Annotated in this window: 33 protein-coding genes, 1 tRNA gene and 1 rRNA gene; 8 read left to right on the top strand and 27 right to left on the bottom strand. The window is 67.8% G+C overall.

The window, feature by feature from the left end; all coding sequences use genetic code 11:
* Positions 1-36 precede the first annotated feature (36 nt).
* Both rrf and BLS81_RS19660 read left to right on the top strand, forming a co-directional pair.
* Positions 37-151, top strand: a 5S ribosomal RNA gene (gene rrf / locus BLS81_RS19665).
* An 88-nt stretch (positions 152-239) separates the two neighbouring features.
* Positions 240-316: transfer RNA gene (locus BLS81_RS19660), tRNA-Met, on the top strand.
* Positions 317-650: 334 nt separating this feature from the next.
* Here the strand turns inward: BLS81_RS19660 and BLS81_RS19655 are convergent.
* Positions 651-1439, bottom strand: a complete 789-nt coding sequence (locus BLS81_RS19655; RefSeq protein ID WP_093226447.1) for an SDR family oxidoreductase — start codon at positions 1437-1439, stop codon at positions 651-653.
* Positions 1436-1771 carry a nuclear transport factor 2 family protein gene (locus tag BLS81_RS19650; protein WP_093226445.1) on the bottom strand — a complete coding sequence of 112 codons (336 nt, stop codon included), beginning with the start codon at positions 1769-1771 and terminating at the stop codon, positions 1436-1438. Before BLS81_RS19650 ends, BLS81_RS19655 begins: the two co-directional genes overlap by 4 nt.
* Before the next feature lie 95 nt (positions 1772-1866).
* Between BLS81_RS19650 and BLS81_RS19645 the strand changes: the two genes are divergently transcribed.
* Positions 1867-2760, top strand: coding sequence for a LysR family transcriptional regulator (locus BLS81_RS19645; RefSeq protein WP_093226444.1), 894 nt, complete (start codon positions 1867-1869; stop codon positions 2758-2760).
* A 202-nt stretch (positions 2761-2962) separates the two neighbouring features.
* Here the strand turns inward: BLS81_RS19645 and BLS81_RS19640 are convergent, their stop codons facing one another.
* From BLS81_RS19640 to BLS81_RS19625, 4 genes are all read right to left on the bottom strand, one after another.
* On the bottom strand, positions 2963-3187 hold the full coding sequence (locus BLS81_RS19640; RefSeq protein ID WP_176787274.1) for a hypothetical protein: 225 nt from the start codon (positions 3185-3187) through the stop codon (positions 2963-2965).
* 23 nt (positions 3188-3210) lie between these two features.
* A complete protein-coding gene (locus BLS81_RS19635) occupies positions 3211-4203 on the bottom strand; it encodes an ABC transporter substrate-binding protein (RefSeq protein WP_093226442.1) in 993 nt (330 codons plus the stop codon).
* Between the two features lie 11 nt (positions 4204-4214).
* Positions 4215-6629 carry a TonB-dependent receptor gene (locus BLS81_RS19630; RefSeq protein ID WP_093226441.1) on the bottom strand — a complete coding sequence of 805 codons (2415 nt, stop codon included), beginning with the start codon at positions 6627-6629 and terminating at the stop codon, positions 4215-4217.
* Positions 6630-6824: 195 nt separating this feature from the next.
* Positions 6825-7685 carry a TauD/TfdA dioxygenase family protein gene (locus BLS81_RS19625; protein WP_093226439.1) on the bottom strand — a complete coding sequence of 287 codons (861 nt, stop codon included), beginning with the start codon at positions 7683-7685 and terminating at the stop codon, positions 6825-6827.
* Between the two features lie 208 nt (positions 7686-7893).
* On the opposite strand from BLS81_RS19625, the gene BLS81_RS19620 reads away from it, so the two are divergent.
* A complete protein-coding gene (locus tag BLS81_RS19620) occupies positions 7894-8124 on the top strand; it encodes a hypothetical protein (protein ID WP_093226438.1) in 231 nt (76 codons plus the stop codon).
* Here the strand turns inward: BLS81_RS19620 and BLS81_RS19615 are convergent.
* The 10 genes from BLS81_RS19615 to BLS81_RS19575 form a co-directional block, all read right to left on the bottom strand.
* The gene (locus tag BLS81_RS19615) at positions 8096-9751 is read right to left on the bottom strand and encodes a DUF5597 domain-containing protein (protein ID WP_093226436.1); all 1656 of its coding nucleotides are present in this window, start codon (positions 9749-9751) and stop codon (positions 8096-8098) included. The two genes, BLS81_RS19620 and BLS81_RS19615, sit on opposite strands and share 29 nt — an antisense overlap.
* A gap of 29 nt (positions 9752-9780) precedes the next feature.
* Positions 9781-9924 (bottom strand): hypothetical protein, encoded by a 144-nt coding sequence (locus tag BLS81_RS20935; RefSeq protein ID WP_176787273.1) that lies wholly within the window; start codon positions 9922-9924, stop codon positions 9781-9783.
* Positions 9925-9938: 14 nt separating this feature from the next.
* Positions 9939-10721: a uroporphyrinogen-III C-methyltransferase gene (gene cobA, locus BLS81_RS19610; RefSeq protein WP_093226435.1), complete on the bottom strand. Its 783-nt coding sequence runs from the start codon at positions 10719-10721 to the stop codon at positions 9939-9941.
* Entirely contained in the window at positions 10714-13323 is a 2610-nt protein-coding gene (locus BLS81_RS19605; protein WP_093226433.1) for a molybdopterin-dependent oxidoreductase, read from the bottom strand. The genes cobA and BLS81_RS19605 overlap by 8 nt, the downstream gene beginning before the upstream one ends.
* The gene (gene nirD / locus BLS81_RS19600; RefSeq protein ID WP_093226453.1) at positions 13320-13661 is read right to left on the bottom strand and encodes a nitrite reductase small subunit NirD; all 342 of its coding nucleotides are present in this window, start codon (positions 13659-13661) and stop codon (positions 13320-13322) included. Before nirD ends, BLS81_RS19605 begins: the two co-directional genes overlap by 4 nt.
* The gene (gene nirB, locus BLS81_RS19595) at positions 13661-16126 is read right to left on the bottom strand and encodes a nitrite reductase large subunit NirB (RefSeq protein ID WP_176787272.1); all 2466 of its coding nucleotides are present in this window, start codon (positions 16124-16126) and stop codon (positions 13661-13663) included. The genes nirD and nirB overlap by 1 nt, the downstream gene beginning before the upstream one ends.
* A 26-nt stretch (positions 16127-16152) precedes the next feature.
* The gene (locus tag BLS81_RS19590) at positions 16153-17442 is read right to left on the bottom strand and encodes a nitrate/nitrite transporter (RefSeq protein WP_093226430.1); all 1290 of its coding nucleotides are present in this window, start codon (positions 17440-17442) and stop codon (positions 16153-16155) included.
* 218 nt (positions 17443-17660) lie between these two features.
* Positions 17661-18869: an ABC transporter substrate-binding protein gene (locus BLS81_RS19585; protein WP_093226429.1), complete on the bottom strand. Its 1209-nt coding sequence runs from the start codon at positions 18867-18869 to the stop codon at positions 17661-17663.
* Positions 18866-19444 carry an ANTAR domain-containing response regulator gene (locus BLS81_RS19580; protein WP_093226427.1) on the bottom strand — a complete coding sequence of 193 codons (579 nt, stop codon included), beginning with the start codon at positions 19442-19444 and terminating at the stop codon, positions 18866-18868. The genes BLS81_RS19585 and BLS81_RS19580 overlap by 4 nt, the downstream gene beginning before the upstream one ends.
* A gap of 126 nt (positions 19445-19570) precedes the next feature.
* Positions 19571-19984 carry a MarR family winged helix-turn-helix transcriptional regulator gene (locus BLS81_RS19575; RefSeq protein ID WP_093226425.1) on the bottom strand — a complete coding sequence of 138 codons (414 nt, stop codon included), beginning with the start codon at positions 19982-19984 and terminating at the stop codon, positions 19571-19573.
* Positions 19985-20054: 70 nt separating this feature from the next.
* Between BLS81_RS19575 and BLS81_RS19570 the strand changes: the two genes are divergently transcribed.
* Positions 20055-21830 carry a chloride channel protein gene (locus BLS81_RS19570; protein ID WP_093226423.1) on the top strand — a complete coding sequence of 592 codons (1776 nt, stop codon included), beginning with the start codon at positions 20055-20057 and terminating at the stop codon, positions 21828-21830.
* A 15-nt stretch (positions 21831-21845) separates the two neighbouring features.
* On the opposite strand, the gene BLS81_RS19565 is transcribed toward BLS81_RS19570, so the two are convergent.
* The 4 genes from BLS81_RS19565 to BLS81_RS19550 form a co-directional block, all read right to left on the bottom strand.
* Positions 21846-22673, bottom strand: coding sequence for an NAD(P)H-hydrate dehydratase (locus tag BLS81_RS19565; RefSeq protein ID WP_256326353.1), 828 nt, complete (start codon positions 22671-22673; stop codon positions 21846-21848).
* A gap of 52 nt (positions 22674-22725) precedes the next feature.
* Entirely contained in the window at positions 22726-23505 is a 780-nt protein-coding gene (locus tag BLS81_RS19560; RefSeq protein WP_093226419.1) for a histidine phosphatase family protein, read from the bottom strand.
* A 10-nt stretch (positions 23506-23515) separates the two neighbouring features.
* Positions 23516-24505, bottom strand: coding sequence for a type 1 glutamine amidotransferase (locus tag BLS81_RS19555; protein WP_093226418.1), 990 nt, complete (start codon positions 24503-24505; stop codon positions 23516-23518).
* An 89-nt stretch (positions 24506-24594) separates the two neighbouring features.
* The gene (locus BLS81_RS19550) at positions 24595-25470 is read right to left on the bottom strand and encodes an exonuclease domain-containing protein (protein WP_093226451.1); all 876 of its coding nucleotides are present in this window, start codon (positions 25468-25470) and stop codon (positions 24595-24597) included.
* 143 nt (positions 25471-25613) lie between these two features.
* On the opposite strand from BLS81_RS19550, the gene BLS81_RS19545 reads away from it, so the two are divergent.
* Entirely contained in the window at positions 25614-27683 is a 2070-nt protein-coding gene (locus BLS81_RS19545; RefSeq protein WP_093226416.1) for a catalase, read from the top strand.
* A gap of 261 nt (positions 27684-27944) precedes the next feature.
* On the opposite strand, the gene BLS81_RS20530 is transcribed toward BLS81_RS19545, so the two are convergent.
* The 6 genes from BLS81_RS20530 to BLS81_RS19520 all read right to left on the bottom strand — a co-directional run bounded on the left by BLS81_RS20530 (position 27945) and on the right by BLS81_RS19520 (position 38672).
* Positions 27945-28469, bottom strand: a complete 525-nt coding sequence (locus BLS81_RS20530; protein ID WP_143023414.1) for a hypothetical protein — start codon at positions 28467-28469, stop codon at positions 27945-27947.
* Between the two features lie 144 nt (positions 28470-28613).
* A complete protein-coding gene (locus BLS81_RS19540) occupies positions 28614-28934 on the bottom strand; it encodes a hypothetical protein (protein ID WP_256326352.1) in 321 nt (106 codons plus the stop codon).
* A 41-nt stretch (positions 28935-28975) separates the two neighbouring features.
* Complete coding sequence (locus BLS81_RS19535; protein ID WP_093226413.1) at positions 28976-29353, bottom strand: lysozyme inhibitor LprI family protein; 378 nt, start codon at positions 29351-29353, stop codon at positions 28976-28978.
* 91 nt (positions 29354-29444) lie between these two features.
* A complete protein-coding gene (locus BLS81_RS19530) occupies positions 29445-32510 on the bottom strand; it encodes a glycosyl hydrolase family 28-related protein (protein ID WP_093226412.1) in 3066 nt (1021 codons plus the stop codon).
* A gap of 85 nt (positions 32511-32595) precedes the next feature.
* On the bottom strand, positions 32596-35616 hold the full coding sequence (locus tag BLS81_RS19525; RefSeq protein WP_093226410.1) for a TonB-dependent receptor plug domain-containing protein: 3021 nt from the start codon (positions 35614-35616) through the stop codon (positions 32596-32598).
* A 35-nt stretch (positions 35617-35651) separates the two neighbouring features.
* Entirely contained in the window at positions 35652-38672 is a 3021-nt protein-coding gene (locus BLS81_RS19520) for a glycosyl hydrolase family 28-related protein (protein WP_371128311.1), read from the bottom strand.
* Positions 38673-38892: 220 nt separating this feature from the next.
* Between BLS81_RS19520 and BLS81_RS19515 the strand changes: the two genes are divergently transcribed.
* Together BLS81_RS19515 and BLS81_RS19510 are read left to right on the top strand one after the other, a co-directional pair.
* A complete protein-coding gene (locus BLS81_RS19515; RefSeq protein WP_218123174.1) occupies positions 38893-39435 on the top strand; it encodes a gluconokinase in 543 nt (180 codons plus the stop codon).
* Positions 39432-40328, top strand: coding sequence for an alpha/beta hydrolase (locus BLS81_RS19510; RefSeq protein ID WP_176787271.1), 897 nt, complete (start codon positions 39432-39434; stop codon positions 40326-40328). The genes BLS81_RS19515 and BLS81_RS19510 overlap by 4 nt, the downstream gene beginning before the upstream one ends.
* A gap of 106 nt (positions 40329-40434) precedes the next feature.
* Here the strand turns inward: BLS81_RS19510 and BLS81_RS21000 are convergent.
* A partial coding sequence (locus BLS81_RS21000) for a transposase (RefSeq protein WP_218123173.1) occupies positions 40435-40732 on the bottom strand: 298 nt, incomplete at its 5' end.

Here is a 40732-nt window from a genome sequence, read left to right as displayed (position 1 = left end):
AGACCCGATTACAGTTCTTACGCACCGGCTCCATTGCCTGGTGGCTATAGCGTCTGTGCCCCACCCGATCCCATCCCGAACTCGGCCGTGAAACCAGTCCGCGCCAATGGTACTATCGCTTAAGCGATGGAAGAGTAGGTCGTCGCCAGGCATTGAAGCCGGTGCGCAGGAACATATACTCGGATCTCACAGAACCCATTCACATGTCTTCCCCCGCACACCCACGCGGGGATCCTTGGCGCGGGGTGGAGCAGCCCGGTAGCTCGTCAGGCTCATAACCTGAAGGTCACAGGTTCAAATCCTGTCCCCGCAACCAATCACCACACGCCCGCAACCGCCCGAGATACCTCAGGGCGGCTTTTTTGTGCGTTTTTTCCCTGCCTTCTGCCTCTGAGCAACCTCCCAAGCGTCCGGCGAAATGTGGCTGGATGCCACCATGTCTATCCGCTGTCGCCGACCGGATGCCGTTTGCAGCCAGCGTTTCGGCCTCGATACGGGTTCGCCCGGCCGCGCAGCGCCCGATCCCAAGCCGATCGATCTGAACTGTCCCAGCCCTGCCACGCTCGACGGGTTCAATTCCGCTCTTGCGGTCCCACGGCCTGGATGGATGGCACCGCGATCTCGACGCGCATCCACTCCGGGCTGGGGCTTCAAACGGTTCGGACGGTGCCGCCATCAATGATGAACTCGGCACCATGGATCGCTGCGGCGCGATCCGAGGCCAGATACGCGATGAGATCGGCGACCTCGTGAGGCTCGGCCGCACGTCCGATCGGGATGCCGCCGAGACCATCGAGCACCCGTTGCCGCGCTTCCTCGATCGTGCCGCCATTGGCGGCCCGCAGGCGCTCGAGAAACTCGGCGGTGGACTCGGTCATGATCCAGCCGGGCGAGACGGCGTTCACCCGCACGCCCTTCGGCCCGAGCTCCTTGGAGATGGACTTGCTGTAGGTTCTCAGCGCGGCCTTGGCGGCGGCGTAGGCGGTGGTCGACTCCGGCAGCGGCAGGATCGACTGGATCGAGGTGACGTGCACCACCGCACCGGCGCCCCGATCGATCATGTGCGGCACGAGCAGGCGATCGAGGCGGACCGCGGCCAGCAGGTTCAGGTTCAATTCGGCGAGCCAATGCTCGTCGGTCAGCGCCACGAAGCCGCCACCGGGCGACGCCGAGCCGCCGACCACATGCGCCAGAATGTCGATCCCGCCCATCCTGTCGCGTGCCGCATTGGCGAGTGACTCACTGCCCTCGGCGGTCGTCAAATCGGCCCGGACGAAGATGGCGCCGGCGATCGGATCGGCATCGCCCCGGGCGGCGGTAATGACCTGCGCTCCTCCTTGGAGGAAGCGCATGACTGTTGCCCGGCCCAATCCCTTGGTACCCCCGCTGACGAGCACCCGCTTGCCGGCGAATTCCTTCGTATCGACCGCGGCGCTCACAGCGTGATCTCCAACGCCTTGATCGCATCGTTCTGGAGCGTGAAGCTGTAGGTGAACCGGATGGGGCTACCCTTGAAGTCGCCATGCGCCGGCCCCTCGATCACCACCTTGCCGTCTTCATGGCGAGCCGTTTCCGGCGTGAAGATCGCCTTCACCGGAACAACCTCGTCCTCGAACAGCGTGCGCAGTTCACGTTGCCCCTCGAATCGCTTGCCCAGGCCGGCGTCGATGACAACAGCGTCGGGAGCGAAGGGCTGGATCATTCCGTCCACATCCAGACGGGCGTTCGCCGCGACATAATCGGCGATAGGTTTGGGAAGTTCGATCGTCATTGCTCGGCTCCTTGACGGGACGAGATCAATCTAGCGATATGATTGTCGATGATAATCGACACAGAACGGCATTTGACGTTGCGGAAAGCGGGATAATGGCCGGGGACGGTCTGAGCGAGTTCGACGCGGTTCTCGCGATCGCCCGGCGGGGATCGTTCCGCGCGGCCGCGCTGGAACTCGGAATATCGGCAACGGCCCTGAGCAACCTGATCGGCAAGCTCGAGCGGCGGGTCGGTGTCCGGCTGTTCAATCGCACGACCCGCAGCGTCTCGCTCACGGATGCAGGACAAACCTTCGTCGAACAGATCAGGCCCGCGGTAAGGACGCTGCACGATGCGATGAGCGTCGCCCGTTCGCAGGTGGAGACGCCGTTGGGCACGCTTCGCATCAACGCGTTCGCGGCGGGGGCGCGCGAGGTTCTGCGTCCGCTTCTGCTCAAATTCCTGCGACGCTATCCTCAGGTGCATATCGATCTGGTCACGGAGGGGCGGATCGTGGATATCGTCGACGCGGGATTCGATCTTGGTCTCAGAAGCGCGGACCTCGTGCCGAGCGACATGATCGCCATCCCGGTCGGCCCGCCACGCAGCTTCGCCGTGGTCGGATCGCCGACCTATTTCGAAGCCAATGGCGAGCCCCGCGTGCCCCCCGACCTGATGCGGCATGCTTGCCTGCGCATTCGGCTGCCGAACGGCGCGCTTCACCGATGGCAGTTCCAAAAAGGCGGAGAGCCGCTCCATATCGATGTCGATGGACCGATCACGCTCGACGAAGCGAGCCTCGCTCGGATTGCGGCGCTGGATCACCTTGGCATCGGATATTTCATGGCATCCGATGTGCGCGAAGACATCGAAGCAGGACGACTTGTCCGCGTTCTTCAGGACTGGACGCCGCCACTGGCGCCGCTGAGCCTCTACTATCCGAGCAGGCGCAATCCTTCCGCCGCGTTCAAGGCATTGATCGGCATGGCTCGCGATTTCAACGCGTGACTGCGGCGAAAGTCCTGAGTCTGACCGGCGCCGTTGACCTCCGCCGTTTTTTGACGCCGCTTTGGACCCCGAACGCCTGTCCCGTCTGCGGGCCGCCGGGACGGCGCTAGCGGCCGGCAATGCGTCTTGGTCGCTTCCTAAGGGGCATTGTCGCCTGACCGCTTGTAGCGTTCATCGTTCTTATTTCGCTCCCCACGCGCAGTCATTCGTCCGAACGGACCACCTTGATATCACGATCCACAATCCAGCCATGCACGTCCTCGCGGCGAAGTGCGGTCGCCATCAATTCGGGGAATTGATCGGGCGTGCAGGCGGAAAGGGGTATGCCGAACGTTGCGAGCTGCGCCGAGAGATTGGGATCGTAGGAGGACCGGCCGGTGTCGGTGAGCGCGAGCAGCACGATCACGTTGACGCCCGACAGCGCCAACCGCGCAAGCCGGTCGCTGTGGCTTATTTGTGCGTCGGTACGCCGGCGAACGAGGCGTCGTACCCGCCCGACACCTCGGGTACGGAGGGGATGATGCCGGCGGCGCGGTAGCGTTCGAAGATCGCGCGTTGTTCGGCGACGAGGGCCGGGGTGATCGGCACGCCGTGGCCGAGATTGGCCTCCAGCGCGACCAGCGCGACCGGCACCGAAATGCCGGTGTCCTTGGCGAGCGCTTCGGCATAGTCGCGCTGATGGCTGTGCGTCCACCGTCTCGCGCGTTCCAGCCGTGTCAGGAAATCGGCGATCTGCGCGCGCTTGCCCGTGATCGCCGTGTCGCTCGCGGCGTAGAAGCCGGTGCCGGGCGTGATGCCGCGCCCATCGGCGAGCACGCGGTCGTGATCTTCGAGCGTCGCGATGCCGACATAGCTGCCCCAGGTCGACCAGGCGTCGATGACGCCCGAGGCCAGCGCTGCCTTGGCCTGGCCGTTGTCGAGATAGACCCACTGCACGTCCTTGGCACTCAGACCGGCGCGCTCGATCAGCCGGAGCGCGAGGTCTTGCCCGGCCGAACCGCGCACCGTGGCGATCTTCCGGCCCTTCAAATCCGCGATGCCGCGCAACGGCGAGCCCGCCCGCACGATGATTGCGGAGGCGCTCCCGGCTTTTTCCGCATCGACCTGATAGGCATAGACCGCCTTGATCGGCTGGCCGCTCGCATAGGCGAAGGCGAACGGCGCGCCACCGACGCCGCCGATGTCGATCGCATTCGCGCCCAGCGCCTGCAGCAGCGGCGAGGCGGCCGGAAACAGCGCAAATTCGATCCGGTAGGGAACATGGTTCAGCTCGCCCGCCGCTTGGAGCAGTGCCTGGGCGTTGCCTTTCTGGTCACCCACCTTGAGGACGAGGGCATCGGCCGGCGCGGCGCCGTGTGGGCGTGGCGGCCATAGGATCGCGGCGAGTGCGATCACCAGCAGCGCGACGGCACCCGCCGTCCACAGCTTGCGGGAGGATGCCATCGACTGTCTCCTCAAAGCTTGAAAGCGAGCGAGCCGCCGAAGAAGCGCGGTTCGCCGAGCGACCCGGCATAGCTGTAGGTGGTGGCGCTATCGACCGAGGTGTTGACGTAATACAGCGTGTCGAACAGGTTGCGTGCCCAGACTTTCAGATCCCATTTGCCGCCTTCGTCGCGGATGCCGAGATGCAGTCCGGCGAGGCCGTAGCCCGGGATGCGGCCGTACGGATCGTCGTTGAGCGTCCCATAGGCGCCGCTGCGATGGCTGTAATCGCCGCCGATATAGGCGACCGTGCTGCCGCCGAACAGCGTGCCGACCGGCCGCGCATATTCGGCCGAGACGTTGAACACGAACTTGGAGACTCCAGTCAGCGGTCGGCCCGACAGATCGCACACGCCGCCGCTCGCGGCCGTCACCTCGAGATAGGGGCATTGGCCATTGACGTAGCGGACGAATGTCGCGTCGTCATAGGTTGCGCCGCCGCTCACCGTCAGCCCGTCGATCGGGGTGGCGCGCAGGTCCGCCTCGATGCCCTGCGTCCGCACCTGCCCGGCATTGGTGATGTAGCTGCGCAGGATCGGCCCGGTCGCGGTGGCGACCAGCACCGACTGGTTGGCCTGATAATCGTAATCGTCGGAGCGGAACAGCGCGAGGTTGAGCGTCAGCCGGTTGTGGATCAACTCGCTCTTGAGGCCGATCTCATAGGCGTCGACCGTCTCGGGCCGGAAGGTCTGCGGGGCGGGGCCGTTGGCGAGTTGCACCGGCGTGACGAGGTTGATGCCCGCCGATTTGAAGCCGCGCGAATAGCCGGCATAGACGTTCACCCCGTCGGCCAACTTGTAGAGCGCGTTGACGGTTCCGGAGACGCGGCCGGCCTTGGCGGACACGTCATAGGATGCGGTCGGCGCGAAGCTGGCGCGGCGCGCGGCAATGGTGGAAAGCTGCGTCGCCGTCAGCCGTGCGAACACCGGATCGGTGAGCGGTGTGCCGCCAATCTGGTAGCTCGAATAGGAGCCGGTCCGCTTCTCGTAGGTGTAGCGCGCGCCCGCCGTGATTGCGAGCCGGTCGGTCACGTGCCAGGTCGCGTTGGCGAAGCCGGAATAGCTGGCCGTGTGGGCGAGTTGCAGCCCGGTCTGGCTGACGTTGTTCAGCGCCTCTGAGGGATAGGCGGCGCCGAGCAGATATTTCGCGGCGTCCGCGCCATAGGTGTTGAACGGGATTTCGCGGTTGCTCTGCCAGAAATAATAGAGGCCGGCGGTATATTCGACTGCCCCTCCGCTCGGCGAGGCGATGCGCAGTTCCTCGCTCCACTGGCGCTGGTAGGTTGGCAGATTGCTCGCGGTGTTGACCGCGGCACCGATCCGGTCGCCGTCAAGCGACGGGTTCCAGTTCCAGAACCGCCAGCCGGTGATCGACGTCAGCGTGTGCCCGCCGAGCACTTTCTTGTCGAGTTCGAGCGAGACGCCGCCGGTGTTCATGACCACGGTGAAGGGTGTGTTGAGATCGGTCCGGTGCGCGGATGGATCGATCGGCAGCGGCGTGTAGCCGGCATCGGCGGCGCGCGCGTAGAAATCGCGCGCGGTGGCGACGCTGCCGTCGGCGCGGGTCTTGGGCAGCACGCCGCGTGTGAGCGCGAAGCCGGAATATTCGTGCTGATCGTTATAATCGCCGATCAGCCGGGCGGTGAAGCTTTCGTCGCTGTTGCGATAGTCGAGTTCGCCGCGCACCGCCTGGTTGTGATAATCCTGCCAACCCTGTTTGAAGCGGGTGTTGTAGATCCAGCCGTCGCGGTCACTCTTCATCCCGGCGACCCGTACCGCGAAGCCGCTGTCGCCGAGCGGGGCGGAGGCGGCGATTTTGAACTGCGAGAAATTGTAATTGCCGTAGCTCGCCTCGCCGCTGATCTCGGGCGTGTAGGAGGCGGGGTTGGTGTGGACGTCGATCACGCCCGCCACGCTGTTCTTGCCGAACAACGTGCCCTGCGGCCCGCGCAGCACGTCGATGCTGGCGACATCGAACACGTCGAACACCGCGATCGATGGACGGGCGTTATAGACCCCGTTCACATAGACGCCGACGCCCGGCTCGATGCCGCTGTTGACCGTGCCCGCCGTCGTGCCGAGTCCACGGATCTGGATCGTGATGTTGCGCGGATTGAAGCCGAGGATCTGGAGGCTCGGCACCTGCTGCTGGATCGCGCGGATCGAGAAATTGCCGGTCGCGGCGAGATCGCGGGCGGACAGCGCGGTGATCGCGATCGGTACGTCCTGCGCCTTCTCGACGCGGTGGCGTGCGGTGACGGTGATTTCTTCCGGTTCCGCCGCCGGGGACTCGACGGCGGCCGCGGCAGGCGCATCGGCAGCGTGCGCAGCCGTGGCCAGGCCGCTGACACCCGCAAGGAACAGGAAGGTGAAACGCCGTGACCGCATTGAAAACCCCTTTGTGAACTCGGCGCAACGTTCACGACAAATGCGGTGCGCACAAAGCGGGTTTTCTCAACTCACGCATAGAGTTGTTATAATGAGCGACGGAAAACTACATATGACATTTGCAAATACGTCCGTTCCGCACAAAGAAGAAGCCCGCGGGGCGCCGCGGGCTGAGAGTTTTTGGGTCGGAAGACTTCAGAGATCGGCGTAGAGCGGCTCGTCGGCGATCAGGATGCGTTCGAGCACGCGTGGAAAGTCGCCGTAATTCTTGACCGCATAATGAACGGCGCCGCGATTGTCCCAGAAGGCGACCGAGCCGGGCCGCCACGAAAAGCGTACCTGGAATTCGGGCCGCTTGTACTGGCGCAGCACCTCGTCGAGCAGCGCGCGGCTCTCGGCCAGCTCCAGCCCGAGGATCTGGGGTTTCTGCGTGAAGTTGACCCACAGGATTTTCTGCCCGGTCTCGCGGTGGGTGCGCACCACCGGATGCGAGACGATCGGATAGTCATGCCCCGATCCGTTGAGCGCGCCGAGGAAATCGTGCGTGACATAGCGCCCTTCGAGCCGGGCCTTCACCTCGTCCGAGAGCCCTTCATAGGCGAGGTTGGCATCCACCCAGATCGTGTCCCCGCCGACCGGCGGCAGGTTCACCGCGCGCAACACCGCGCCCCAGGTCGGCACCAGCCGCCAGCTCGTATCGGTATGATATTCATCGCCCGGCGCGACATATTTGCGCACCCGATCCTCGTAGCGCGCCGCGTCTTCGGCGGAAATCTTGTGGAGCGGCGCGATCTTGTCGTCATGCTTGTTGGACGGATGGACGTAGAGCGGGCCGAATTCGCGCGCGAAAGCGGCGTGCTGGGCATTGTCGATCGTCTGGTCGCGGAAGAAGACGACCTTGTATTTGAGCACGGCGGCGCGGATCGCATCGCGATCGGCAGGCGAGAGCGGCTGGCCGAGATCGATATTACCGATTTCCGCGCCGATGGTGGGTTGAAGCGGGCGAATCTCGATCTTGCTGTCTGAGCCGAGCACTTGCGCAAATGCGGTGGACATGAGGCACCTCTTTCTATCGTTCCCGAAATCGGGTGCATTCTGATAGAAGGCACGTAGGCGTGATGGCGAATGAGAAGCCTCGGGATTCCTATTGTTTATCGCAATATGATCCTATCAATATTCGTCATGCATCTTTGATTATTCTTCATGAACTAGACCTGCGATTATCCGTATCTGCGGCGCTGTCGAACACGGGAAGGGCGGTGCGATGGATCTGAGACTCATCAGCAAGCGCGCGCTCGTCGCCGGCGGCGAGGTCCATGCCGAGGCCGCCGATACGCGCGACGTTGCAGCGGTCGATCGCCTCGTCGCGGCGACGGCGCCGCCGCATCTGGTCGCGAACGGCTGGAGCGGATCATCAACGTCGGCGGTCTGGCTGCGCGCGGGGCGAATGGTTGTCAGGCCATCCTTCAACGATAATGTCCCATCGTCACTTTAAGAACGTTTGGTTGGTTCACAAAGTTTAAGCCATAATCCGTCTGGTCGCCGTTCCAGATTCGGCTCATCAGCCATCGACCGTTTTCAAAACGGCCTTCTTCGACCCGCACCACTATGCCGTTAGCCGGTGAGCCTGGCGCGGGTGCAAAGGAGACCCGAACATGGTCGCCCATCACGAGAAACTCGTCGGCTGAAAGCTGCGCGACGGCAACGCCGCCGACAGGTTCGCTAGCCCAGGGGGGCGCGTCGCCCTTCAACCACGCCCAGTCTCGCATGCCGAATTGCCACTCGCCCCAGGCGGCGGTGATCGTCCAATCCCCCATGCGCGTCGACTGGGCGGCGCCGTCGTCGGGCTTGGCCACGCCCCAGGTAGGCTTCTCGTAGGCAATCCGAGCCCAGTCGCGCATCATCGAGCCGACTGCCGCATAGGGGAGCGCGAACGCGTCGAGTGTTGTTGGCGAAAGATCCTTCGCGCCCAGCGGATAATTGGCGTAGCCGGTCGCGTCCATGCCGAACGGCGAGAAGCCAATTGCACCGCGCCCGACCACCGGCCAGAAAAAGCGCGCGAAGTCGCGTGTATTGCCCATTTCCGGCACCATCAGCGCGTTATCGGGCCGCGCATATTTGTCGAGATATTGCACGACGTTCGCGCTGGTCTTGTCATAGATGTCCGGTGCCTGGAGATCGACTGCGGGCGCGGCTGCCTTCCAGATATCGAGGACGTCCTGCTGGGGTCCGCCGCTTGAGACCCCATAAGGATCGGGCACGTTGGAAGGGCCGGCGAGAGCGGCGTTGACGTACATCGGCAGCGGCTTGATCGCCTTGCCCGCTGCGGCGATGGCGTTGACATAGGCGGCGACATACCATGTGTTGAAGGCGCGATCGGCCTGTGCCCCGAACGCCTCGCTCCACGTGCCGCGCTTCTTCACGACCTTGGCGAGCGTGTCGGGGATCGGCCTGGCGAACAGGCCGTTCGCTACGGCCGAGAAATCGCGCGGATTCTTGTAGCTGCCCGTCTCGTTTTCAACCTGCACCATGATGACGGTATTCTGCGGGTCATGGTCGCGCAGGTACGTCATCATCTGCACGAACGCGCGCTTGTCCGCCGCGAGCGTCGCGTCCCCGTGCGCGCTCAGCACGCCATGATCGCGGCCGTCCTTGGTCCGCATGCGCGGGAAGCGGCGATTGTCGAGCTTCACCCAGGCCGGCGTGTACGAATAAGAGGTGTTCTTCCATGTGCCGAACCACAGCAGCACGACCCTTTTATGATGCACACGCGCCTGATCGAGCAAGGTTTGCAGGAACGTGAAATCGAACTGTCCCTCTTGCGGTTCGATCTGCTCCCAGGCGATCGGCACCTCGACGGTGTTCGCGCCGATCCGATCGAGCACCGGCCAGGCGGTCGCGAGCGGGGCCGGGTAGTTGCTCGAATTGTTCACCTGCGCGCCGAGCATGAAGAACGGCGCGCCGTCGACGATCAGCGCATGGTGGCCGTCGTGGCTCTCGATCCGCGGCACCGGCGTGGCGGATTGCGCCGACGCGCTTGAGGCCGCGCTTAATAGGCAAAGCGCCGCCGATCCCGACGCCGCCCGCGCGAAGCCGCACCTCCATCGTGAGTGCTCGTTCATGCGTATCTCCGCTGTCCTGGTGTGCGCGATCACTTCACGATCTCCGCTCCGTAGGCTTCGAGCGCGAGCGTACCGTCATAGCGCTTGTGTGTCAGCACGCCGGTCCGGGCGCCGTTGAAGGAAACGGTGGCGGGCGTCTGCCCGGGATCCTTTCCGTAGAAGGCGCGGAACATCGGTGCGCGGGCGATCACTCGCGCCGTGCGACGGTCTCTAGCGCCTCGGTGACGGCGGTCGCCGGCGGTGCGCGCATCGCCTCGCCGATCAGGATCAGCGCGGGCGCCGCCCCCGGCGTCCGGTCGATCGCCAGCGCGAGCAGGTCGAGGCGGGTATGGACGAGGCATTCCGATGCGAGGCTGACGTCGCTCGCGATCAGCGCCGGCGTGGTAGGGGCGAGGCCATGCGCGATCAACCGCTGGCATATGTCGGGCGCGGCGGCGCGCCCCATGTAGAATGCCAGTGTCGCGCCCGGATCGGCGAGCGCGGCCCAATCGAGGTCGAGCGTTTCGCCGGCGCGCGCGTGCGCGGTGACGAAGCGCAACTGGCGCGCCGTGCCGCGCAACGTCAGCGAGACGCCGGCGTGGGCCGCCGCCGCGCTGGCGGCGGTGATTCCGGGGCAGATCCGCACGCGGATGCCGTGGTCGCTCAGCGCGGCGATCTCCTCGGTCGAGCGGCCGAAGATCGAGGGATCGCCGCCTTTGAGGCGCACCACGCGCTTACCCGCCCGTGCCGCCTGGACGAGCAACGCATCGATCGCCGCCTGCGTCCGGGAATGCCGGCCCGAGCGCTTGCCGACCGAAACCCGCTCGGCATGCGGGGGGATCAGCGCGAGCACGCCCGGCCCGACCAGCGCATCATGGAAGACGATGTCGGCGGCGCGGATCAGGCGCTCGGCCTTGCGGGTGAGCAGGTCGGGGTCGCCGGGGCCGGCACCGACCAGCCAGACCTCGCCCGGTGCGATCGGTTCAGACATAAGCGGCCTCCTGTTTGGGGAGCAATTTGGCGATGGCGGGACGGCACGACCCGCAGTTGGTGCCGGCGTTGATCGCGGCGCCGACCGCTTCGACGCTGACCAGCCGGCGGTCGGTGATCGCCGCGAGCAGGGTGTTGAGCCCGACATCGAAACACGCGCAGACGATCGCGCCGCGATCGGGCGCGGGCGCCACCGGCCGGCCGGCGAGGATTTCGAACGCGGTCGCGTCGGCGGCGCCGAGCCGCGCGAGCAGCCACTCGCGGGCCGGCAGGCCGGTGCCGCGCGCGATGAACAAGGCGGCCTGCAAACACCCCTCCGCGACCACCGTGGCGCGGATCACGCCGCGGCGCGCGTCGATCATCTCGGCGCGTTCGCCCGGCGGCAGCAGGCCGGTGAGCGCGGCGGGATCGCCGTCGCCGGCCAGTTCGGTCAGCCAGCCATGCGCGGCGCGCACCCGCGTCCAATAGGCGCAGTCGGGCGGCGCGGTGCGTTCGCGCGCGATCAGGAAGCCGGTCCAGCCCGGCCGATAGGCGCGCGCCCGCGCGGGCGTGTTCTTGAAGCCGGGCTGGCCGGAATGCGGATCGCGGTTCGCGCCGGGCAGCAGCCCGGCGCGCCCGCCCGCGCTGGTCTGGTCGCTCCAGTGGATCGGCACGAACAGCTCGTGGCGGCGCTGGTCGGTGGTGGCGGCGACACGGAAGATGCTCGCGCCATGCGGCGTCTCGACCCGCGCCAGCCCGCCGTCGCCGAGGCCGAGCCGCCGCGCGGTGTCGGGATGGACCTCGACCAGCGGCTCGCGGCGGTGCTGCGACAGCCTGGTCGAGAGCCCGGTGCGCGTCATCGTGTGCCACTGGTCGCGGTAGCGGCCGGTGTTGAGCCGTAGCGGATAGCCGCGCGTGGCATCGTCGCGTGGCTCATGCGCGACCGGCACGAGCCGCGCCCGCCCGTCCGGCGTCGTGAAGGCGCGCGTGGCGAACGGTGAGGCGCCGCCCCATTGGAAGGGCGCCATTTCGGCATAGGCCGCGTCGGTGATCGCCGCGCGATCGGAAATGTCGAGAAGGCGCGTGCCGCCATTCTCGAACCCGGTCTGCGCGGCGAATTCACGGAAGATGCTCGCCGCGTTCGCATAATCGAAGCCGGCGAAGCCCATCCGGCGCGCGACCGCCGCCACCGCCCACCAGTCGGCGCGCGCCTCGCCGGGCGCGGCGAGGAACGCGCGCTGGCGCGACACGCGGCGTTCGGAATTGGTGACCGTGCCGTCCTTCTCACCCCAGCCGAGGGCGGGCAGCTTGACCTGCGCGTACCGCAGCGTGTCGGTGTCCGCGATGCAATCGGACACGACCACGAACGGACAATTGGCGAGTGCGACCCGCGCCATGCGCGCATCGGGCATCGATACCGCCGGATTGGTGGCCATGATCCACACCGCCTTGATCCGGCCCTTCGCCATTGCGTCGAACATGTCGACCGCCTTGAGCCCGGGGCCGGCGCAGATCGTCGGCGCGCGCCAGAAGCGCCGCGCGCGGTCGCGTTCGGCCGCCGAGAATCCCATGTGCGCGGCGAGTGTCGAGGCGAGGCCGCCGACTTCGCGGCCGCCCATCGCATTGGGCTGTCCGGTGATGCTGAACGGCCCCGCGCCCGACTTGCCGATCCGGCCGGTGGCGAGGTGGAGGTTGATGATCGCGTTCGCCTTGTCGGTGCCGCTGGTCGATTGATTCACCCCCTGGCTGAACAGGGTGATCGTGCGCGGACGCTCGGCGAACAGATCGTAGAACGCGTCGAGATCGGCGGGCGAGATGTCGCAGGTGCGCGCGACGTCGGCGGTGGGGAGACTCTTCCAGAAGCCCTCGGGCACGGCGACCCGCTCCGCCAACGCGCGCCCGTCGAGCCGCCAGGTCGTGCGCATGTGCCCGAGCAGGCCGGTGAACAGCGCGACGTCGCTGTCGGGCGCGATCGCGAGATGGAGATCGGCGCGTTCGGCGGTTTCGGTGCGGCGCGGGTCGATCACCACCAGCTTGGTGCCACGGCGCGCGCGCGCGGCCTCGATTCGCTGCCAGACCACCGGATGGCACCAGGCGGTGTTCGATCCGACCAGCACGATCAGGTCGGCGGCATCGAGATCGTCATAGCCGCACGGCACGACATCCTCGCCGAACGCGCGGACGTGCGCGGCCACCGCGCTCGCCATGCACAGCCGCGAATTGGTGTCGATGTTGGCGGTGCCGACGAAGCCCTTCATCCATTTGTTGGCGACGTAATAATCCTCGGTCAGCATCTGGCCCGAGGCGTAGAAGGCGACGCTGTCGGGGCCGTGCTCGGCGATCGTCGCGGCGAAGCGGCTGGCGACGAGATCGAGCGCCACGTCCCAGTCCACCCGCCGCGACCCGATCATCGGGTGCAGCAACCGGCCTTCGAGCCCGATCGTCTCGCCGAGGTGCGTGCCCTTCGAACAGAGTCTGCCGGCATTGGCGGGGTGATCGGGATCGCCGGCGATCGTCGCCGTGCGCGCCCCCGTCGGCGTCGCCAGCACGCCGCACCCGACGCCGCAATAGGCGCAGGTGGTCCTGACCGTCCCCGCTCCCGCAGGCGGGAGGGGCGATGTCACGCCGCCACCCCGGCCAGCGCGGCGGCGCGCCCGATCAGGATGCGCCCGCCGTCGATCTTGACCGGGATGACCGGCACGCAGCCCTTGTCCTCGCCGAGCGCCTCGCCCGTCACAAGCGAGATGCGCCAATTGTGCAGCGGGCATGTCACCGTCGTATCGTGGACGATGCCCTGGCTGAGCGGGCCCGCCTTGTGCGGGCATTGGTTGGCGAGCGCATAGACTTCGCCCTTGGCGGTGTGGAAGATCGCGATCTCACGCCCGCCGCGCACGGGCAGGGTACGCGCGCCGAGCGCGGGAAGCTGATCGACCGGGCCGATATCGAGCCATTCGGGGAGCATCATGCCATCTCCAGCGTGCGCGGCGCGGGGCGGATTTCGGCGAGGTGCTGGTGGAGCTTATGGTCCTCGCCCGCTGCACGTCTCGCCCAGGGATCGTCTTGCAGGAACGCCTGCGACTGATGGAAGCGCGCGGTGAGCGCCGCGCGGCCTTGCGCATCCTCGACGATGCGCCGCTTGATGTAATCGAGCCCGACCCGTTCGACCCACGGCGCGGTGCGGTCGAGATAGCGCGCTTCCTCGCGGTAGAGCTGGATGAAGGCGGCGCAATAGTCGAGCGCCTCCCGCTCGGTGGCGACCTTGCACAGGAAATCGGTGCCGCGCAGCTTGATCCCGCCGTTGCCGCCGATCGACAGTTCGTAACCGCTCTCGACGCAGATCACGCCGAAATCCTTGATCGTCGCCTCGGCGCAATTGCGCGGGCAGCCCGACACCGCGATCTTGAACTTGTGCGGCATGAAGCTGCCCCAGGTCATCTGTTCGATCCTGATGCCGAGGCCGGTCGAATCCTGCGTGCCGAAGCGGCACCATTCGGAACCGACGCAGGTCTTCACCGTGCGCAGCGCCTTGGCATAGGCGTGGCCGCTGACCATGCCCGCCGCGCCCAGATCGGCCCAGACGGCGGGCAGATCCTCCTTCCTGATCCCGAAGATGTCGAGCCGCTGCCCGCCCGTCACCTTCACCATCCGCGCCGCGTATTTCTCGGCGACATCGGCGATCGCGCGCAATTCGGCCGGCGTGGTCACGCCGCCCCACATCCGCGGTACGACCGAATAGGTGCCGTCCTTCTGGATGTTGGCGTGCAGCCGTTCGTTGACGAAGCGCGACTGGTTATCGTCGACGAACTCGCCCGGCCACGCGCACAGCAGATAATAATTGAGCGCGGGGCGGCACGACGAGCAGCCGTCGGGGGTGCTCCAGTGCAGTTCCTGCATCACCTGCGGGATCGCCTTCAGCCGCTTTTCGACGATCAGCCGGCGGACATCCTCATGGGTGAAGCTCGTGCATTTGCACACCGTCGGCGCGGTGCGCTCGCCGTCGAACGCGTCGCCCAGCGTGACCGCGAGCAGCCCCTCGACGAGGCCAGTACACGATCCGCACGACGCCGATGCCTTTGTGCAGCTCCGCACCGCATCGAGCGTCACCGCGCCACCGGCGATCGCGGCGATCACCTTGCCCTTGCTGACACCGTTGCAGCCGCAGATCTCGACGTCGTCCGCCAGCGCCGCGACCGCCGCGTTAGGGTTTGCCGATGCCGCTCCTCCGTTCGCGAAGGCTTGACCGAAGATCAGCGCATCGCGGATTTCGGCCACGTCGGCCTCGCGCCTGAGCAGGTCGAAATACCAAGCGCCGTCCTGCGTATCGCCGTAGAGCACCGCGCCGACCACGCGATCGTCCTTCACCACCACGCGTTTGTAGACGCCGCGCGACGCGTCGCGCAGCACGATGTCCTCACAGCCCGCGCCGCCCGAGAAGTCCCCGGCCGAGAACACGTCGATGCCCGACACCTTGAGCTTGGTCGAGGTGACCGAGCCGCGATAGCCCGAGGGCGTGCCGACCAGCGCGTCGGCGAGGCTGCGGCACATCTCCCAGAGCGGTGCGACGAGGCCGTAGACGAGGCCGTCATGCTCGACGCATTCGCCGACCGCGAGGATGTTCGCGTCCGAGGTGACGAGATGATCGTCGACATGCACGCCGCGCCCGACCGCCAAGCCGGCGGCGCGCGCGAGCCTGACGTTGGGGCGGATGCCGACCGCCATCACCACCAGCGCGGCGCGAATCTCGCGCCCGTCCTTCAGGCGCACGCCCTCGACCTTGCCCTGGCCGTAGATCTCGGCGGTTTCGGCGCCGGTCAGGATCGTCTGCCCGCGCGCTTCGAGCGCGGCCTTGAGCAGCCAGCCGGCGGCTTCGTCGAGCTGGCGCTCCATCAGCGTGGGCATGATGTGCAGCACCGTCACCTTCATGCCGCGCAGCGATAGCCCGTGCGCGGCCTCCAGCCCGAGCAGCCCGCCGCCGATCACCACCGCGTCGCCGCCGGCGTGGGCCGCGCGCAGCATCGCGCCGACATCGTCCATGTCGCGGAAGCTGACAACGCCTTCCAGATCGTGCCCCGGCACCGGAAGGATGAACGGGTCCGAGCCGGTCGCCAGGATCAGCGTGTCGTAGCGCTCGACGCGGCCGGAACGCGCGGTGACGGTCTGGATATCGCGGTCGATGGCGACGACGGGATCGCTCGTGACGAGGTCGATGGCGTTGTCGGCATACCAGGCGAGATCGTTGATGACGATGTCGTCGAACGCCTTTTCGCCCGCCAGCAGCGGCGAGAGCATGATGCGGTTGTAGTTCACGTGCGGCTCGGCGCCGAAGATCGTGATGCGGTAACGCGCGGGGTCGCGCGCGAGGATTTCCTCGACCGCGCGGCATCCGGCCATGCCGTTGCCGATGACGATGAGATGTGGCTTGGTCATGTCGATGGTCCTTGTGATCGCCTTCATCAGATCCGCACCCCGGCAAGGGCGGCGCCCCAGGTCGCGCGCCAGCGCGCCTTGACCGACAGCAGCCCGACCAGCGCGGCCGCCGCGAGCCCCGCGAAGATCAGGAAACCGGGGGATGTGCTGCCGGTCAGTTGCCGGGCGAAGCCCAGCGAGGAGGCGAGATAGAAGCCGCCCACCCCGCCGCCGAAGCCGACGAGCCCGGTCATCACACCGATCTCGGCGCGGAAGCGCTGTGGCACGAGCTGGAACACCGCGCCGTTGCCGAAGCCGAGCGTCGCCATCACCAGCAGGAACACCGCGAGCGCGAGGCCCAGCGAGGCGGGATTGGTGCTGATCGCCACGAGCAGGGCGGTGGCCACCGCATACACCAGCGTCAGCGTCGCGATGCCGCCGATCCGGTCCGCCACGGCGCCGCCGAGCGGGCGGACCAGCGAGCCGATGAACACGCAGGCGGCGGTGCAATAGCCCGCGCTCACCGGGCTGAGCGCGAAGCGATCGGTGAAATAGATCGGCAGGCTGGCGGCGAGACCGACGAATCCGCCGAACGTCACCCCGTAAAACAGCATGAACCACCATGCGTCGGCCTGTTTGAGCACCGCGAGATACGCCGGCAGGCGCTTGGGCGCGGGCGGGTTCGGGGCATCCTTGGCAAGCGCGGTGTAGAGGACGAACACGATCGCCAGCGGGATCACCGCCAGCCCGAGCACCGCGTTCCAGCCGAACGCCTTGGCGAGCAGCGGCGCGAACAGCGCGGCGAACACCGTGCCCGAATTGCCCATGCCCGCGATCCCCATCGCCTTGCCCTGATGTTCGGGCGGATACCAGCGCGAGGCGAGCGGCAACGCGACCGCGAAGCTCGCGCCCGCGAAGCCGAGCACCACGCCCAAGGCCAGCGTCGCGCCGAAACTGTGGACGCCGAATGCCCAGGCGCTCGCCAGCCCGGACATGACGATGATCTGCCCGATCGCACCCGTGGTCTTTGGGCCGATCCGATCGACCAGCACGCCGTTGACGAGGCGCAGCACCGCGCCCGCCAGCGTCGGCACCGCGACCATCAGGCCTTTTTGCGCGGGGCTGAGCGCGAGATCGCCGGCGATGATCGGCGCGAGCGGGCCGAGCAGCACCCAGACCATGAAGGCGAGATCGAAATACAGGAACGCGGCGATCAGCGTGGGGCGGTGCCCGCTGTGCCAGAAACCATGCCCCGTCGCCGCCACTTGCGTCGCCGCCGCCGGGGCCGGGCTGTTTTCGAGATAGCGGGCGTCGAACCGCACCTGTGCTTGCGTCATCGTCTCGATCCCCTTCGAGCAAACGCAAAAAAGCCGCCGCGGCGCCCGTTATGCTCACGGGACGCGACGGCAGCTTTGCCAGAATGTTGGTGGTGCCGAATCGTCTGCCTCGTTGCGGCCGATCGGCGATGCGGGGAAATTGCCTGCGATCAGCGCGCCGCGCAAGCGCTTTTTGCGGCGCAGCGTGATCGAGGCGAAAGAAAGCTGCTTCGTACCGGTTACGGCACGGGTGTCTCCGCCAGATATTCGTCCAGCGCGGCGGGGTCGAAGCTGCGCGCATCGAAGAAGCGGTCCGCGCCGAGGATCAGCCGCCCCTGCGTGGTGCCGACCCCGAGCGCATCGACGATCCCGCCCTCGAGCTTCGAACTCGCGCCGGGCAGCGGCACGCCGAGCGGGCGCAGCGCCGCGCGGTACACATCGGGGCGGAACACGCGCTGCGCGGTCAGATAGTCGTCCGCGTCCGCGCGCGCATGCCCGGCCACGCGCATCTGCGCATAGAGCCACGCCGCCTGGCTGACCCAGGGGAAGTTCGCCGCCTCGCGGTGCTGGAACATGAAATCGGGCACGTCGACCGGTTCGGCGCCGCGCGCGAACACGATCCGGTCCGAAATGGCGTGGCCGATCAACGTCGCCGATCCGTCGAGATAGTCGGGCCGGGCGAGGATCGCCGCGATCTCCTCGCGGCGCGCGCGATCGACGAAGGCGACCCCGGCGCGGTACAGGGCGCGGAGCAGCCGGTGGGTGAGATCGGGGTCTTCCTCCATCCGCGCGGTGCGCATCGCCAGCACCTTCTCGACGCCGCGCAGCCAGATTTGCGAGGTGACGGCGGCGATCACGCCGACGCCGCGATCGACCGCGACACTGTTCCACGGCTCGCCCACGCAGATGCCGTCGATCTCGCCCGCCGCCAGCGCATCGGCCGCGAACGGCGGTGCGACCGTGACGATCTCGACATCGCGGTCCGGGTCGATGCCGCAGCCGATCAGCCAGTAGCGCAGCATGTAATTATGGCTCGAATAGCGATGGACCACGCCGAAGCGCAGCCGCCGCCCGCCAGCGCGCGCGACCGCCGCCAGCCGCGCGCCGATCGCGGTGACGTCGCCCGGCGCGCCCACCCGCGTCACCTGCGCGGCGAGATCGGGGCGCAGCGTGATCGCGTTGCCGTTGAGCCCGAGCACGAACGGCACCGACAGCGGCGTCGCCGGCCGGCCGAGCCCGAGCGTGGTCGCGATCGCCAGCGGCGCGAGCAGGTGCGCCGCGTCGCTATGGCCATAGAGCAGCCGGTCGTTGACCGTGGCCCAGCTCAGGTCGCGGACCAGCGACAGATCGATGCCCTCGTCCTCGGCGAAGCCGAGTTCGCGCGCGAGGATCGGCAGCGCGGCATCGACCAGCGGCAGGAAACCGATGCGGAACGGCGTGCGCGTCATAAATCCCCCATCAGCCGGTCGGCGGTGACGATCGCGTCGGCGACATCGCCGATCCGCCGCCCGCTATCCATCGCCGCCTTGCGCAGCGCGGCGTACGCGGCGGGTTCGTCGATACCGCGCTTGCGCATCAGCAACGCCTTCGCCTGGTCGATCGCCTTGCGCTCGGCGAGCGCGCTGCGCGCTTCGTCCAGTTCGGTGCGCAGCCGCGAATAGGCGCGGAAGCGGCGGATCGCGAGTTCGAGGATCGGGCGGATGCGCTCCTTCTTGAGACCATCGACGACATAGGCCGAGACGCCCGCATCGACCGCCGCCTCGATCCCCGCCGTATCGCTCTGATCGACGAACATCGCGACCGGGCGTGCCATCGCGCGCGACAGCGCGAACAGCTCCTCCAGCTCGTCGCGGTGCGGATTGGCGAGGTTGATGAGCACGACATCGGGGGACAGCGCTTCCAGCCGGGCGGCGATGCCGCGACGCTCGACGAAGATCGTGACGTCGCTGAGGCCCGCGTCGCGCAGCCCTTCCTCGATCACCGCCGCGCGGCCCGCGCTTTCATCGACTATCGCAATCCGCAACGATCGGCCTCCCGCCCGGGCCGCATAGACCGGGCGGGTGCGATCGCACAACGGATAGTCGCATCACGCGGCCAGGAGGGGCAAACGCGTCATGTCGCGACATGATGCGCCGGCGAGTGCTGGCGGTCACACGAACGTGTCGAGCAGCGTCTTGAGCAGCGGGCGCAGCCGGACGATCTCCTCACGGTGAACCTCCGACAGATGTTCGAGCAGGGCGCGGGCCTTGGGCGTCAACGCGATCACCGTCTGCCTGCGGTCGATCGGGGAGGGCGTCCTCACCACCAGCCCCATCGCCTCCAGCCGCATGACGAGGCCGGAGGCGCTGTGCGGCTTGAGGATCAGCCGATCCGCGATGAAGCCGACGTTCACCACGGCTGCGGGCGCCGCGCCGCGGATCGCCAGCAGCGCCTGATGCTGTTGCGGCGTCAGCCCGTGTTCGGCGACCCGGCTTTCGCTGAACGCCTGAAACACCCGCAGCGCGTGGCGAAAATCCGCCAGCGCGCGATAATCGGCATCGCTCAACGTCTCCGAGCCGGGCATCGCATCGTCCTGTCCTTGTTTTATATCGCAATGCGATATAATCCGCCGCCTTACCCGTCGGCGAGTCCTCATGATGCTTTCCCCTAATCCGGTTCTCCCGGCGCGCCAATTGCGGGACCACAGCGCCGATCGCCGCATGATCGTGCTGGCCGGCGCCGCGTCGCTGATCGGGCTCGCGGCGGCGGGCGGCGCGTGGCTCCTGCTCACGCTGATCGGGCTCGCCACCAACCTGTTCTGGTTCGGCCGGATGTCCGTGGCGAGCGCAGATCCCGCCGCCGCGCATGTCGGCATCGCGGTCGTCGCCATTCCGGTCGCGGGCAGCCTGATCGTCGGGCTGATGGCGCGGTTCGGCTCGGACAAGATCCGCGGGCACGGCATTCCCGAGGCGATCGAGGCGATCCTGTACGGCGAAAGCCGCCTGTCGCTGAAGGTCGCGATCCTCAAGCCGCTGTCCTCGGCGATCTCGATCGGCAGCGGCGGGCCGTTCGGCGCCGAAGGCCCGATCATCATGACCGGCGGCGCGATCGGCTCGCTGTTCGCGCAATGCTTCAGCCTGAGCGCGGCGGAGCGCAAAACCCTGCTGGTCGCGGGCGCCGCCGCCGGCATGACCGGGATTTTCGGCACGCCGCTCGCCGCCATCCTGCTCGCGCTCGAAGTGCTGCTGTTCGAATGGAAGCCGCGCAGCCTGGTGCCGGTGGTGATCGCCGTGCTGGTGTCGTTCGGCGCGCGGCCCTTCCTGCTCGGTGCCGGGCCGTTGTTCCCGTTCGCCGCCGCGCCGATCGGTGTGATGTGGCAGGCCGCCGGCCTGTCGCTCGGGCTGGGGATGGTGCTGGGTGTCGAAGCGGCGGTGCTGTCATCGCTGCTGTACCGGGTCGAAGACCTTTTCCATCGCTTGCCCGTACATTGGATGTGGTGGCCCGCGATCGGCGGACTGGTGGTTGGCCTCGGCGGGTTGATCGACGCGCATGTGCTCGGCGCCGGCTATGCGAATATCCAGGCGCTGCTCGACGGCGCGCTGACGCTGCGGGTCGTGCTCGCCCTGCTGGTGGTGAAGGCGATCGTCTGGCTGGTCGCGCTCGGCTCCGGCACGTCGGGCGGCGTGCTCGCGCCCTTGCTGATCCTGGGCGGGGCGCTTGGCGCGCTCGCCGGCCAGGTGCTGCCCGGCCCGGCCGGCTTCTGGGCGTTGATCGGCATGGCCGGCATCCTGAGCGGGGCGATGCGCGCGCCGCTGACGGGGGCGGTCTTCGTCGTCGAACTGACGGGCCATTTCGACGCGCTGCCCTGTACCATCGCCGCGGCGGCGGGCGCATATGCGGTCAGCGTGCTCGTCATGCGGCGTTCGATCCTGACCGAGAAGATCGCGCGGCGGGGGCGGCACATCCTGCAGGAATATAGCGTCGATCCGCTCGAATTCCTCCAGGCGGAAACGGTGATGACCGCCGATCCGGTCACGCTGGCCGGAGACATGCCGATCGGCGCGGCGATCGATTTCTTCACGCGCGCCGACCACCGCAGCTATCCCGTGGTCGATCGCGACGGCCGGCTGCTCGCGCTGGCGTCCCGCTCCGACGCATTGCGCTGGCAGGTCTCGGGCGCGCTCCCCGAAACGACGCTCGCCGAGGCGCTTTCCGATGCGTCGCAACCACTCGCCCATCCGGCCACCCCGATCGGGAGGGTCGCCGATCTCATGGTCGAATCGGGGACGGGGCGCATTCCGATCGTCGATCCCGCCACGCGGCGGGTGGTTGGCATCCTCTCCCGGCACGACCTGCTCAAAGTCCGTGTCGTCGGCCACCGCGCCGAACGGGACCGGCGGCGCGGGCGCGCGCCCGTGCCGGGCGGCTGAGGCGGACCCCGCCGGTCACTGCGGGAGCAGGCGCGGGAATTCGGCGGCGAGTTCGCGGGCGAGAAAGCCGATCGGTCCGCGTGTCGTGGCCACGCGGCGGCCGGCCTGGCCGTGCAGCCACACGCCCCAGCCGGCGGCGACCGGCGGGGCGGCGCCGCGCGACAGCAATCCGGCGATCGCGCCGGCCAGCACGTCCCCCGAGCCGCCGGTCGCCAGCCCGCTGCCGCCGCCGCCGTGGTGGAGCAGCGCGCCGTCGGGCGCGGCGATATGGGTATCGGTTCCTTTGAGCACGATGACAGCGCCATGCTCCGCCGCGGCGTCACGCGCGATGCCGGCGCCGTGCGCGGCGATGTCGGCTTCGTCGCGCCCGGTCAGCAGCGCCATCTCGCCGTGATGCGGGGTGAAGATCAGCCGGTCACGGAAGCGCGCGAGCGCACCTTTCAGGTCGCGCGCGCAGCCGATCGCCATCGCGTCGATCACCAGGACGGTGTCTTCGCAACGCAGCTCCAGCACCGCGCGCAGGAGCCGGGCGGCGGCGTCCGCGGTGCCGATGCCGGGGCCGACCACGAGCGCGTCGCACGCCTTGAGCGACCGTTCGAGGCATTCCGCCGCGCCTGCGCCGATCTCGCCGTCGCCGTCCTCGGGCAGCGCGACCGATGCCGCTTCCGGTACCATCAGCCCGAGCCCGAGCGCCGCCGCCGCCACGGTAGCCATCCGCACCTTGCCCGCGCCGACCCGCAGCGCGGCTTCCGCCGTCAGGCGCGGCGCACCGGGCACCAGCCGCGAGCCGCCCACGACGACGACGCGGCCACGGCTGTTCTTGGTGGTGCCGGCGCCATGCACCGGCAGCGGATTGGCCGCGATCCAGCCGCTGTCGAGCGCGATCGCCTCTCCTTCATCCGCGCACCCCCGCCGTCCGTTCGGGTTCGGCGGTGACCTCCGCCGCCGGACTTTCCTCGAGATGATCGGCGATGTTGTAGCGTAGCGGCGCCAACCCGCCCGCGCGGCCGATATCGGGATCGAACCGATATTCGGTGACCGAGCAATTGAGGACGTCGCCAGCGCGGTCGATCGCCAGGATTTCGGCCTCGGACAGCGTCTCGATCACGTAGCGCAGGCACAGCACCACGACCTGATGCGCGACGATCATCACGCGCCGCCCGGCGTGATGGAGCGCGATCGTGTCCATCACCGAGCGCAGCCGCGCGACCACGTCGCACCAGCTCTCACCGCCTGGCGGGCGGTGATAGAATTTGCCGAGCAGCCGCCGGAACTCGGCCTGATCGGGATAGACCGACGCCACGCCCCGCGTCGTCAGCCCGTCAAGAATGCCGAACTCCTTCTCGCGCAGCCGTTCGTCGATGCAGATCGGTTCGTCGCCCTCGGCACCCCCGGCGGCGCGGAACAGACGGGCGGTGTCCTGCGCGCGGACATAGGGCGAGGCCAGCAGCACATCGGGCCGGTCGCCCGCATCCGCCTTCGCGAACCGCGCGCCCAGAGCGCGCGCCTGCGCCTCGCCACGGGCTGAGAGCGGAATGTTCACGTCGCGTGCCGACAGGGTGATCCGGTCGGCGCCGCTGGCATGCGCCGCGTCGCGCGCGACGTTGCCGGCGCTTTCGCCGTGGCGGACGATCCACAGCCGGCTCGGCAACCGGGCGCTGGTCACGATGCACATCCCGCGTGGATCAAACGCACTCTCCCGTTTGCCCGGTTTCAGCGTACGGGGGACGATGCCGTTCCGGGCGCGGCGTGTCCGTCTCCGCGCGGCAGGGCGCGCTGGCGGTCTGCGGGGCCGCGTCCGCCTGCACGAAATGCTCCGGGGTGCGGCCACGCTCGGCCATCGTCGGTTCGACCAGGAACGTGATGAAGTTGCGCAGCTCCAGCCGCCGGCATGCGAGGTCGATCACCTGCGCGTCGAGACCGAGCCGCCACGCCAGATCCACGCGGCATGGCGCGTCGCCGAGGGCGTCGACCAGCGCGGCGATCTGCTCGACGTCGTCGGTCGAGCGCGCCAGATCGTGCGCGATGAGGTCGTCGGATTGCCGCCGCAACGCCGCGGCGACCTCGGCCAGCGACAGTTCCGGGTGGTATTGCACGCCCCAGAACACCCCGCGCGCGAAGCGGATTTCCGCCGCCTGAACACGGGTTACCCCATTCGAGGCGAGCAGCAGCGCACCCGGCGGCAAGTCCGCGACCTCGTCGGTGTGGATCGCCGGTGCGTCGAACGCCGCCGGGCGGCCGCGGAGCAGCGGGTGCGTGCGCCCGGCCTCGGTCGGCGTGATGCGCCGCGCGAACCCGGCCTCGCGCCGCGGCCCCATCGCGCGCACCGTCCCGCCAGCGGCCGCCGCCGCGACTTGCAGACCGGCGCAAGACCCGAACGCCGGCGTGCCGGACGCGAACACCTCTCGCATGAAGGCGAGCTGCCGCGCGACCTCGGGCGTGTCCTCATAGACATGGAGCGGCGAGCCGGTGAGGAACACCGCGTCATAGCGTTCGATCGCAGCCGCATCGGGCGGCGACGCATCGGCGTCGGCGGGCGTCACGCGGTCGCATCGCGCGCCGGGCACGAGCTCGGCGAGCATATCGACGAACGTCTCGCCGGAACTCTTGCCGACACTCTTGCGCCGCCGCTCGCGGGCGTTTGGCGGTTCACTCTCCGCGACAAGAAAATGCATATATCTCCGATCTTTAGGCGATCGGCTCAACGGGAAAGGGGGCTTTTTCGTTCCACGCCGCGCACCAGCGTGTCGCGCCGGGTGGCGTGTCAGGGCGCCGCGAGGCGGCGTCCGATCTCCGCCTCGCTCAGGATCGCCAGCGACGACCCCGCGCGGCGCAATTCCTCCGCACGTCGATAGGCGGGGGCGGCGTGATAAAACCGGCCATAGGGCTGCTCGTCGCTCACCACGAGCATGGTCGTGGTAAGCCCGACCGAAGACAATACCCGCGCGCCGGCCTCCGCGAGTTGGCGGCCGAGCGGCCCGTCGCGCGGGGCGCCGAGGATGGCGACGCGTTCGCCGTGGAGCGGGCCGTCTTTCGCCGCTTTCGGCGCCGCCCCGCCGCGCGTGCCGTAAGGCGCCAGCCAGCCGGCGAGATCGATGCCGGTATGTTCGATCGCGCGCACCACCACCAGCCCGGCCGCGCGCGCGTCGCTCAGCGCGTCATGGTGTTTGTGCCGGATGCCGAGATATTTGGTCAGGACGTTGAGGCGATGGCTGGGCAGATCGGGCCACGCCCGCTTGGCGACGCGCACGCTGTCGAGCCACGTCGCCTTGATCGGGCTGCGATCATGGACGCGGCACGCGGCGGCGAGCGCGCCCTTGTCGAAATTGGAATGCGCGACCGTGATCCGCCCCGAGAGATGCGCCGCGACCGTCGAATGAATGTGCCCGAAGCACGGCTTGCCCGCGACGTGATCGGCGCTGATGCCGTGGATGCGGGTGTTGAAAGGGGAGAAGTCGTCGCGCGGATCGACCATGCTTTCGTAGTTCAGCACCTCCTCGCCGCCGCTGAACCCGACGATGCCGATCTGGCAGATGCTGCTGACGCGGGCACAGGCGGTCTCGACATCGACGACGACGAAATCGAGTGGCGGATCGCCGAACGTCGGCCCGGCCGAACGCGCACTTTCAATCTCTCTCATGACCATGGCGGTCCGCCTACCATAAGCGCCGGGCCACCACGATACTGATGATATTTGTCGATCATCACGCGCCAGCGGAGCGGGATCGCGTGCTGCGTGTTACTGATCCACGTGAGCGAAATTCCTCTTGGAGTGACAGCGAAATGAGCGACGTGACGACATCGACCGGTAACGGCGGCGAGACCCACCAGCAGGCATCGGGCGATGCGCCGGTGCTCACCACCAACCACGGCGTTCCGGTCGGCGACAACCAGAACAGCCTGCGCTCGGGCGAGCGCGGGCCGACGCTGCTCGAAGACTTCGTGCTGCGCGAGAAGATCTTCCACTTCGACCACGAACGCATCCCCGAGCGCATCGTCCACGCGCGCGGATCGGGCGCGCACGGCGTGTTCGAGGCGACCGACGACATCTCCGATCTCTCCAAGGCGGCGGTGTTCACCAAGGGCGAAAAGACCGAGGTGTTCGTGCGCTTCTCGACCGTCGCCGGCGGCGCCGGATCGGTCGATACCCCGCGCGACGTGCGCGGCTTCGCGGTGAAATTCTACACGCGCGAGGGCAATTGGGATCTGGTCGGCAACAACATCCCGGTGTTCTTCATCCAGGACGCGATCAAATTCCCCGATCTCGTCCATGCCGTGAAGATGGAGGCCGACCGCGCCTATCCGCAGGCGGGCAGCGCGCACGACACCTTTTGGGACTGGGCCTCGCTGATGCCCGAGACCACGCACATGCTGATGTGGGCGATGTCCGACCGCACGCTGCCGCGCTCGCTGCGGATGATGGAGGGGTTCGGCGTCCACACCTTCAAGCTGGTCAATGCCGAGGGCAAGGCGAGCTTCGTCAAATTCCACTGGAAGCCCCGGCTCGGCATCCAATCGACGATCTGGGACGAGGCGCTCAAGCTCCAGGCCGCCGACAACGACTATCACCGCCGCGATCTGTGGGAAGCGATCGACACCGGCGCATTCCCGCAGTGGGATCTCGGCATCCAGGTGTTCGATCAGGACTTTGCCGAGGCGCAGCCCTATGACGTGCTCGACGCGACCAAGCTGATCCCCGAGGAGGACGTGCCCGTCCGCCTCATCGGCACGCTGACGCTCAACCGCAACCCGGACAATTTCTTCGCCGAGACCGAGCAGGTCGCGTTCCTGCCGACCAACATCGTGCCGGGGATCGATTTTTCGAACGATCCGCTGCTGCAGGGGCGGCTGTTCAGCTATATGGACACGCAGAAGTCACGGCTCGGCACGACCAACTTCCACCAGATCCCGATCAACGCGCCGCGCTGCCCGATGCACAATTTCCAGCGCGACGGGCTGATGCAGACGCACGTGCCCAAGGGCCGCGCCAATTACGAGCCGAACAGCCTCGCCGCGCATGGCGAGGACGGCGGCCCGCGCGAGACGCCCGCCGGCTTCGCCACCGCCAATGCTGCGACCGGGCCGGGTGAGCAAGGTGACAAGCTGCGCATCCGCGCCGAGACGTTCGCCGATCACTATAGCCAGGCGCGGCTGTTCTACCGTTCGCAGGACGAACACGAGCAGGCGCATATCGCCTCGTCGTTTGTGTTCGAACTGTCCAAGGTCGGAGTTTTGGAGCAGGTGCCGCCGCGCATGGTGGCGAACCTGCGCAACGTCGATGAGAATCTCGCCAAGCGGGTCGCCGATGGTCTTGGCATCGAGCTGCCGGAGAAGTCGAAGGCGGCGAAGGCGCCGGTCGATATGGCCCCTTCCGATGCGCTGTCGATCCACAAGAACATGAAGCCGACGCTCGAAGGCCGCGCGGTCGGCATCCTCATCGCCGACGGCACCGATGCCGCGGAGCTCGACGCGGTTATCAAGGCGGTCGAGGCGGAGAAGGCGCGCGCGGTTGTCGTCGCTCCGAAGGTCGGCGGCGCCAAGCTGTCCGACGGGACGGTGCGCAAGGCCGATGGCCAGCTCGCCGGCTCGCCGAGCCAGATCTTCGACGCGGTCGCGATCGTGCTGTCGGACGCAGGCTGCGCGGCGCTGGTGAAAGAAGCGGCGGCGGTCCAGTTCGCGATGGACGCGTTCGGGCACCTCAAGGCGATCGGCGCGAGCGCGGCGGCCAAGCCGTTGCTCGACAAGGCCGGGGTCGAACCGGACGCGGGCGTGACCGATCTCGGCGCGGCCTTCATCACGGCGGCCAAGCACCGCTTCTACGATCGCGAGCCGAACGTGCGGACGCTGGCCTGATGTTTATGAACCCGGCTGGCGGTGGCTGGCCGGGTTCATCGCAAAGGTTGTCCATCGGAGGCGCCGTTGGGGAGTGTCACTTTTGGCGCGTACCCGGCGGGCGGGCACACCCCTCGCACGGTGCGAAGCGGCGACGATTATGGTTGGTGCTGACACTGTCAAAGAGCGGGGCCGGAGTATGCCATCGGCCGTGCGTGTAGGACAGGTTCAAAGGCGGTGGTTGGCGAATGGTGGAAGGTGGTGGTGTGCCAGCAGATCAAATTACTGTGACCTTCTCCCAGCTATAGCCCCCGCCAATTGCCGAATCTCGTTTTCGAGGCTCAGGACGCGCTCGGCCAGACCCCTTATTTCTGATTCTTTGATCTCTTCGCGGCCGGCGCGTGTGTATTTGGACAACGAAGCCACGGGCGGACCCGCTCGCCTAGCGATCCCGGTTGGAACACCGTCCTCATCCACTTCGACAATAAGTCCGCCGCCATAGATGGAGAGGCCAGCATGGGCTACCTTGCCTCGCATCCCGGCTGACGAACGCACTCGAGATGCGAGTTCTTGCCATCTTCCCAGAAACTCTGCTGCTCCCTCCCGGACCGCAGCCTCAGTCAGTTTTAGATGAACTTCGAGCCCTCGTGTCGCATCGAAGATTTCCCGCTGAAAGTCGAGGCTGACGTTCAAGGCGGCGCGAAAAACGCCGGGTATCGCGCGCTCCATCTCATCACAACGTATGATCGCCAAGCCAACCACCTCTAATAGGCTTGGATATGATGTCGCCCTGAGATCGATGCGCATTCAGTTGTCTTCCCGAAAGCGCCATCATAGCAGCTTAATGAACGGCGGCTATTGCGCGATTCCGGTCGATCGTCCCGATACCCGCCGCCGGGGATTGACTGCGCGGGCCTCCGTCGGTCGTCGCGATGCGGATGGCTCCTCGCATCACCGCCGCTGGCGCGACAGCACGACACCGCCGACCAGCAGCGCTACGCCCAGCCCGATCAACCCCATCGCTAGCGCGTTTCCCGCGATCTCGCTCGTATTGGCGGCGCTGATCGCGCGGGCGGCGGACCCCGCGTCGGTTGCGGTCGTTTGGGCGGCGAAGGCGGCTTGATCGCAGCGCGCGATCATATCCGCGCCAGTGTCCTTCATCTTGTCGCGGCAGAGCTGCGCCTGCGCGGCGCTGGCCTCGGGCGGCCCGCCGGAAAGCCGCAACACCGCCCCCGCCGCGAGCAGCGCCAAGCCCAGAGCGATGAGGATCATCGACCTTTTGTGCATCGCGGCCCCTCGCGGCTGGTTCGGCCTCAGAACTTGACCTGGCTTTCCAGTTCATCGGCGCGCGCCGCCGTCTTCATCACCACGCAACTGTTGTCGACGGTGTTGTCGTTGACCTTGCAGCTATAGTCGCGCTCGGCGATCCAGCGACGCTCCTGATCGCGCAGCGCCAGCTTCTTGGCCGGGTCGCTGGCCAGTTGCCGCATCACGCGTTGATAGGCCTTGTTGAGGCGATCGTCCTGCGAACCGACCTCGCGCTGCGCGCAGATGTTGCGTTGGACGGTGTTGCCGCCGGCACGGGCGAGACAGCCGGTGAACGTCGCCGAGAGATTGGGCGAGGTCTGCGCGGCGGCGGGGGTGGCGAAGGCGGCGGTGGCGGCCAGGGCCAGAACGAAGATCGATTTCATGCAAGGCTCCTCGTGGTTTCCGATACGCTGCCGTTACGGAACGCACGAAACGACGACGGGCTGCATGGGCCCGATCAATCCAGCGCCCCGATCACTCCAGTGCGACGCCGTAGAGCGCATGATGCGTCAGCACGAACAGCGTCTTGCCCTGCGCGCCGCCGACGAGGAGTTGCAACGGCCGTTCGGGGATGTCGATCCGGCCGATCTCGGTGCCTGCCCGATCGTACACGAACACCTGCCCGTTGGCGACGTACACGCGGCCCTGCGCGTCGGTCGTCACGCTTTCGCCGCCGCGATCGGCGAATGCGGTGAGATCGCGCAGCGCGCCGCCGGGGGCAAGGCGGCCGCGATAGGTCTTGTTCTCCGATCCGTTGGTTACGAACACGTCCGCGCCCGCGCGCGCGGTGGTGAAGCCGTAGCTGTCGAGCGCGTCCGAGAAGCGCCAGCCGAGGAAGTTCGATGGCCCCTGCTGGAACGTCCGGTAGGCGGGCAGCACCAGGCTGCCGTCGGGCGAGACATATTCGCGCGGCTTCGCCGTGCCGATATCGCGCGCGAACATATCGGCGAGCGTCGGATAGGTGAAGGTCTTGGTGTCGAGTTGGTCCTTGAACTCGCCGTTGACCCAGTAGTTGACCGGCAGCGCGGTCACCGCGCCCGGATGATTGGCGGCCGGGGTCGGCGGGATCACCGTGATCGTGCCGTCACGGTCGGCGGGATCGAGGCTATAGACGGTGCCATTGCGCCCGTCGGATGAAAGCACCAGCAGCTTGTCCGAGCGATCGACCGCGAGGTTGACCGGATCGAGCGGCGTATCCCGCACCACCGCCAGCCCGTCCGCCCGCGACCAGGCGTAGATGCGTTGTTTCCAGTGATCGACGAAATAGAGCTTGCCCTGCGCATCGACCGCGCCGCCCGCTGCGGAAAAGAAGCCGTCCGCCAGCCGTTCGACCTTGCCATTCGCGAACGCGCCGCTCGGCGCCGGCGCCACCGGATCGGCGGGAACATCGAGCGCGGCGAACTCGCGTTCGCGCACTTCCAGCCCGTGGGTGACGTCCTGAAGCGCGGTGTCGTAGGGGAATTTGCTCGCGCGCAAATAGGTCGCGCAGCCATTCTCGTCGCAGGTGCCAAGCCCGCTCTCGGCGTTGACGTGCATGTTGCGGAAGCGGATGCCCGCGGAGTCGGTCAGCCGCACCGCGGTCGGCGCTGGCTTGAGCGAGCGGGTGACGCGGTAGGCGTGGAGATTGGCGATCAGCAGATCGCGGCTGTGGCGGATGTCGAACGAGACCGCGTCCTGGCTTTCGCCGGCCTCCTCCTCGGTCTGCGGCGCGAGGAACTCCCAATTGGCGACATGATCGAGCACGAATTCGGCGCGGGCGTGATGCTCGATCGACATCTGATAGACATGACCCGGCACGTCGGTGTCGGACACGAGCATCCCCGCCTGCGCATAGGTGTTGGGGCTCCACAGGTTTGCGAAGGTGCCGCCGCCGCCGCGCACCCACAGGCTCGGATATTGCGCGTCCCAGCGTTTGGCCGGATCGGGATCGCCGGTGTGGTTGGCATTATAGGGATCGAAGCGGCTGCCGTCGGCGAGATCGGTGCCGTGGCCGCCCTGGAACTTGACGTCCTCGACCAGGGACCGCGCGCCGGCTTGCCATAGCAAAGCCGTGGCGCGCGGGTTGATCCCGCCGGTGAACAGCCCCAGGCCCGAGACGATGGCGTCGCCGCCCCGCGCGCTCTCGATCAGCGGCTTGGCATTGCCGACGCCCTGGAAGGCGGGGGTGCGATCGGGCAGAATGATCTGGGTGAGGCTGGGGTGGAGCGCGACCAGCACGCTGTCCGGCCGCAATCGCAGCGTATCGGTGACGACATAGCGCCCGGCGGGGAAATAGACGGTGCGGTGCGTGTCGATCGCGCGCTGGATCGCGGCGGTGTCGTCGGTGCGGTCGTCGCCCTTGGCGCCGAGCGCGCGGACGTTCGCCCAGCCGGTGGTCGCCGGCAGCGCGCGGATCGCCGGCGGCGGCGGTGCGGGCAGACGGGCGATCGGCGCGGCCTGCATCACCGTTTCGTACTGCCCGGTCGTGCCGAGGCCGGGCAGCATCAGGCCATAGCCGAACCGGCTGACGCGGTAGCTGCCGCCGGCGCCCGCGACCGTCTTGCCGCTGTCGCGGAAGCGCGCGAAGATCGGCGTCGCGCTGGCGAGCGCGTTGTCGAAGCCGATCTGGGTATAGACGTTGGTCTCGTTGCTGATGACGACGGCGGCGTTCGACACGTTCTCGAAGCGGACATCCTTGCCCCACAGCCAGTCGCCATAGCCGCGGTCGATGTCGATCGCGGTCGGCACGTCGCGGAAGGCGACGTTGACCAGGGTCAGGCTCGCCTCATGTTCGCGGATCGCCGCCTCGCGCTGCCCGTCGAAGCTCGAATCTAGCAAGGTGAACTGCCATGCCGGCGACGGTTTTTCGGTGAGGATGCCGTAGCGGCCGCCGTGGAAGTGCAGATCCTCGGCCTGATTGGCGACCTGGTACAGCCCGGCCAGCCCCGAGCCGAGCTCGAAGTCGATATGCGCGAGATAGGCGTGTTGCGCGGCGTGGAAGCGGATCGCGGTCGCCGCCGGATTGCCCGCGCCGATCCGGAAATCCACGTTCGAGAGGGCGGGATAGAAGGTGCCGGGATTCGCATCGGCGATGTCGGGATTGAACGGCACGCTGCCGGGCGGCGGGAAGGGCACGCGCGCCGGCTTGAGCCGCTCGCCGCCCCGAATCCCGGCCTCGCCGGGCCGCGCGCCCGCGAAGATCACCATGTTGGCGACGCCCTGCTGGAAGCCCGGCGTGGCATCGCCGAGCACGATGACGGGGCGGGTCTTGCCGACGCCGAACACGCGCACGCCGGGCCAGATGTAGAGCGTGCGGCTGATCCGGTAGTGCCCCGAAGGCACGAACACGATCCCGCCGCCGCCCTTGTCCGCCGCCGCGTCGATCGCACTTTGCAGCGCTTGCGTGTCGTCCTCGCGCCCGTCGCGCGCGCCCGCGACGGTGACGGCGCGCGGATCGTCGGGCGCGGTCAGATAGGCCGAGGGTGAGGCGGCGGCCGGCGCGGTCGCCAGCGCGAGCGTGGCGAGGAGCGTGGCGCGGAACGGGGTAAGCCAGCCGGACATGGCATATCCTTGATAAAGATGTCCCGGCCAATCGGCCGGGACGAGGGGGCGCCCGGCCACCGGCCGGGGCTGGGGGAGTCTGTTCCTAGAAATTGTAGCGCGCGCCAACCCGGAACAGGCGCCCGAGCGTATCATATAGCGCCTGGTTGACGTCGATGCCGGTGTTGGTCTGCGGCGAGGGTTCGGGATCATGATCGAGCAGATTGTCGATCTTGAAATAGACGTTGAGCTTCTTGGTCACGTTGAACGAGCCGCCGAGATCGAGATAGAAGGCGCCGGGCATGCTGTTGTTGTCGATGGTCGGATGCTGCGTGGTCGAGACCGGGCAGGTGCCGGGGCTGCACACGATATATTCGTTGCTATAGACGCCGTCGCTGAACCAGCGCTGCTGCACCGACAGGCTGAACCGGTCGGTGCTCCAGCTTTCGGTGGCGAGCAGCTTCCAATGCGGCGTGTTGCCGGCGTTGACCCCGGCGCCCTGCGTCGGGATGGTGCCCGGCACGCCCGGATCGGTGATGAAGTTCTTCACGTTGGTGGCGAGCCCACGCAGCGCGAACTGGCCGGGCACGCCGAACCGGCTGGCGTCGAACTGATAGCTCGCCTCGATATCGAAGCCGTCGGTGAAGATCGAGGCGAGGTTGAACGCCTGCAGGTTGACATAGGGCGCGACGCCGCCGCCGGGGTTGAGGTTGAACGCGCCGCACAGCGTGGTGATGTTGTTGAGATAGCAGAGGTCCACCTCCTGCTGCGCGTTGAGCGTCGAGATGACGCCGTTGACCTTGATCCGATAGTAATCGAACGACGCGCTGAACCCGCGCAACCACTGCGGGCGTGACAGCACGATGCCGGCGGTGGTGTTGCGCGCGATCTCGGGCTTCAGCGCGGTGTTGCCGATCGCGTTTTGCAGGATGGTGAGCGTCGCGGGAACGCCCGCCGGGCGGTTCGGATCGGAGTTGGTGAAATTGGGCACGGTGGTGGTGATCGGCGCGGCGAACAGTTCGGACAAATTTGGCGCGCGCACGTCGCGCGAGGTGACCGCGCGCAGCCGCACCCCGTCGATCGGCGTGTCCCACGTGCCGCCGATCTTCCACGCCCAGACCGTGCCCGAGGTGCTGTAATCGGTCACCCGGCCCGCGACGTTGAGGTTCGCGCTGCCGAGCACGTCCGACTTGAGGAACGGCAGGTTCACTTCGACGAAGCCTTCGGCGACGTGATAGCTGCCGCGCCCGGCGTGGTAATTGCCGGCGTACCAGTTGGAGCCGGCGGTGTTGAGCAGGGGATCGGCCGGATAGGCGCTGGTGTAAGGCGTTTCGGCCGAGACACCGTTGCCATAGGGATCGCCGACGACATGGTAGAATTCGTTGCGATATTCGGCGCCCGCCGCGACCGACACCGGGCCCGCCCACAGGCTGAGCGGTGACCCGCTGAAGCTGAAGTTGAACGCGTCCTGCGTCTGGCGGGTATGCTGGAACGGGCCGTTGCTCGGCTCGATATATTCGAGCGCGGCGGCGCTGGGCGCCGCGCCGCCGATGATGTTGATCGGCACGCAGCCGTTCGCGCGCGCGACCGGATCGGCGCAGACGATCTGCCCGCCGAGGCTGATCGCCTGGATCGCGGCATTGTAGCGGTTGGTGAGCGTGATGTTCTTGACGTGAATGTCGGTGATGTTCTCGCCATGCTCATAGGACAGGTCGTAGTTCCAGCGCGTGCCGAACACCTGCACCTTGCCGGCCGCGCCGCCGACGAAGCGATATTGCTTGCGCGTCGGATAGACGGTGATGTTCTTGGGCAACTGGCCGTTGCTGGTGCCGAACTGGAAGCTGGTGATGCCGGCGTTCGCGCAGGCGGTCTGGATCACGGCGGGCACGAACGGGTTCGAGCATTGCAGCGTCAGCCCCGATTTGGTCGCACCGGGGTTGGGCTGGTTCATCGTATCGACCTGCGCGATGTTGACGGTCGCGTAGATCTCATTGTCGGGATCGATGTCGAAGCCGATCCGGCCATAGCCGTTGTAGCGATCGAGCCGCGATTGCAGCGTCGTGCCGATGCCGACGTTGCCTGACAGATCGCCGCCCTCGCAGAAGCCGCCTTGCGTGTAGCAGCCCGACACCGTGCCCGCCGCCGTCTTGGAGGGAACGCCGCCCGAGCCATATTGGAACTGGAACGGATTGCCGGCGGCGTCGAAGGCGATACCCTGAAGCGGGCCGGCCGAAATCAGCCCGTATTTGGTATATTGATACGCCTGCGCGTGATCGCGCACGAGATATTGCGGCGATCCGTCGTTCTTGATGTTGCGATTGAGGAAGGTGGTGGTGCGATACCAGCTCCGCCCGTTGGCGAGTTGCTCGCCAAAGCCGCCGGCGGGAACGCCGTCCTCATGGTCGTATTCGCCGCTCACCTCGACATGCAGCCGGTTGTCGAAGAACGCGCGGCCGGCGGCGGCCTGGAACAGCACCTGCTTGTTGTCGCCGTAGGTGGTGATGCCGCCCTGGAGATTGGCCTTGAACCCCTCGAAGCGCTTGTCGGTGATGAAGTTGACCACACCGCCGACCGCGTCCGAGCCGTAGGACGCCGAGGCGCCGCCCGTCACCACGTCGACGCGCTTGATGAGCAATTGCGGGAACAGGCTGATGTCGGGCACGCCGGTGACGTTCGCGCCGACGACGCGCTGGCCGTCGAGCAGCGTCAGCGTGCGGATCGTGCCGAGGCCGCGCAGCGAGAACGAGCTGAGACCCTGCTGCCCGCTCGACGTGCTGTTGGTGCCGGTGGTTACGCCGCTCGACCCTTGCAGCGAGGGCAATTGCGCGATCGTGGTGAACACGTTGGGTTCGGCGTTGCGCGCGATGTCGGCGGCGCCGATCGTCTGCGTTGGCGTGGGGGCGTTGAAGCCGCCGGTGGTGATGCGCGAACCGGTGACGACGATGTCCTGCGTCGCCGCTTGCGCCGCCTCGGCGGGCGGAGCGGATGGTTCGGGCGGTGGCGCCGTCTGCGCGGCCAGCGGACTGGCGATCGTCACCGCGATCAGCGAGACGAGGCTCGCTGTCAGCAGGGTACGCGCGCGGTGCGAGAAGGGGCTGTGGGTGTCCTCGGGTACGATCTCGGTCATGATATCCTCACCTGTTTTTGTGTTTTTCGTGGCGTTCAGCCCGGGCGCACGGGGGCGGCATAGAGCGCGTGGTGCGTCAGGATGAAAAGCGTGGCGCCGTCCGCGCCGCCGAACACCAGTTGCAGCGGGCGTTCGGGGACGTCGACCCGGCCGATCTCGCGGCCGTCGGGCGCGTAAACGAACACCTGTCCGTTCGCGACGAACACGCGGCCGTCAGGCGCCACCGCGACGCTTTCGCCGCCGCGTTCGGCGAAGGGCTTGAGATCGGTGAGCGTGCCGCCCGCGCCGACCAGCCCGCTATAGGTGCGGCCTTCGGATTCGTTGGTCACGAACGCACGCTCGCCGATCGCCGCGCGCGCGAAGCCGTGCGCGTCGAGCGTGTCGGAGAAGCGCCAGCCGATATGATCGCGCGGCCCCTGTTCGAACACGCGGAACGCGGGCAGCACAAGGCTGCCATCGGGCGAGACATATTCGCGGGGCTTGGGCGCGGCGGCGTCGCGCGCGAACATCTCGCCGAGCGTGGTGAAATGGTCGGCCGCCGCGTCATATTGGTCGCGGAACTCGCCGTTGTTCCACCAATTGCCCGGCAGCAGGACATCGGCCCGGTCGTGCCGCGCGACCGGGGTCGGTGCGATCACCGTCACCGCGTCCTTCGGCCCGGCGGGATCGAAGGCGTACACGCTGCCCTCCGCTCCAAGCGAGGACAGCACGATGAGCTTGCCCGACCGCTCGACCGCGAGGTTGACGGGATCGAGCGGGGCGTCGCGGACGATCTCGAGTCCGCCCGCCGCGCTCCAGCGGTAGATGCGCTGGAAGCGATGCTCGACGAAATAGAGCGCGCCCTTGGCGTCGGTCGCCGCGCCCGAGATCGAGAAGAAGCCACTTTCCAATTTGGCGACCGGCCCGACGCCGGGCACCGGCGCGGCTGCGGGCGCGGGCGGCGGCGTCGCGGGGATGTCGAGCTGCGCGAACTCGCGCTCGCGCACCTCCAGATGGCGCGTCTTGTCCTGGATCGCGTTCTCGAACGGGAATTTGCTCGCGCGCAAATAGGTGCCGCAGCCGTTCGCGTCGCAGGTGGCGAAGCCGCTCTCGGCGTTGATATGGACGTTGCGGAAGCGGATGTCGGACGCGTTTGTCAGTTTGACCGCCGACACCGCCGGGTGGAACGTCCGCGTCACGCGGTAGCTGTGGTAATTGGCGAACAGCAGATCGCGCGAATTGCGGATGTCGAGCGAGGTCGCGTCCACGCCCTCGCCGACTTCCTGCTCGGTCTGCGGCGCGAGGAACTCCCAGTTGCGCACGCCGTCGAGCACGATCTCGTTGCGGACGTGATGCTCGGCCGACAGTTCATAGACGTGCCCCGGCGTGCTGGTGTCCGACACGTAGAAACCGGCCTGCGCGAAGGTGTTGGGCGTCCAAACGTCGGCGAAAGTGCCGCCGCCGCCGTCCGTTACCCAGATGCTCGGATATTGCGCGTCCCAGCGATTGTCGGCGACCGGATCACCGCTGTGCCCGTTGAGCGCGCCGAGTGGCAGGCCGTCGGCGGTGGGTGTGCCGCCGCCGCCCATGATCTTGACGTCGTCGACCAGCGAGCCGGCGCCCGATCTCCACAGCAGCGCGCTCGCGCGGGGGTTGGCGCGGCCGGTGAACAGCCCGATCCCCGAGAGGATGTTGTCGCCGCCCTTCGGCGTCGCGAGGATCGGCACGACGCTGCCGACCCCGGCGTGCGCGGGATTGTTGTCGGGCAGCACGATCTGGGTGAGCGCCGGGTGCAGCCCGAGCAGCACCGTGTCGGGGCGCAGCCTGAGCGTCGCGGTGACGCGGTAGAAGCCGGTCGGGAAATACAGCACGCGGTGCGTGTCGATCGCGCGTTGCAGCGCGTGCGTGTCGTCGGTCTTGCCGTCGCCGGTGGCCCCCAGATCGCGTACGTTGCTCCACTGCGCCACCGCCGGCAGCGCGCGGATCGCGGGTGCGCGCAGCGGTGGAAGTGTGCGGAGCGGCGTGATCTGCGCCTCGGTCGCGATCGTGCCCGTGGCGCCGAGCGTCGGCACGGTCAGCCCGTGCGAGAAGGCCGCCACGCGGTAGGTGCGGCCTTGCCCGGTGACGGTCTTGCCGCTCTCGCGGAGCCGCGCGAACACCGGCGTGTCGCTCGCTATCGCATTGTCGAAGCCGATTTGCGTGAACGCGCTGTTCTCGCGGCTGATGACGACGCCCGCGCGCGACACGCGTTCGAACCGCACGTGCTTGCCCCATAGCGAATCGCTATAGCCGGGGTCGATGTCGATCCCGACCGGCGTGTCGCTGATCGCCACATTGACGAGCGTCAGGTCCGCCTCATGCTCGCGGATCGCGGCGTCGCGTTGATGGTCGAAGCTCGAATCGATCAGCGTGAATTGCCAGGCGGGCGAAGTCTTCTCGCTGACGATGCCGTAGCGGCCGCCGTGGAAATGCACGTCCTCCATGACGTTGCCGGCCTGATAGACGCCCGCGAACGCCGAGCCGAGCCGGAAGTCCATGTGGCTGAGGAAGCCGTGCTGCGCGACGCGGAACCGCACCGCCGCCGCCGCAGGATTGCCCGCGCCGATCTCGACGTCGATGTTGCTCATCGCCGAATAGAAGGTCGCCGAATTGGCATCGCGCACGTCGTCGCGGGGCGGCACGACCGTTGGCACCGGCACGGGCACCTTGCCGACCGCATATTGATCGCCGCCGGTGAACACGACCATCGTCGCCACGCCGCTCTGGAAGCCGGGCGTCGCGTCGGCGAGCACCAGCACCGGGCGGGTCGGCCCGACCCCGAAGATCCGCACGCCCGGCGGCACGAAGATGCTGCGCGTCAGCCGGTAGCGGCCCGAGGGCAGGAAGACGATGCCGTTGCCGCCGGTCCCGCGCGCGGCGTCGATCGCCTGCTGGATCGCGGCGGTCGCGTCGGTACGACCGTCGTTGGCGGTGGTAACGTTAACAGCTTTGGTGTCGACCGGGCTGGTGGAGAGGTTCGACGGCGCGGCGGCACGCGCGCCAGGAGCGACCAATCCGATCGCCGCCGTCGCCAACAGAGCCGCTGTTTTCCGCACGTGGACTCCTCCCGACCAGCGCTTGTGCGCCTGGTCGATCGCTTGATACGCCGCTTGCTGGCGTGCGGCATCCGCGACCAAGGTCGTAGTTCCGGCGCCGCGGACGCGGCGATACCTAGCGACTCGAAACCGCCCGGCCTGGCGCCGTCCGGATCGGGAAACGCATGTGGAACGGCCAGTCAGTCACAGCGGGATCGCACCGATGGCGATCATCGTCATGGGGGTCAGCGGGAGCGGCAAGTCGACGCTGGGGGCTTCGCTCGCCGAGGCGCTCGGCGCCGCGTTCATCGAGGGCGACGCGTTCCACGACGCGGCGGCGGTCGCCAAGATGCGCGCCGGCCACCCGCTCACCGATGCGGATCGCTGGCCGTGGCTCGACCGGCTCGGCGCCGCGATCGGCGCGGAGCTGCGCGCGAACGATCTGGTGGTCGCCGCCTGCTCGGCGTTGCGGCGCTGCTACCGCGACCGGCTGGTGCGCGCGATAGACGGTCCGACCCGGTTCATCTTGCTCGCCGGTGGGGCCGATGATCTGCGCGAGCGGGTCGCGCGGCGTGCGGGGCATTATATGCCGAGCAGTCTGCTCGACAGCCAGTTGGCGACGCTCGAGCCGCCGTTGCCCGACGAGGCGGCGACGACGCTGGACGCCGCCGCGCCACCGGACGCGCTGCGCGATGCCGCGCTTGCATGGCTCGAAGCCGAGGGCGCCGCTGAGGCCGCGCGCTACACCGGCGGCGCGGGCGGATGATGCGGCGGCGCCTGATCGCGCTCGCGCTGGCGCTTGGCCTCGCCGGGCGGGCGGCGGCCGCTGCCGAACCGGTGGCCGTGTCGCTGTGGCCGAACGGCCCGCCCGGCGCCGATCCGCGCCGCGATGCGCCCGAGATCGTCGAGAACAGCTATATTCGCGGCGTCCACCGCCCGTCGCTGACGGTGTTCCGCGCCGATCCCGCGCACGCCAACGGCGCGGCGATGATCGTCATCCCCGGCGGCGGCCACCGCATGCTGGTGTGGGTCAACGAAGGCGTGATGCCCGCGCGCACGCTCAACCGCTTCGGCATCACCGTGTTCGTGCTCAAATACCGGCTCGCGCGCGAGGCGGGATCAATCTTCCAGATCGAGCGCGACGCGGTGGCCGACGCGCGGCGCGCGGTGCGCTTCGTCCGCGCGCATGCCGCCGAATATGGGGTCGATCCGCACCGGATCGGGCTGATGGGGTTTTCGGCGGGGGGCGAACTCGTCTCGCGCGTGGCGGACGCGCCCGCGCCGCCGCTCGCCGCCGATGCGGACGCGATCGACCATGCCGACGCGCGGCCCGATTTCCAGGTGCTGATCTATCCGGGGCCGCTGGGCATCCCGGCGCCCGCCGCGACCGGCGCGCCGCCCGCCTTCCTCGCCGCTGGCACGCTCGACGCGTGCTGCGCCGACCCGAGCATCACGCTGTACCAGCAGTTGCGCGCGGCGCATGTCTCCGCAGAGCTGCACCTGTTCGCGGACACCGGCCACGGCTTCAACGTCGCGATGCATTCGGAGCGCGTCGCGCTGCAACACTGGCCCGACCGGCTCGCCGACTGGCTGGGCGACGGCGGCTGGCTGGTGCCCGGCGGCGGCGCGCGCGCGACGCCGGACAGCACCACGAAATAGTTCGGGGGCGGCTTTACATAGCTCCGTTCGTGCTGAGTAACGGCCGAGTAGCCCGAAGGCGTATCGAGGTCGTTACTCAGCACGAACGCTTAGGGTATGTGGGGATTCACCGTGAGTTGATGACGGCTGCGGCGAGATAAATCATGGCCGCGAAGCTGTGGTCGGTTTTGCAGGCGCGCATGGCGATGCGCTTGAACTCCTTGAGCTTGCAGAAGAAGTTCTCGATCAGGTGACGCCATGTATAGATCGCGGCATCGATCTTGAGCTTTTGCGCCCGGCCGGGGTGCTGCGAGATGACGACCTTGGCGCCGCGCTCGTTCAGTTCGGCAACGAGTGCGTTGCTGTCGAACGCCTTGTCGGCGATCAGCCCGTCAAAGGCGATGCCGTCGATCAGCGGCGGCACC

This window comes from Sphingomonas sp. NFR15 (assembly GCF_900103265.1).
Lineage (GTDB): Bacteria > Pseudomonadota > Alphaproteobacteria > Sphingomonadales > Sphingomonadaceae > Sphingomonas > Sphingomonas pollutisoli.
This window is presented reverse-complemented; position numbering and strand designations above follow the sequence as displayed.

Excerpts from the sequence above, each read along its gene's own strand:
- BLS81_RS19650 (WP_093226445.1), bottom strand. The coding sequence starts at position 1,771 with ATGACGATCGAACTTCCCAAACCTATCGCCGATTATGTCGCGGCGAAC.
- BLS81_RS19645 (WP_093226444.1), top strand. The coding sequence starts at position 1,867 with ATGGCCGGGGACGGTCTGAGCGAGTTCGACGCGGTTCTCGCGATCGCC.
- BLS81_RS19635 (WP_093226442.1), bottom strand. The coding sequence starts at position 4,203 with ATGGCATCCTCCCGCAAGCTGTGGACGGCGGGTGCCGTCGCGCTGCTG.
- BLS81_RS19630 (WP_093226441.1), bottom strand. The coding sequence starts at position 6,629 with ATGCGGTCACGGCGTTTCACCTTCCTGTTCCTTGCGGGTGTCAGCGGC.
- BLS81_RS19625 (WP_093226439.1), bottom strand. The coding sequence starts at position 7,685 with ATGTCCACCGCATTTGCGCAAGTGCTCGGCTCAGACAGCAAGATCGAG.
- BLS81_RS19620 (WP_093226438.1), top strand. The coding sequence starts at position 7,894 with ATGGATCTGAGACTCATCAGCAAGCGCGCGCTCGTCGCCGGCGGCGAG.
- BLS81_RS19615 (WP_093226436.1), bottom strand. The coding sequence starts at position 9,751 with ATGAACGAGCACTCACGATGGAGGTGCGGCTTCGCGCGGGCGGCGTCG.
- BLS81_RS20935 (WP_176787273.1), bottom strand. The coding sequence starts at position 9,924 with ATGTTCCGCGCCTTCTACGGAAAGGATCCCGGGCAGACGCCCGCCACC.
- cobA (WP_093226435.1), bottom strand. The coding sequence starts at position 10,721 with ATGTCTGAACCGATCGCACCGGGCGAGGTCTGGCTGGTCGGTGCCGGC.
- nirD (WP_093226453.1), bottom strand. The coding sequence starts at position 13,661 with ATGCTCCCCGAATGGCTCGATATCGGCCCGGTCGATCAGCTTCCCGCG.
- nirB (WP_176787272.1), bottom strand. The coding sequence starts at position 16,126 with ATGACCAAGCCACATCTCATCGTCATCGGCAACGGCATGGCCGGATGC.
- BLS81_RS19590 (WP_093226430.1), bottom strand. The coding sequence starts at position 17,442 with ATGACGCAAGCACAGGTGCGGTTCGACGCCCGCTATCTCGAAAACAGC.
- BLS81_RS19585 (WP_093226429.1), bottom strand. The coding sequence starts at position 18,869 with ATGACGCGCACGCCGTTCCGCATCGGTTTCCTGCCGCTGGTCGATGCC.
- BLS81_RS19575 (WP_093226425.1), bottom strand. The coding sequence starts at position 19,984 with ATGCCCGGCTCGGAGACGTTGAGCGATGCCGATTATCGCGCGCTGGCG.
- BLS81_RS19570 (WP_093226423.1), top strand. The coding sequence starts at position 20,055 with ATGATGCTTTCCCCTAATCCGGTTCTCCCGGCGCGCCAATTGCGGGAC.
- BLS81_RS19560 (WP_093226419.1), bottom strand. The coding sequence starts at position 23,505 with ATGTGCATCGTGACCAGCGCCCGGTTGCCGAGCCGGCTGTGGATCGTC.
- BLS81_RS19555 (WP_093226418.1), bottom strand. The coding sequence starts at position 24,505 with ATGCATTTTCTTGTCGCGGAGAGTGAACCGCCAAACGCCCGCGAGCGG.
- BLS81_RS19550 (WP_093226451.1), bottom strand. The coding sequence starts at position 25,470 with ATGAGAGAGATTGAAAGTGCGCGTTCGGCCGGGCCGACGTTCGGCGAT.
- BLS81_RS19545 (WP_093226416.1), top strand. The coding sequence starts at position 25,614 with ATGAGCGACGTGACGACATCGACCGGTAACGGCGGCGAGACCCACCAG.
- BLS81_RS20530 (WP_143023414.1), bottom strand. The coding sequence starts at position 28,469 with ATGCGCATCGATCTCAGGGCGACATCATATCCAAGCCTATTAGAGGTG.
- BLS81_RS19540 (WP_256326352.1), bottom strand. The coding sequence starts at position 28,934 with ATGATCCTCATCGCTCTGGGCTTGGCGCTGCTCGCGGCGGGGGCGGTG.
- BLS81_RS19535 (WP_093226413.1), bottom strand. The coding sequence starts at position 29,353 with ATGAAATCGATCTTCGTTCTGGCCCTGGCCGCCACCGCCGCCTTCGCC.
- BLS81_RS19530 (WP_093226412.1), bottom strand. The coding sequence starts at position 32,510 with ATGTCCGGCTGGCTTACCCCGTTCCGCGCCACGCTCCTCGCCACGCTC.
- BLS81_RS19525 (WP_093226410.1), bottom strand. The coding sequence starts at position 35,616 with ATGACCGAGATCGTACCCGAGGACACCCACAGCCCCTTCTCGCACCGC.
- BLS81_RS19515 (WP_218123174.1), top strand. The coding sequence starts at position 38,893 with ATGGCGATCATCGTCATGGGGGTCAGCGGGAGCGGCAAGTCGACGCTG.
- BLS81_RS19510 (WP_176787271.1), top strand. The coding sequence starts at position 39,432 with ATGATGCGGCGGCGCCTGATCGCGCTCGCGCTGGCGCTTGGCCTCGCC.